This window comes from Luteibacter sp. ME-Dv--P-043b, from assembly GCF_030209605.1.
Classification (GTDB): Bacteria; Pseudomonadota; Gammaproteobacteria; order Xanthomonadales; family Rhodanobacteraceae; genus Luteibacter.
The window spans coordinates 173015-229093 of sequence record NZ_JARVRT010000012.1 but is presented as its reverse complement, the minus strand read 5'-3'; the positions used below and the strand labels follow the sequence as shown (position 1 = coordinate 229093).

The 56079-nt window shown below is 66.3% G+C and carries 57 protein-coding genes (2 of these 57 only partly in view); 27 read left to right on the top strand and 30 right to left on the bottom strand.

Features of this window, described 5'->3' with window-relative positions; all coding sequences use genetic code 11:
• Window positions 1-1272, top strand: partial view of an AAA domain-containing protein gene (locus QRN34_RS07750; protein WP_285403434.1) — the final stretch only. The gene continues 1866 nt to the left of window position 1, outside the view; the window shows 1272 of its 3138 coding nt (coding positions 1867-3138); its start codon lies off the left edge, out of view; the stop codon is at window positions 1270-1272.
• Window positions 1269-2450: an MBL fold metallo-hydrolase gene (locus tag QRN34_RS07745; RefSeq protein ID WP_285403433.1), complete on the top strand. Its 1182-nt coding sequence runs from the start codon at window positions 1269-1271 to the stop codon at window positions 2448-2450. Before QRN34_RS07750 ends, QRN34_RS07745 begins: the two co-directional genes overlap by 4 nt.
• Window positions 2451-2468: 18 nt before the next feature.
• Here the strand turns inward: QRN34_RS07745 and QRN34_RS07740 are convergent, their stop codons facing one another.
• A complete protein-coding gene (locus tag QRN34_RS07740; protein WP_285403432.1) occupies window positions 2469-2858 on the bottom strand; it encodes a helix-turn-helix domain-containing protein in 390 nt (129 codons plus the stop codon).
• Window positions 2859-2992: 134 nt separating this feature from the next.
• Here QRN34_RS07740 and QRN34_RS07735 point away from each other — a divergent pair, with 134 nt between their 5' ends.
• Window positions 2993-3787 carry an SDR family NAD(P)-dependent oxidoreductase gene (locus tag QRN34_RS07735; protein WP_285403431.1) on the top strand — a complete coding sequence of 265 codons (795 nt, stop codon included), beginning with the start codon at window positions 2993-2995 and terminating at the stop codon, window positions 3785-3787.
• A 54-nt stretch (window positions 3788-3841) separates the two neighbouring features.
• On the opposite strand, the gene QRN34_RS07730 is transcribed toward QRN34_RS07735, so the two are convergent.
• Complete coding sequence (locus tag QRN34_RS07730) at window positions 3842-5086, bottom strand: PQQ-dependent sugar dehydrogenase (protein WP_285403430.1); 1245 nt, start codon at window positions 5084-5086, stop codon at window positions 3842-3844.
• Window positions 5087-5311: 225 nt separating this feature from the next.
• Between QRN34_RS07730 and QRN34_RS07725 the strand changes: the two genes are divergently transcribed.
• From QRN34_RS07725 to QRN34_RS07715, 3 genes are all read left to right on the top strand, one after another.
• Window positions 5312-8038 carry a DNA translocase FtsK gene (locus QRN34_RS07725; RefSeq protein WP_285403429.1) on the top strand — a complete coding sequence of 909 codons (2727 nt, stop codon included), beginning with the start codon at window positions 5312-5314 and terminating at the stop codon, window positions 8036-8038.
• A gap of 251 nt (window positions 8039-8289) precedes the next feature.
• Window positions 8290-9096 (top strand): RHS repeat-associated core domain-containing protein, encoded by an 807-nt coding sequence (locus QRN34_RS07720; RefSeq protein WP_285403428.1) that lies wholly within the window; start codon window positions 8290-8292, stop codon window positions 9094-9096.
• A 40-nt stretch (window positions 9097-9136) separates the two neighbouring features.
• On the top strand, window positions 9137-9505 hold the full coding sequence (locus QRN34_RS07715; protein WP_185754227.1) for a hypothetical protein: 369 nt from the start codon (window positions 9137-9139) through the stop codon (window positions 9503-9505).
• A 163-nt stretch (window positions 9506-9668) separates the two neighbouring features.
• Here QRN34_RS07715 and rbsB read toward each other — a convergent pair whose 3' ends face one another.
• The 14 genes from rbsB to QRN34_RS07645 all read right to left on the bottom strand — a co-directional run bounded on the left by rbsB (window position 9669) and on the right by QRN34_RS07645 (window position 20845).
• Window positions 9669-10604 (bottom strand): ribose ABC transporter substrate-binding protein RbsB, encoded by a 936-nt coding sequence (rbsB, locus tag QRN34_RS07710; protein WP_285403427.1) that lies wholly within the window; start codon window positions 10602-10604, stop codon window positions 9669-9671.
• Between the two features lie 20 nt (window positions 10605-10624).
• The gene (locus QRN34_RS07705; RefSeq protein ID WP_285403426.1) at window positions 10625-11569 is read right to left on the bottom strand and encodes a ribose ABC transporter permease; all 945 of its coding nucleotides are present in this window, start codon (window positions 11567-11569) and stop codon (window positions 10625-10627) included.
• Window position 11570: 1 nt separating this feature from the next.
• Complete coding sequence (locus QRN34_RS07700; RefSeq protein WP_285403425.1) at window positions 11571-13058, bottom strand: sugar ABC transporter ATP-binding protein; 1488 nt, start codon at window positions 13056-13058, stop codon at window positions 11571-11573.
• The gene (rbsD, locus tag QRN34_RS07695; RefSeq protein ID WP_285403424.1) at window positions 13058-13456 is read right to left on the bottom strand and encodes a D-ribose pyranase; all 399 of its coding nucleotides are present in this window, start codon (window positions 13454-13456) and stop codon (window positions 13058-13060) included. Before rbsD ends, QRN34_RS07700 begins: the two co-directional genes overlap by 1 nt.
• Complete coding sequence (gene rbsK, locus QRN34_RS07690; protein WP_285403423.1) at window positions 13453-14349, bottom strand: ribokinase; 897 nt, start codon at window positions 14347-14349, stop codon at window positions 13453-13455. The genes rbsD and rbsK overlap by 4 nt, the downstream gene beginning before the upstream one ends.
• Window positions 14350-14460: 111 nt before the next feature.
• Entirely contained in the window at window positions 14461-14814 is a 354-nt protein-coding gene (locus QRN34_RS07685) for a DUF971 domain-containing protein (protein WP_285403422.1), read from the bottom strand.
• A gap of 152 nt (window positions 14815-14966) precedes the next feature.
• On the bottom strand, window positions 14967-15584 hold the full coding sequence (locus QRN34_RS07680; protein ID WP_285403421.1) for a hypothetical protein: 618 nt from the start codon (window positions 15582-15584) through the stop codon (window positions 14967-14969).
• Between the two features lie 39 nt (window positions 15585-15623).
• Window positions 15624-16964 (bottom strand): ATP-dependent protease ATPase subunit HslU, encoded by a 1341-nt coding sequence (gene hslU, locus QRN34_RS07675; protein WP_285403420.1) that lies wholly within the window; start codon window positions 16962-16964, stop codon window positions 15624-15626.
• Window positions 16965-16968: 4 nt separating this feature from the next.
• The gene (gene hslV, locus QRN34_RS07670) at window positions 16969-17502 is read right to left on the bottom strand and encodes an ATP-dependent protease subunit HslV (RefSeq protein ID WP_285403419.1); all 534 of its coding nucleotides are present in this window, start codon (window positions 17500-17502) and stop codon (window positions 16969-16971) included.
• Between the two features lie 91 nt (window positions 17503-17593).
• A complete protein-coding gene (locus QRN34_RS07665; RefSeq protein ID WP_285403418.1) occupies window positions 17594-18508 on the bottom strand; it encodes a tyrosine recombinase XerC in 915 nt (304 codons plus the stop codon).
• Window positions 18505-19191 carry a DUF484 family protein gene (locus QRN34_RS07660; RefSeq protein WP_285403417.1) on the bottom strand — a complete coding sequence of 229 codons (687 nt, stop codon included), beginning with the start codon at window positions 19189-19191 and terminating at the stop codon, window positions 18505-18507. The genes QRN34_RS07665 and QRN34_RS07660 overlap by 4 nt, the downstream gene beginning before the upstream one ends.
• Before the next feature lie 82 nt (window positions 19192-19273).
• Complete coding sequence (dapF, locus tag QRN34_RS07655) at window positions 19274-20101, bottom strand: diaminopimelate epimerase (protein ID WP_285403416.1); 828 nt, start codon at window positions 20099-20101, stop codon at window positions 19274-19276.
• 7 nt (window positions 20102-20108) lie between these two features.
• The gene (locus QRN34_RS07650; RefSeq protein WP_285403415.1) at window positions 20109-20330 is read right to left on the bottom strand and encodes a lipoprotein; all 222 of its coding nucleotides are present in this window, start codon (window positions 20328-20330) and stop codon (window positions 20109-20111) included.
• A gap of 44 nt (window positions 20331-20374) precedes the next feature.
• Window positions 20375-20845 (bottom strand): GNAT family N-acetyltransferase, encoded by a 471-nt coding sequence (locus QRN34_RS07645; RefSeq protein ID WP_036138737.1) that lies wholly within the window; start codon window positions 20843-20845, stop codon window positions 20375-20377.
• 239 nt (window positions 20846-21084) lie between these two features.
• Here QRN34_RS07645 and QRN34_RS07640 point away from each other — a divergent pair, with 239 nt between their 5' ends.
• Window positions 21085-22569, top strand: a complete 1485-nt coding sequence (locus QRN34_RS07640; protein WP_285403414.1) for a RimK family protein — start codon at window positions 21085-21087, stop codon at window positions 22567-22569.
• A gap of 8 nt (window positions 22570-22577) precedes the next feature.
• Here QRN34_RS07640 and QRN34_RS07635 read toward each other — a convergent pair whose 3' ends face one another.
• Window positions 22578-22796 (bottom strand): hypothetical protein, encoded by a 219-nt coding sequence (locus tag QRN34_RS07635; RefSeq protein ID WP_285403413.1) that lies wholly within the window; start codon window positions 22794-22796, stop codon window positions 22578-22580.
• A gap of 108 nt (window positions 22797-22904) precedes the next feature.
• Between QRN34_RS07635 and QRN34_RS07630 the strand changes: the two genes are divergently transcribed.
• The 12 genes from QRN34_RS07630 to QRN34_RS07575 all read left to right on the top strand — a co-directional run bounded on the left by QRN34_RS07630 (window position 22905) and on the right by QRN34_RS07575 (window position 33961).
• Entirely contained in the window at window positions 22905-23453 is a 549-nt protein-coding gene (locus QRN34_RS07630; protein WP_285403412.1) for a lipocalin family protein, read from the top strand.
• A 77-nt stretch (window positions 23454-23530) separates the two neighbouring features.
• Entirely contained in the window at window positions 23531-24361 is an 831-nt protein-coding gene (aroE, locus tag QRN34_RS07625; RefSeq protein WP_285403411.1) for a shikimate dehydrogenase, read from the top strand.
• Entirely contained in the window at window positions 24358-24621 is a 264-nt protein-coding gene (locus QRN34_RS07620; protein WP_285403490.1) for a YkgJ family cysteine cluster protein, read from the top strand. The genes aroE and QRN34_RS07620 overlap by 4 nt, the downstream gene beginning before the upstream one ends.
• A 193-nt stretch (window positions 24622-24814) precedes the next feature.
• Window positions 24815-27115, top strand: coding sequence for a TonB-dependent receptor (locus QRN34_RS07615; RefSeq protein WP_285403410.1), 2301 nt, complete (start codon window positions 24815-24817; stop codon window positions 27113-27115).
• Between the two features lie 118 nt (window positions 27116-27233).
• A complete protein-coding gene (locus tag QRN34_RS07610; protein ID WP_285403409.1) occupies window positions 27234-27761 on the top strand; it encodes an energy transducer TonB in 528 nt (175 codons plus the stop codon).
• 99 nt (window positions 27762-27860) lie between these two features.
• Entirely contained in the window at window positions 27861-28187 is a 327-nt protein-coding gene (locus tag QRN34_RS07605) for a hypothetical protein (RefSeq protein WP_285403408.1), read from the top strand.
• A 205-nt stretch (window positions 28188-28392) separates the two neighbouring features.
• Window positions 28393-28926, top strand: a complete 534-nt coding sequence (locus QRN34_RS07600) for a gamma carbonic anhydrase family protein (RefSeq protein WP_285403407.1) — start codon at window positions 28393-28395, stop codon at window positions 28924-28926.
• Between the two features lie 92 nt (window positions 28927-29018).
• The gene (locus tag QRN34_RS07595) at window positions 29019-31064 is read left to right on the top strand and encodes a M3 family metallopeptidase (protein WP_285403406.1); all 2046 of its coding nucleotides are present in this window, start codon (window positions 29019-29021) and stop codon (window positions 31062-31064) included.
• A gap of 56 nt (window positions 31065-31120) precedes the next feature.
• A complete protein-coding gene (gene xth, locus QRN34_RS07590; RefSeq protein ID WP_036138758.1) occupies window positions 31121-31888 on the top strand; it encodes an exodeoxyribonuclease III in 768 nt (255 codons plus the stop codon).
• Complete coding sequence (locus tag QRN34_RS07585) at window positions 31885-32556, top strand: YecA family protein (protein WP_036138760.1); 672 nt, start codon at window positions 31885-31887, stop codon at window positions 32554-32556. The genes xth and QRN34_RS07585 overlap by 4 nt, the downstream gene beginning before the upstream one ends.
• A gap of 92 nt (window positions 32557-32648) precedes the next feature.
• A complete protein-coding gene (locus QRN34_RS07580; protein WP_285403405.1) occupies window positions 32649-33479 on the top strand; it encodes a pirin family protein in 831 nt (276 codons plus the stop codon).
• A gap of 113 nt (window positions 33480-33592) precedes the next feature.
• The gene (locus QRN34_RS07575; protein WP_285403404.1) at window positions 33593-33961 is read left to right on the top strand and encodes a hypothetical protein; all 369 of its coding nucleotides are present in this window, start codon (window positions 33593-33595) and stop codon (window positions 33959-33961) included.
• Here QRN34_RS07575 and QRN34_RS07570 read toward each other — a convergent pair.
• The 10 genes from QRN34_RS07570 to QRN34_RS07525 form a co-directional block, all read right to left on the bottom strand.
• Window positions 33958-36768, bottom strand: a complete 2811-nt coding sequence (locus QRN34_RS07570; protein ID WP_285403403.1) for a discoidin domain-containing protein — start codon at window positions 36766-36768, stop codon at window positions 33958-33960. The two genes, QRN34_RS07575 and QRN34_RS07570, sit on opposite strands and share 4 nt — an antisense overlap.
• 4 nt (window positions 36769-36772) lie before the next feature.
• Window positions 36773-37594: a carbohydrate ABC transporter permease gene (locus QRN34_RS07565; protein ID WP_036138768.1), complete on the bottom strand. Its 822-nt coding sequence runs from the start codon at window positions 37592-37594 to the stop codon at window positions 36773-36775.
• On the bottom strand, window positions 37591-38469 hold the full coding sequence (locus QRN34_RS07560) for a sugar ABC transporter permease (RefSeq protein WP_036138770.1): 879 nt from the start codon (window positions 38467-38469) through the stop codon (window positions 37591-37593). Before QRN34_RS07560 ends, QRN34_RS07565 begins: the two co-directional genes overlap by 4 nt.
• Complete coding sequence (locus QRN34_RS07555) at window positions 38466-39746, bottom strand: sugar ABC transporter substrate-binding protein (RefSeq protein WP_285403402.1); 1281 nt, start codon at window positions 39744-39746, stop codon at window positions 38466-38468. The genes QRN34_RS07560 and QRN34_RS07555 overlap by 4 nt, the downstream gene beginning before the upstream one ends.
• Window positions 39747-39751: 5 nt before the next feature.
• The gene (locus tag QRN34_RS07550; protein WP_285403401.1) at window positions 39752-41236 is read right to left on the bottom strand and encodes a glucoamylase family protein; all 1485 of its coding nucleotides are present in this window, start codon (window positions 41234-41236) and stop codon (window positions 39752-39754) included.
• 234 nt (window positions 41237-41470) lie between these two features.
• Window positions 41471-44506, bottom strand: a complete 3036-nt coding sequence (locus QRN34_RS07545; protein ID WP_285403400.1) for a TonB-dependent receptor — start codon at window positions 44504-44506, stop codon at window positions 41471-41473.
• Between the two features lie 242 nt (window positions 44507-44748).
• A complete protein-coding gene (locus QRN34_RS07540; protein WP_285403399.1) occupies window positions 44749-45768 on the bottom strand; it encodes a LacI family DNA-binding transcriptional regulator in 1020 nt (339 codons plus the stop codon).
• A 268-nt stretch (window positions 45769-46036) separates the two neighbouring features.
• Window positions 46037-47596: a PepSY-associated TM helix domain-containing protein gene (locus QRN34_RS07535; RefSeq protein WP_285403398.1), complete on the bottom strand. Its 1560-nt coding sequence runs from the start codon at window positions 47594-47596 to the stop codon at window positions 46037-46039.
• Between the two features lie 4 nt (window positions 47597-47600).
• Window positions 47601-47864: a hypothetical protein gene (locus QRN34_RS07530; RefSeq protein ID WP_036138780.1), complete on the bottom strand. Its 264-nt coding sequence runs from the start codon at window positions 47862-47864 to the stop codon at window positions 47601-47603.
• A complete protein-coding gene (locus tag QRN34_RS07525) occupies window positions 47864-48133 on the bottom strand; it encodes a hypothetical protein (RefSeq protein WP_285403397.1) in 270 nt (89 codons plus the stop codon). Before QRN34_RS07525 ends, QRN34_RS07530 begins: the two co-directional genes overlap by 1 nt.
• Between QRN34_RS07525 and QRN34_RS07520 the strand changes: the two genes are divergently transcribed.
• The 3 genes from QRN34_RS07520 to rsmG all read left to right on the top strand — a co-directional run bounded on the left by QRN34_RS07520 (window position 48132) and on the right by rsmG (window position 49626).
• The gene (locus QRN34_RS07520) at window positions 48132-48350 is read left to right on the top strand and encodes a hypothetical protein (RefSeq protein ID WP_285403396.1); all 219 of its coding nucleotides are present in this window, start codon (window positions 48132-48134) and stop codon (window positions 48348-48350) included. The genes QRN34_RS07525 and QRN34_RS07520 overlap by 2 nt on opposite strands.
• A 152-nt stretch (window positions 48351-48502) precedes the next feature.
• Window positions 48503-48937 carry a hypothetical protein gene (locus tag QRN34_RS07515; RefSeq protein ID WP_285403395.1) on the top strand — a complete coding sequence of 145 codons (435 nt, stop codon included), beginning with the start codon at window positions 48503-48505 and terminating at the stop codon, window positions 48935-48937.
• 59 nt (window positions 48938-48996) lie between these two features.
• Complete coding sequence (rsmG, locus tag QRN34_RS07510) at window positions 48997-49626, top strand: 16S rRNA (guanine(527)-N(7))-methyltransferase RsmG (protein ID WP_285403394.1); 630 nt, start codon at window positions 48997-48999, stop codon at window positions 49624-49626.
• A gap of 20 nt (window positions 49627-49646) precedes the next feature.
• On the opposite strand, the gene QRN34_RS07505 is transcribed toward rsmG, so the two are convergent.
• Window positions 49647-50033, bottom strand: a complete 387-nt coding sequence (locus tag QRN34_RS07505) for a hypothetical protein (RefSeq protein ID WP_285403393.1) — start codon at window positions 50031-50033, stop codon at window positions 49647-49649.
• A gap of 83 nt (window positions 50034-50116) precedes the next feature.
• On the opposite strand from QRN34_RS07505, the gene QRN34_RS07500 reads away from it, so the two are divergent.
• The 5 genes from QRN34_RS07500 to QRN34_RS07480 all read left to right on the top strand — a co-directional run bounded on the left by QRN34_RS07500 (window position 50117) and on the right by QRN34_RS07480 (window position 53937).
• Window positions 50117-50959, top strand: a complete 843-nt coding sequence (locus QRN34_RS07500; RefSeq protein ID WP_036138789.1) for an AAA family ATPase — start codon at window positions 50117-50119, stop codon at window positions 50957-50959.
• Window positions 50960-50968: 9 nt separating this feature from the next.
• Window positions 50969-51844, top strand: a complete 876-nt coding sequence (locus QRN34_RS07495; protein WP_285403392.1) for a ParB/RepB/Spo0J family partition protein — start codon at window positions 50969-50971, stop codon at window positions 51842-51844.
• Window positions 51845-51868: 24 nt separating this feature from the next.
• Window positions 51869-52402, top strand: a complete 534-nt coding sequence (locus QRN34_RS07490; RefSeq protein WP_285403391.1) for a sigma-70 family RNA polymerase sigma factor — start codon at window positions 51869-51871, stop codon at window positions 52400-52402.
• A complete protein-coding gene (locus QRN34_RS07485; protein WP_285403390.1) occupies window positions 52399-53136 on the top strand; it encodes a DUF3379 family protein in 738 nt (245 codons plus the stop codon). Before QRN34_RS07490 ends, QRN34_RS07485 begins: the two co-directional genes overlap by 4 nt.
• 81 nt (window positions 53137-53217) lie before the next feature.
• On the top strand, window positions 53218-53937 hold the full coding sequence (locus QRN34_RS07480) for a glycosyltransferase (protein ID WP_285403389.1): 720 nt from the start codon (window positions 53218-53220) through the stop codon (window positions 53935-53937).
• Window positions 53938-54269: 332 nt separating this feature from the next.
• Here QRN34_RS07480 and QRN34_RS07475 read toward each other — a convergent pair whose 3' ends face one another.
• Both QRN34_RS07475 and QRN34_RS07470 read right to left on the bottom strand, forming a co-directional pair.
• On the bottom strand, window positions 54270-55229 hold the full coding sequence (locus QRN34_RS07475; RefSeq protein WP_285403388.1) for a patatin-like phospholipase family protein: 960 nt from the start codon (window positions 55227-55229) through the stop codon (window positions 54270-54272).
• Between the two features lie 13 nt (window positions 55230-55242).
• On the bottom strand, window positions 55243-56079 hold the 3' portion of the coding sequence (locus tag QRN34_RS07470; protein WP_036138794.1) for a YafY family protein. Its footprint extends 156 nt past the window's final position; the window shows 837 of its 993 coding nt (coding positions 157-993); its start codon lies off the right edge, out of view — the gene reads right to left on this strand; the stop codon is at window positions 55243-55245.

Genomic DNA, 56079 nt, shown 5'->3' with positions numbered 1-56079 from the left:
GATGCTGCGGCCCGTGTGGCGTCCTGCACGGCGGCGCTGGACGAGAGCGAAGTCGAGCGTGAGCGCCAGCGCACCGAATTGCTGGGTCTTGCGCTCGGCTGCCACGCGGCACATCTGGTGACATGGCTGCAGACCGACGGCATCGGCCGTGGCGAGGCCATCGAGCTGGCCGAGCCCTGGCAGATACCGGGCTGGCGCAAGGCCCGTGCGCAGGTGTTCATGGAGGCATTACGGCTGCAACGCACCTTCTTCGAGATCGAAGCCAAACGCATGCAGGCGAACATGGAGTTCGCCATGGCGATACTCGCGGGCGGAACGTTCCGCGGCATGCCGCGGGAGGCGATTCGTTCGGCATGGGCCACACTGTTCATGGCCGTGCCCGTGCTCAGCAGCACCTTCGCCTCGTTTGCTCGCACCTTCCGGACACTGGAGGCGGGTGATATCGGTTGGCTGCTGGTCGACGAAGCCGGGCAGGCCACGCCGCAGGCGGCCGTGGGCGCGCTGTGGCGAGCCCGCCGTGCCGTCATGGTGGGTGATCCGCTGCAATTGAAGCCCGTTCTCACGGTGCCGGGCTCCGTGCTCGAGCACATGCGTAACGCCTACGCGCTGGATGCGTACTGGATTCCCGCGCAATTGTCGGCGCAGGGCCTGGCGGACGAGGCCAATCCCATGGGTCGGCAACTGGGTCCGGCCGGCATGGAGACCTGGGTCGGCTTGCCGCTGGTCGTGCACCGGCGCTGCGATCGGCCGATGTTCGAGCTTTCCAACCGCATCGCCTACCAGGGGGCGATGGTCTACGGCACGTTGCCGCCGAAAACCGAGACGCCAGCGCGCCTGCCGACGGGATGGATCGACGTACGCGGTCCGTCGGGGGACAACTGGGTGCCCGCCGAAGGAGACGCCCTGCGGTTCCTGCTGCAACGGCTGGCTGCAGAAGGCGTGCAACCGGCCGATGTCTCGGTCATCACGCCGTTCAAGGATGTTCGCGAGCAACTCGGGCGTTTCGTCAGGGCGCCCATGGTCGGCGGCACGATCCATACGATGCAGGGTAAGGAGTCCAGCGTGGTGATCATCGTGCTCGGTGGCCGATCCGATGCGCCGGGGGCGCGCGACTGGGCCGTTTCCGAGCCGAACCTGCTCAACGTTGCGGCGACCCGCGCGAAGCGACGTCTGTACATCATCGGCGATCGCGCCGACTGGTGTTCGCGCAGCCTTTTCCACGAGGTGGTCGATCTGCTTCCCTCCCTCGACCCGACGACGGACATCGCGTGAAGCGTCTTCTTTCGTACCTTGCCCTGTTCCTGGGGTTGATCGTCGTCCTCGCTGCCTTCGTTGCCGTCAGTGCGTTGCCAAACATCGGCGCGTGGCCACGTCACAGCCCCGACCTCGCCGGAGCACGTTCGCCCCAGTGGCATGGCGAGGCGTTCGCCAATCCCGATGCGATGTACATGAACCTCAAGGGTGGCATCTGGCAGATCCTGCAGTCGAAGCCCGGTGAGGAACCCGATGTGCCCGTGCCGACGAAGGACTCATCGGTCCTATACGCCAAGCCGCCCGCGAGCGGCTTGCGCGTCACCTGGTTCGGTCATTCCTCCATGCTGGTAGAGATCGACGGAGTGAACGTCATCGTCGATCCGTTCTGGAGCGAACGCGCGTCACCCTTCCCGTGGCTGGGCCCGAAGCGCTGGTACGAGCCCCCGGTATCGATCGATCATCTGCCACACGTCGATGTCGTGATCGTCTCCCACGATCACTACGACCACCTCGATCGCGCCTCCGTGCAGGCATTCAACGCACGCGGTGTCCGTTTCGTCGTGCCCCTGGGCATCGGTGCGCATCTGCGAGACTGGGGCGTGCCCAACGATCGGATCACCGAACTCGACTGGTGGCAGGAAGCGAGCGTCGGCACGTTGCGCATCGTGTCCACGCCCTCGCGGCATGCGTCCGGGCGCCTGGAGGCGCACAGCGACGCGACCTTGTGGACCGGTTACGCCCTGATCGGCCCCACGCATCGTGCGTTCTACTCCGGCGACACGGGCATGAACGACACATTCGCCGACGTGGGTCATCGCCTCGGTCCGTTCGACGTGACGATGATCGAAGATGGCCAGTACGACGCTCAATGGCCCGACTGGCACCTCGGCCCCGAGCAGGCGATGAGAGTGCACGAGGATGTACGCGGCAAGGTGTTGATCCCCGTGCATTGGGGTCTGCTGAAGCTGGCGCACCATGGCTGGACCGAGCCGGCGGAGCGTATCCTCGCGGCGGCACGGTGCAGCAAGGCCGACGTGCTGATTCCCGAGCCGGGGCAGGCGGTGGAACCGACCACGCATCCGTCGATACCACGCTGGTGGCCGAAGGAACCATGGTTCACGGCCGCGCAGCACCCGATCGTCGCGTCGCGCAAGGGCGACCCGCGCGACCTGTTCGACGTGCCGGTCTGCCCCTAGCGCGGGGCAAGGCTTCTTTCAGGATCCCAGCGGCATGACCAGGTGCATCGGCACCTGGTCCAGTCGCTTACCGCTGGCTGCATCGACCACCACCGCCCGCACCGGTTCGCCCGTGTCGTCGGCCACCAGCTGCGACAGCGCCGCACCACCGCCGTTGTGGCGACGCCCCCATTCGCCCAGCGCCGCCATGATCGGCAGGAACTCGCGACCCGCCTCGGTCAGCACGTATTCGTCGCGAGGCGGACGCTCGCTATAGCGCCGCTTTGCCAGCACGCCAGCCTCGGTCAGCGCTTTCAGGCGGCGCGAAAGGATGTTCGGCGCAATGCCCAGGCTGGTGCGGAACTGGTCGAACTGGGTCATGCCGCGGCTGGCGTCGCGCAGGATAAGCACGCTCCACGTATCGCCCACGAGAGCGAGTCCGCGAGCGATGGCGCACGGCCCTGAAGAAAGTCTGTCGATGTCCATTGCATTATGATACCAACGTCACTATCGTACGGCAACGCAGTCACTATCGTATTGCAATCTACCGTACGGAGTTCCCCATGAGTCACGAAAACAAAGGCACGGCGCTGGTCACCGGCGCATCGTCGGGCATCGGCGAGGTGTACGCGGAGCGGCTTGCCGCGCGAGGCTACGATCTCCTGCTGGTCGCCCGTCGGCTCGACCGCCTCGATGCACTGGCGTCGAAAATCACCGCCGCCACCGGCCGCCGGGTCGAGACCCTCAAGGCCGACCTGGGCGATCGCACCGACGTCGCCAGGGTCGAGAAGCGACTGACCGACGATGCCTCGATCACCCTGCTGGTGAACAACGCCGGCATCTCGCTGGACGGCAGCTTCCTCGACAACGACAGCGAGGCCATCGCAAAGCTGATCGCCATCAACATCACCGCGCCCACCCTGCTCGCTGCGGCGGCTGCCAAGGCCTTCGTCGCACGCACGAACGCCGGCATCGTCAACGTCGCTTCGGTGCTCGCCTTCGCGCCAGAAATGTTCGACGGCATCTACAGCGGCTCCAAGGCCCACCTGCTGAACATCAGCCGGAGCCTTGCCGTGCAGTTGAAGGATCGCGGCGTGCGCGTGCAAGCTGTACTTCCGGGCGCCACCCGCTCCGAGATCTGGGAAAACGCCGGCAAGGATATCGACGCGTTGATGCCGGGCATGGTGATGGACACGGCCGACCTGGTCGACGCCGCGCTGCAGGGCTACGACCGTGGCGAGGTGGTGACCATCCCGCCGCTGCACGACGAGGGCCTGTACGAGGCTTTCGAGGCTGCTCGCGCTGCCATGGCCCCGAACCTGTCACGCAAGGACGTGGCGCCGCGCTACCGCGCGTGATCGCATCGGTACAGGCGCGCGCCAGTTGCGCGTGCCTGTACCGGCCATGATGGGTTACGGCTTCGGAATGATCTTCCGCAGCATGCCATCCCCACCGCCGCGGACGTACCAGATGCTGCCGTCGGCCGGGTTCACCTTGAGCGCGCGCACGCTGCCGGTATACACACCCGCCGCGTCGCGTCCGTAGCGCTCCACGCCCGTCACGTTGCTGGTGCTGTCCAGGATCACCCGGTAGAGCGCGATCGACGACGTGGACCCGAGCAACGCCGAGCCCTGCCACTGCGGGAACAGTGCGCCCTTGTAGAAGGCCAGGCCCGAGGGCGACATCGAGTTCGTGGTCGGGAACCAACCCCAGTAGGCGGCTGGCCGCACGAACTGCGGCGCCGTATCGTGCCGGGGGTAAGGCTGACCCGGCATGTACGCGTCGCTGCCGTAGTGGTTGCCGTTGCTCACCAGCGGCCAGCCGTAGTTGCCGCCCTTCACGATCTGGTTGAACTCGTCACCGGACGACGGGCCCATCTCGGTTTCCCACAGCTTGCCGTCCTCGCTGAAAGCCAGGCCGTAGGGATTGCGGAAGCCGCTCGCCCAGATCTGTCCGGCCACGCCGCCCTGAGCGGCATGCGGGTTGTCGGCGGGCGTGCTGCCGTCCAGGTTCAGGCGGATGATCTTGCCCAGGCCGCTGTCCGGCAGCTGCGCGGTGAAGCCCCGATCCTGGTTCTGGTCGGGCACGTCACCGTCGCCGACGGAGAGGAACACATGCTGCCCGTCCGGCGCGAAGGCGATGCGGGCTCCCGGCTGGCCACGCACGGAGTAGCTGGAGGGTTCCTGCCATACCGTCGTGACGTCGGCGAGCTGGGCCGTGGTGCCCGACTCGACGACCCGGGCCTTGGCCAGGGTGAGGTGGTTGCGACCGTCTGCCGCCCTCGCGACATAGCTGAACCACAACACGTGGTCCGAGGCATAGGTCGCCGGCACGGCCACGTCGTGGAAGCCGCTCTGTCCGCCGCCGCCGTTCGCGCCGACGGACGTAGGTACGCCGGTCACGGCCCGCTTGGCACCGCTGGCGTCCACGATATACAGGTGGTCGCTCTTCTCGGTGACGACGACGCGCCCGTCCGGAAGGAAGTCGAGTCCCCAGGGATTGTCGAACGGGGCGATATCCCTGATGACGAACGGCGCGGGGGGTTCGGTCTGCGCACCGGACACGCGGGCGTTGTACGACGTGGAGGTCTGGGCGAAGGCACACGGGGCGATGCATGTCCCTGCAAGCAGGACGGTCAGCAAGGGCGAACGACGCATGACGGGGAACCTCGTGGGGGAGTGGTCGCAAGAAGCTACGCCCGGCGCTACGCCCACGACGGCCCAAAACCGGCCCGGTTGCCGGAAGTCGCGACTGCTTCGCATATTCCCATCGCGTCCGACCCTGCTTGTGAATGCTGCCAGCGGCTTACGCGACGTTTGCGCGTGTTTTCACACGAATGCCGGCTAAACTACGGGGCTCGCTCGGTATCTTTGCGGTTAGGCATGCTTTCTCTCGTGTTCGGCGCCTTCGGGCTGTCCACCCTCTGGCTGCTTCCCCTGCTCTGGCGCGTCGCCGCGGCGCTGATCCGGCGGCGCACGCCGCCCACCACCGGGCCCGGGGCGATTCGCTTCTGGACCGGCTTCATCCTTGTCCTCCTGGCCAGCACCACGCTGGAGGGCATCGTCATCGCCCACTACACCGACGATCCGACTGTCGGTGGCGCCGTGTGTCGCTGGCTGGGTGCCGCGTTCGGCACGTTCCCGGGCGGCGCGCTCGCGGCGGCCATCGCCCTGGCCGTGATGATCGTGGCCTTGCCGTGGTACCTGGGTGTCGGTTGGTCGGCTGCACTCGCCCGCATGAACGGCCTGATCGAGCCCGTCGGCGCGCTGGCGATCGAGGGCTCCCGCCGCCTGTTTACCCGCTCGGCGGCGCGGGCCACCGGTCGACGTCCCGCCGCGGCCGTACGCCGCGCGGATCGGGCACCGGCACGCCGTCGCGCGGCGGCTGCTCCCTCGCGTGCGCCTGTCGCCAAACCCTCGACGTCGACCACGCCCGTGGCATCGGACGTGACCACCGGCACCGTCCGCGGCGAGCCGTTGCGTGCCTCCCGCGTGCGGTCGTCCACCACCACGCCCGTGCCGCCGCGTCACCGGATGCGCCCCGACACCGTCATCAGCGAGCCCTGGCTGGCGCCTCGCGCCCATGCTGCCGCAGAAAGCAGCGTCGAACCGCCATCGTCACCGATGCCCTCGGCGACGCCCGCCTCGACCCTTGCACGTGATTCGACCGCTGTCCCGGCCCAGGTATCCTCGCTCGCTCCCCTCCCGACGCCCACCCCCTCGCCTGCGCCCGACATCGCGCCGGACGCCGTGACCATCACGATGCCGGCCCTGATCGGCCGCCGTCGACCGATGGAAAGCCAGGCCTTCCTGCCGCCGTCGCAGCGCACGGCACCCGGCAGGCAACGCCTGCATGAGGCCACCACCACCGACCCCTTCGACGTCCCGGATGCGCCGCCCGCCGACGAGTACGCGTCGGCCATCGTCGAGCCGGTCGTCGCCACGCCAGCCCCCGCCGAGCCTCCGATCACCGAACGGACACCCGCGAACGCGTCCCCGGTTCCGCCCTCCGTGGCACCGGTGTCCCGCTTCGCCATCGCGGCGAACGACGAAGTGCCGGCCGAGCCTGCCCATGTCACCACGGTCACCCTCTCGCCGGTGAAGCCGCTGCGTGCCGCCGCCCAGGCAAGCGCGGTAGGCATTCCGCCATTGACCCTGCTCGCCGCCGCCGCGCACGACGTGTTGTCGGTATCCGAGCAGGAACTGACCGACACCGGTGACCTGATCGAGCAACGCCTGCGCGAGTTCAAGGTGCCGGTGCAGGTGGTCGGTGCTTCGGCGGGGCCTGTCATCACGCGTTACGAAGTGGAGCCCGCCGTCGGCGTGCGTGGCAACCAGATCGTCGCGTTGATGAAAGACCTCGCGCGTGGCCTGGGTCGCACCACCATCCGCGTGGTCGAGACCATCCCCGGCAAGACCTGCATGGGCCTGGAGCTGCCGAACGAGCAGCGCCAGATGATCGCGCTGTCCGAGATCCTGGATTCCCGCGAATACCGCGACTCGGATTCGCTGCTGACGCTGGCGATGGGCAAGGGCATCACCGGCGAGCCGGTGGTGGCGGACCTGGCCAAGGCGCCGCACATGCTCGTCGCGGGCACCACGGGCTCGGGCAAGTCGGTGGCGGTCAACGCCATGATCCTGTCGATGCTTTACAAGGCCACGCCCGAAGACGTCCGCATGATCATGATCGACCCGAAGATGCTCGAGCTGTCGGTGTACGAAGGTATCCCGCATCTGCTGGCGCCCGTGGTCACCGACATGAAGCTGGCCGCCAACGCGTTGAACTGGTGCGTGGCCGAGATGGAAAACCGCTACAAGGTGATGTCCGACCTCCGCGTGCGCAACCTGGCCGGCTTCAACCAGAAGGTCCGCGAAGCGCGTGCGGCCGGCAAGCCGCTGTTCAATCCGTTCCCGGCGCATCCGGAAGTGCCCGAGCATCTCGACACGATGCCGATGATCGTCGTCGTCATCGACGAGCTGGCCGACCTGATGATGGTGGCCGGCAAGAAGATCGAGGAACTGATTGCGCGCCTGGCGCAGAAGGCGCGCGCCGCCGGTATCCACCTGATCCTCGCCACGCAGCGTCCGTCGGTGGATGTCATCACGGGCCTTATCAAGGCGAACATCCCAACGCGCGTCGCCTTCCAGGTGTCGTCGAAAATCGACTCGCGCACCATCCTCGACCAGATGGGTGCCGAAAGCCTGCTCGGTGCCGGCGACATGCTGTTCCTGCCGCCGGGGTCGGGATATCCGCAGCGCATCCACGGCGCCTTCGTCGCCGACGAGGAAGTGCATCGCATCGTGGCCTGGCTGAAGCAGTTCGGTGAGCCCGACTACAAGGACGAAATCCTCGCCGGTCCGCCCAGCGAAGCGATCGAGGGCGAGCCCGGCGACGACGGCATCGATGCCGAACTGGACCCGCTCTACGACGAAGCCGCCGCCTTCGTGCTGCGCTCACGCCGCGCGTCGATCTCGTTCGTGCAGCGCCAGTTCCGCATCGGCTACAACCGCGCGGCGCGACTGGTTGAAGCGATGGAAGCCGCCGGACTGGTTTCATCGATGGGCATCAACGGCCAGCGCGAGGTGATCGCTCCCGTGCCGCAGGAATGATAAAAGGTTGACCCTGGTCTTCGTGCTTTTTATGGTGTTGACACGATCAAGACTTGATGGCTGAATCCGATTAGCTGCGGTTTGCGGCTTAGGGGGATTGCCTTGAAAAAGAGAGAGCCACTGCGGGGCGTACCGTGCGTCTGGCACGGGCGCTGCTACTCATTTTTTCCACCCATCTGGTTAGCTCAATTTGTATCGCTGCGGAACCCGTAATCACATATTATTTTACTGATCCTAACGGTAACGTGCTTATGACTACCGATGAGCACGGCAATATCCTGACGTGGTCAGATTATCGACCCTACGGACAATCGGCTAAAGCGGAAGACGTACTAAAAGGTGTTGGCTTCGCGGGTCACTTTTCTGATTACGATACTGGTTTGTCGTATATGCAGGCTCGATACGACGATGTCGTCGTTGGACGCTTCGTTAGCGTAGATCCTTTCAAGCCAACACCTGGCGATATATTTTCGTTTAATCGTTTTGCATACGCATCTAACAACCCGATCAGCAACGTTGATCCGGATGGCAAGGATGACTGTACGGCACAGGGTCAGAATGGCGACTCGAAATGCTCAGACACATCGCCACCTAGCGGAAGCGATTCGCCATCTGCTCCTAAAAGCGTGACTCAGCTTCCGGTAGTCCCAGTAACAGTTACCCTTCCTAGGGCTACGAGGACAGTTCCGCGAGCACCCGTGATACCCGTACCAATGATTGTTGCTCAAGTTGCCGTAGCTGGGTTGTTCTTCGTCGACTCGAACACGTTTAACGAATGGGCCTTCGATCACCATAGCTGCTACGGATCAATCAGCTGCGGTACAAGTGTTTCTCCGCTTGTATTTAACCTGCCTCCGGGCGTCTGGCCTGCGGACAAGGGTGCCGAGGAATGGGGTCGACGTAGTGGGCTAGGTACGGCTGAAGGGCGTCGTCGTTTTCATGGAATAAAGCAGAGCGACGGTACACACGGTGGAGGTAAAGCCGACTGGGGTGTCAATCCAGATACTGGCGAGGTCTACGATCCTGAAGGAGAGGTCTATGGAAACCTTGGCGACTGAAGTCTTGCTCGAGGTGTCGTTGTACATAAGCGGAAGAACGATGAGCATCGACGACGTATCGCTTGCATTAGGGGCAGCCGCGTCTAAAGCAACCCTGCGTGGCACACCGCGGACACGTGCTCCCGATGCGCCTGTTTACAACACTACAACGTGGCAGTTGGCTCGAAAGTCTCGTCATGCTGACGTGAGTAATGAGCTCCTTGCCTTGCTTCAGCAAATTAAGAGCAATGTACGTCCCGGCGAGCTGAAAAATGTGGACGAGGCATTCGTCGACGTGTTTATGGCCCAGACGGTCGCAAACGGAACGTTGGGTTCATCCATCGAATGCGAGCTGTCGCCCGAGGCACTTGATGCCCTGTCCAGGCTTGGCGCTCCCGTGCGCTTTTCCATGTGCAACGTAGAGCCGTAGTAGTGTAACGGATCATAGTTGCGGAGCAAAAGAGGAACCGATAAAACTGCGATAACATTTCATCCATGACGTTATGTGGATCGCCCACATCGTGGGCTCCTACATGAAAAAGGCCGGGCATCTTGGGATGGCCCGGCCTTTTTATGTCACGTGCTCGTTGCGCTTATTCCTTGGTGAGGAGCTTCAGCGGCACCGCGATGGACTTCTCCACCGACTGCTTGTCGATGAGCTTCTTCGCGGTTTCCACGCCGAGCTTGCCGATCTCTTCCGGCTGCTGCGCCACCGTGGCGGCCATGCTGCCGTTCTGCACGGCGGTCTTGCCGTCCGGCGTGCCGTCGAAGCCGACCACCAGCACCTTCTTGTTCTTGCCGGCCAGCGCCTGCACCGCGCCGAGGGCCATCTCGTCGTTCTGGGCGAAGATCGCCTGGACGTCGCTGTTGCCCTGCAGGAGGTTCTCGCTGACCGAGAGGCCCTGCGCACGGTCGAAGTTGGCCGGCTGCTGCGCGACGATCTTCATGCCCGTGGTGGCCACCTCGTCGTCGAAGCCCTTGCCGCGTTCACGTGCCGCCGAGGTGCCGGCCACGCCCTGCAGTTCGATGATGTTGCCCTTGCCGTTCAGCGCCTTGGCCAGGTAGTCGGCCGCCATCTTGCCGCCAGCGATGTTGTCGGACGCGATGTGCGACGCGACTTCGGCGCCGTCGACGCCACGGTCCAGCGTCACCACCGGGATGTTGGCGCGCTGTGCGGACTGCACGGCACCGGCCAGTGCGGAGGAATCGGTCGGGTTGAGCAGGATGACCGAGACGCGCTTCTGGATCAGGTCTTCCACCGACGAGATCTGCCGGGCCGGATCGTCCTGCGCGTCGACGACCACCAGCTGCACGCCGGCGTCCTTGGCGGCTTTCTCGGCGCCGTTCTTCAGTTCGACGAAGAACGGGTTGTTCTGCGTCGACAACGCGAGGCCGACCACGGGCGTGCCCGAAGGCGCGGCACCGCCGGCCGTGGACGCCGCGGCGGGTGCGGATTCACCGGGACCTTGCTGGGAGCAGGCGGCGAGCAGCGTGGCCGCGGCCGCTGCGAAGAAAGTGAGCTTGCGCATGGTGTGTGTCCTCGTGGGGGTTACTGCCGCCTGTCGAGCAGGACGGCGATCAGGATGACGATGCCCTTCACCACCTGCTGGTAGAAGGAGCTGACGCCGAGCAGGTTGAGACCGTTATTGAGGAAGCCGATCAGCAGGGCACCCACCAGCGTGCCGAACAGCCAGCCGCGGCCGCCGGACAGGCTGGTGCCGCCGAGTACCACGGCGGCGATCGCGTCCAGCTCGTAACCGGAACCGGCGGTGGCCTGCGCCGAATACAGGCGCGAGGTGAGCACCACACCGGCAAACGCGGAGAGGAGACCGGACAAACCGTAGATCGCCAGTTTCATCGGCGAGATGCGCACGCCGGACAAGCGCGCGGCTTCTTCGTTGCCGCCGATGGCCACCACGTGGCGGCCGAACACCGTGCCGCGCAGCAGGAACGCGCAGACGACGAAGGCGACGAACATCCAGATCACCGGCAAGGGCACCAGGTTGGCGACATAGCCACCGCCCAGCAGCGCAAAACCAGGATTGGTGACGGGGATGGGGCTGCCTTGCGTGTACGACAGCGTGACGCCGCGCAGCAGGGTCATGGTGCCCAGCGTGGCGATGAAGGGCGCCACCTTGCCCCACGACACCAGCACGCCGTTGACGATGCCCAACAGCAGGCCCAAGCCCAGGCCGGCACCCACGGACAGCACCATGCCGTGGCCCGCCGCCATCAGGCCAGCCGTGACCGCGCCGGTGAGGGCGAGGATGGCGCCGACCGAAAGATCGATGCCGCCAGCCAGGATCACGAAGGTCATGCCGAAGGCGATCAGCGCATTGATCGACACCTGCCGCAGCACCGTCAGCAGATTGCCCGTGGAGAGGAAATCCGGGCTCATGATCGAGAGGACGATGAAGAGCAGGATCAGGCCGATCACCGAGCCGAGGCGCTGCATGAGCGTGGCGGCGCGGCTCCAGTCGAGGGGGTGGGTCATGTCACTTGCCTCCGGTCGCGGCGGTCATCACGGCTTCCTGGGTGGCGCCGTGGGCATCGAGCAAGGCCGTTGCACGACCTTCGTGCATGACCAGGATGCGATCGCTCATGGCGAGCACTTCCGGAAGTTCCGAGGAGATCATGAGAATGGCCACGCCCTGTTCCGCGAGTTGGTTGATGATGTTGTAGATCTCGGCCTTGCCGCCGACGTCGACGCCGCGCGTGGGTTCATCCAGGATGAGCACGCTCGGCTTCAACGCCAGCCACTTGGCCAGGACCACCTTCTGCTGGTTGCCACCGGAGAGCGCGCGGACATCCAGTTCCATGTCGCGGGTGCGAATCTTCAGGGCGTCGATGAGGCCGCGCGTCTGTTTCTTCTCGCCCGGTCGGTCGACCAGGCCGGCATGCGACGGCACGCGCGGCAGGCTGACGTTCTCGCGCAGGCTCATGTCCAGCACCAGGCCCTGGGCCTTGCGATCCTCGGTGACGAAACCGAAGCCGGCGTGGATCGCTTCGGTGGGCGTCTTCGGGGTCACCGCCACGCCGTCCAGCGATACCCTGCCCGTCTCGGTCCGGTCCAGGCCGAACAACAGGCGGGCCAGTTCGGTGCGGCCCGCGCCGAGCAGGCCGGCCACGCCCAGCACCTCGCCCGCATGCAGGTCGAAGCTCACGTCCTTCACCATGCCGCCGGTGAGGTGCTCGACCTTCAGCCGAACCGCGCCGACGGACGCGCTGCGGGTGGGAAAGCGCGCATCCAGCGTGCGCCCGACCATCATCTTCACCACCTCGTCGAAGGCCAGGCCCTCGACATCGCGCGTGCCGACGAAGTGGCCGTCGCGCAGGATGGAGATGCGATCGCACAGCGCGAAGATCTCTTCCATGCGGTGCGACACGTAGACGATGCCGGTGCCCTGCGCGCGCAATTCGCGGATCAGGTTGAACAGCGTGCCGGTTTCGCTTTCGGTCAGCGCGGCGGTCGGTTCGTCCATGATCAGCACGCGCGCGTTCTGGCCGAGTGCACGGGCGATCTCCACCATCTGCTGCTGGCCGACCGAGAGGCGTTCGACCCGCGTATCCGGATCGAGCCGGGGCATGCCGACGCGGGCCAGCCAGGCCAGCGCGGTGCGCGTCATCGCCTTGCGGTCGAGCAGGCCGAACCGTTGCAGCTCGCGACCCAGGAACAGGTTGTTCGCGATGCTGAGCGACGGGATGAGATTCAGTTCCTGGTGGATGATGGCGATGCCGTGTTTCTCGGCATCGGCGGGCGAGGCGATCGTCACTGGCTGGCCGTCCACCTCGATGGTGCCCTGGTCCGGCGCGTAGATCCCCGTGAGGATCTTCATCAGGGTGGATTTGCCCGCGCCGTTCTCGCCCATCAACGCGTGCACTTCGCCGCGGACGAGTTCGAAGGCCACGCCTTCCAGCACCTTCACCGGGCCGAACGCCTTGTGGATGTCCTGCATCCTTACCCGTGGTGCGGATGCGCTCATCAGAAGGTCACGCCGGCATGCAGGATGATGTTGGCGTACGGCGCGGTTTCGCCCGTGCGCACCACGGCGACCGCGCGACTGCACAGCCGCTTGAAATCCTCGTGGCTGACCTCGGAACGCTCCAGCCCTTCCTGCGACAGCCGATCGGCCAGCGCGACCATGGCCGGGTTGCGCTCATGGATCTCGGCCGCCAGGGTGAAGGCCTCCACCGCCAGCTCCGTGTAGACCGCCTCGAACACGTCCATGAAGCTCGGCACGCCCGGCAGCACCGCCAGGTCGATGCAGCGCACGCCCGGCGGCACGGGCAGGCCGACGTCGGCGATCACCAGCGTATCGGTGTGCCCCATGGCGGCGATGACGCGGTTGAGTTCGGCATGCAGCAGGCCGTGACGTCTCATCGATGGGTCTCCAGGAAGGCCGCGATTTCGTCGGCGCGTGGCATGCCACCCTGGGCGCCCAGCCGCGACACGGCGATGGCAGCGGTGGCGCAAGCCTTGCGCACCGCCTCGGCCAGCCCTTCGGCAAGGAACACCGCGAGCGCGGCGTTGAAGGTGTCGCCGGCACCCGTGCTGTCCACCGCGTCGACCGGAAAGCCGGCCTGGTGACGCGGCGCGTCGTCGGCATCGCGGAACCAGGCGCCCTCGGCGCCCCGGGTCAGCACCACCGGGCACGGCGCCAGGCGCATGAGTTCGCGGAAATCGGTGTCGCCGGGCTGGCCCAGCACCGTGGCCAGCTCGTGCTGGTTGGGCGTGAGGAAGCGCACCTGCGCCAGCCATTCGCGCGGCAGCGGTTGGGCGGGTGCGGGGTTGAGGATGACCGGCACGCCCTCGTCGTGCGCGATGCGCAGCGTGGCCTCCACGGCGTCCAGCGGAATTTCCAGCTGCACCAGCACCGCGTCGGCACCACGGAGAGTCTCTCGGGCAGCTTCCACGTGGGCCGGGGTGACCCGGCCGTTCGCGGCGGGTACCACCACGATCTGGTTCTCGCCATCGGCCACGGTGATGGAGGCGGTGCCACTGCCGATGCCGGCCACGCGGGTGACGTGGGTGACATCGATGCCTTCCGCGACCAGGCCGTCGTAGAGCTGCGTGCCGAAAGCATCGTCGCCCACGCAGCCCACCATGCTCACCGATGCGCCCAGCCGCGCTGCGGCGACCGCCTGGTTGGCACCCTTGCCGCCGGGAATGGTGAGGAAGCGTTCGCCGGTCAGCGTTTCACCCGGCGCGGGAAAGCGCGGTGCGAGCGTGACCAGGTCCATGTTGATACTGCCGACGACAACGATTCGCGTCATGCCTGAAGGTGCTCCGGGAAGTGACCGCGCAACGTCCGTTCTGTCGCCGGGTGGGGTGGCGCGCAAATATACGCCTTTGCGCGTGTGTTGGCTTTCACACGCGCGCCGTCGTCAGCGCGACAGGCCCCTGGCGTCCAGTTCGGCGAGGTAGGCGGGCCACGATGTTTCGTAGGCGCGGCCGAGGTCGTAGAGGGTGTCCCAACCGAAGATGCCACTGGCGTGGCCATCGTCGAAGCGGATCAGCACGCCGTAATGGCCGGTGGGCTCCAGCGCCGTGATCCCTACCTCGCGCTTGCCGTGCACCAGCACCTTCTGGCCCGGGCCGTGACCCTGGACCTCGGCGCTGGGGGAGTTCACGCGCAGGTATTCGCAGGGCAGCTCGAAGCGCTCACCATTGTCGAAGACCACGTCGAGCCGGCGCGACGCCGCGTGCAGGATGATGTCGAGAGGGCGCGGACGGGACATGGGCAGGATATGAAAAGCCGTGTAGGAGCGCACGATGTGCGCGAATCACCGTGTCCGATAGACAGACGGCCGGCACGTCACGCATACGTTGATTACGGACGGTTTATCGCGCACATCTTATCGCGCACATCGTGCGCTCCTACATTACCTAATCAGGGCGCGCGACCGAAGCCGTCGCCGGTGCCTTGCTCCAGCGAGGGCGGGGTGCCGGCCACGGCGAGCAGGGAGGTGGCGTAGGCGTCTTCCATGCTGACGGTGGAGACTTCGTCCCACGAGAAGAACGACGGCTCGCGCAGCCACTCCGCGTCGGGGGTGATCTCCTGCATGTTGAAGCCTTCGTCTTCCACGCTGACCAGACGGCCGATGTAGCAGACCTCCGATTCGTCCTCGCTGTCGACATGCACGCCGATGACCGGCGCATGCGCCGCGGCGGCCTGGATGACCTGCGAGATGTCGTCGAGGGGGAAGTCTGCCGGCGGCGTGGGCTTGATGCCCTTGAGCGCCAGAGCCTTCTCGAGGAAGCCGGCGTGCTTGTCCGGTGCCTCGAATTCGGAGATGTCGCGGTGCCGCATGATGTACATGCCGTCGTAGCTGACACCGTCACCGATGACCCACAACAGGAAGAACTCGCGGCCGACCCCGCCGACATAGCCGCAGAAGCTGCCATGCTCGAGATCGCCGCGCCACAGACGCACCAGCTGCCCACTGTCCTGCGCTTCACGCAGGCTGGCTCGCTGGCCGTTCGTTTTGAGTTGAATAACCTTGCCCATATACGTCAACAGTTTAGCAGATGGGGCGCCGCTCGATGTTTACAGGATGTAACGGCTCAAATCTTCGTCCTTGACTAGCGAAGCCAGGTTTTTATCGACATATTCGGCGTCGATCAGGTAATTTTCGCCGGACTTGTCCGCAGCTTCAAAAGAGATGCGCTCAAGCAGCCGCTCCATCACCGTATGCAGGCGGCGGGCGCCGATGTTCTCGGTCCGCTCGTTCACCTGAAATGCCACATCCGCCAGGCGGTCCACGCCGGTATCGGTGAACTCCAGGGTGACGCCCTCGGTTTGCAGCAGCGCAACATACTGCTTGGTCAGCGCGTTGTTCGGCTCACGCAGGATGCGCTTGAAGTCGTCCACCGACAGCGCGCTCAGTTCCACGCGGATCGGCAGGCGGCCTTGCAGTTCGGGGATCAGGTCGGACGGCTTGGCCAGCGAGAACGCGCCCGAGGCGATAAACAGGATATGGTCGGTCTTGATCGAGCCGTACTTGGTCGACACGGTGGAGCCTTCGACCAGCGGCAGCAGGTCGCGCTGCACGCCTTCGCGGCTCACGCCCGCCCCGCCCCATTCCGAACGCTGCGCGACCTTGTCGATCTCATCGATGAAGACGATGCCGTTCTGCTCGGCGATATCCACGGCGCGGCTGCGAAGTTCCTCGTCGTTGAGCAGCTTGCCGGCTTCTTCCTCCACCAGCAGCGGCCGTGCCGCGCGGATGGTCAGCTTGCGCTTCTGCGACTTGGCGCCGCCCATGTTCTGGAACATCTTGCCCAGCTGCTGGCTCATTTCCTCCATGCCGGGCGGGGTCATGATCTCCACGCCCACGTTCACCGCGAAATCCAGTTCGATCTCGCGGTCGTCCAGTGCGCCCTCGCGCAGCTGCTTGCGCAGCTTCTGGCGGGTGTCGCTGTCGATGGCGGTGACATTGGAACCGGTGTCGTCCCAGCCGGTGGCCGCCTGGCGCCGAGGCAGCAGGGCGTCCAGCAGGCGATCCTCGGCGGCGTCCTCGGCCTGGCTGCGCACGCGCGTCTTGGCCTGGTCGCGCACCAGCTTGTAGGACACGTCGGCCAGGTCGCGGATGATCGATTCCACATCCTTGCCGACGTAGCCCACCTCGGTGAACTTGGTGGCCTCGACCTTCACGAACGGCGCGTTGGCCAGGGTGGCCAGGCGGCGCGCGATCTCGGTCTTGCCGACGCCCGTGGGCCCGATCATCAGGATGTTCTTCGGCGTGACTTCCTCGCGCATGCCCGGCTCCAGCTGCATGCGCCGCCAGCGGTTGCGCAGCGCGATGGCGACGGCTCGCTTGGCATCGTTCTGGCCGATGATGAAGCGGTCCAGCTCGTTGACGATCTCGCGGGGGGTGAGTTCGGACATGGGTTCAGAGCTCTTCGATCGAGGTGTTGTGATTGGTGTAGATGCAGATGTCGCCGGCGATCTTGAGCGCTTTCTCGACGATGGTGCGTGCGTCCAGTGCCGTGTTTTCCATCAGGGCCAGGGCCGCCGACTGGGCGTAGGGGCCGCCGGAGCCGATGGCGATCAGGCCGTGCTCGGGCTCCAGCACGTCGCCGTTGCCGGAGATCAGCAGCGAGGCTTCCTTGTCGGCCACGGCCAACATGGCTTCCAGGCGGCCCAGGCGGCGGTCGGTCCGCCATTCCTTGGCCATCTCCACCGCGGAGCGCGTGAGATTGCCGCCGTGCTTGACCAGCTTCTCCTCGAACAGCTCGAACAGGGTGAAGGCGTCGGCGGTGGCGCCGGCGAACCCGGCCAGCACGTCGCCCTTGCCCAGGCGCCGCACCTTGCGTGCGTTGGCTTTCATCACGGTGTTGCCGAGGGTGACCTGTCCGTCACTGCCGATGACGACCTTGCCGTCGCGGCGGACGCAGACGATGGTCGTTGCGTGCATCGGGTCCATAGCGCGTTCCTTGGGGGAGTCGGCTAGAGGTGGGGATGGCGCGGGAGGGGTGCAAGGTCGGCCCTCGCGGAGGATGCGAGTCGGCGCCTGGCTAGTCGTGCTTGCGCTTGGCGCGCGGGTGCGCCGCGTCGTAGACCCGGGCCAGGTGCTGGAAATCGAGATGCGTGTAGATCTGGGTGGTGGCGATATCGGCGTGGCCGAGCAATTCCTGCACCGAACGCAGGTCGCCGGAGGATTCCAGCATGTGGCTGGCGAAGGTATGCCGGAGCATGTGCGGGTGCACGCGCTTGGCCTGCCCGCTGGACAGCTTGACCATGCGCAGCTGCACCGCGCGCGGCCCGATCGGCCCACCGCCCCGGCCCTTGAACACCGGCTGTTCCGGTCCGGCCTCGCCCAGGGCGGCCAGAGCGCGCAGCGCGGTCACCGCGAAACGTCCCACCGGCAGGATGCGTGTCTTGTTGCCCTTGCCCAGCACGCGTACCTGGCCGTCGTCCAGGTCGAGGTCGCCCCAGCGCAGGCCGCACAGTTCGGACAGGCGCAGCCCGCTGGAATAGAACAGTTCCAGCATGGCCGAGTCGCGCGGCGCGAGCGAACCGCCGAGCGTGGTCTCGATCAGTTCCTTGGCCTCGTCCGCGTCCAGCACCACGGGCAGCTTCCGCCGCACCTTGGGGCCGCGAACGCCGGCCGTGGGGTCGTGGGCGAGCTGGCCCTCGCGCGTGAGGTAACGGAACAGCGTGCGGAACGCGGACAGCAATCGTTGCAGGCTGGTGGGCTCCAGCCCCTTCGGCCGCTTGCCGTCCTTGTCCGGCGGCGGCCGGTGCAGGCGGGCGGTCAGGGAGCGCACCCGGTCGGGGGTTAACTCGTCGAACGAGACGAGGCGCTCGGCTTCCATGTAGGCGACCAGCTTGTCGAGGTCGCGACGGTAGGCCGCCAGGGTGTGCGGCGACGGCGCCCGTTCGGCCGCGAAATGCCGCAGGAAGGCCTCGACGGCCTCGCGCGGGCTCACGCGGCTTTCCGCGCCCGTTCGATGGCCGAGCCGACCGTGGTCGAGATCATGTTGAGGAACAACGTGCCCATGCCGGGGTGGAAACGATCCGCGTCGGCGCTGCCGATCGCCAGGATCGCATCGGAGCCCACGCGCATGAGTGCGGCCGAGCGCACCTCGGGGGCGTCGTCGCCGAACAGCCGCTGCAGTTTTTCCGGCGCAAGGCGCCCGGCCACCGGGTCACCGTGCTCGAGGAATGAGGCAAACTCCGGCAAGCCGGCTGAGCCGCGCGGCTCGCGCAGCAGCCAGGGCTCGTCGGGCAGGCCGGCCAGGTTGCCGAAGAACACGAGGCTGATCCGCTCCGACTGGAAATCTTCCTTCAGCCGGTGAACGACGTTGCGCACCGTTTCCTCGACATCGCGCGCGCTGAGCAGGGCCAGCATCAGCCCGTGCACACGGCGCATCAGGGTCTCGTTGTCGCCGGCGATACCGGTGAGCTCCTTCAGGCGGCGCTCCAGCTCGGCGTTCTTCTCGCGCAGCCCGCGCAGCTGATGGACGGCCAGCGACGCGGCGGGTCCGTTGCTGCTGGGCAGCGTCAGGGCGTTGGCCAGGTCCGGATAATCGGCCAGGAAGTCCGGATGCCGCCGCAGGTAGGACGCGACGGTGGTTGGCTTGATGTCGCCGTCGATCGCGGTATCGGTCATGGGTGTTTCCTCGGTCGCATGCGTGCGGGTCGACAGGAACCGACCCGGGATGGAAGCAGTGTGCCGCGTTATGGCGCGGGCGTCACACCTCGCCTTCGAAGACGAAGGCGGCGGGGCCGGTCATCCACAGCGTATGGCCGGGGCCTTGCCACTCGATGGTGAGCGAGCCGCCGGGCAGCTCCACTTCGACGACGGGCCCGGCCAAGCCGAGCGCGTGCGCCGTGGCCGCGGCGGCACAGGCCCCCGTGCCGCAGGCCCGGGTCCAGCCACTGCCGCGCTCGTGCACGCGCAGCCGGAGGCGTCCCGGGCCCGAACGCTGAGCGAAACCGACGTTGGCACCCTGCGGGAATACGGCATGGGCAGTGAGCTGCGGGCCCAGGCGATCCACGCGGGGATCGTCGACATCGTCGACGAACACCACAGCGTGGGGGTTGCCCATCGACACCGCGGCAAAGCTGATGTCCTCGCCGTCGATGGCCACGGTGTAGGTGGCCTGCGCGGGACGGTCGAGCGGCACGGCGGCGGGCAGGAAGTCCGGCTCGCCCATGTCGACGCGCACCTGCCCCGCCGCCAGCACGCGTACCGTGACCGGACCGGACGGGCTTTCCAGCCGGATATCGGTGTCGCGCTCGATCGCGCCGTCGCGGTAGAGCCACGCGGCGACGCAGCGCACGCCGTTGCCGCACTGGCCGGACGGGCTGCCGTCGGCATTCCATATGCCGTAGTAGAACGCGCAGGACGCGTCGCGCGATGGCTCGATGCTGATCAGCTGGTCGAAGCCGATGCCGGTGTGGCGATCGGCCAGGGCGGCGATGCGCGAGGGCGCGGGCACGCGTCCCGCATCCTCGCGCCAGTCGACGATCACGAAATCGTTGCCGATCCCATGCATCTTGGTGAAGCGCGACGGCATGGCGGGATTACGGCTGGACGGAGGAGTTAAACGGTGTGCGTGCCGTGCTGGCCGGTGCCGGCGACCCGGCGGTGGTGGTCGCATGGGCGGGCTGCGCACCGGCCTGCGGCGTCACCGCCCCGGCGGGCGCCGGCGGTGGCGGGAAGTAGAGGTTGCCCTTCTGGCCACAGCCGGACAGGCCGGCGGCAAGCGTGGCGGCGAAGGCGACGGGCAGGATCAGTCGGCGCATGGGCTTCTTTCCCGGAAACGGCGGCCAGTATAGCCCTGGCCCGGTCAAAGCGCCTTTTCGAAGCGCAGCGCGTCCGTGCCGTCGGCATAGTAGGCCGTGTACGCCCCGATCCGTTCGTAGCCGAGGTGCTCGTACAGGTCGATGGCCACGGTGTTGTCCGTGCGGACTTCCAGCCGCAGCACCCGGCAGCCGCGTGAGCGTGCGGTGTCTTCGGCGGCGTGGATCAGCGCCGACCCCACGCCCTTGCCCCGCGCCTGGGGCGTGGTCGCCAGCGAATACAGACGTGCCACCGTGGTGGCCTTGCGGAAGAACACCACGGCGGTTCCCAGGAAACGCCGATGGTTGGCACTGGCCACCAGCACCAGCGCGGTCTGCGAGTCCAGGTGCTTGCGGTACTGGGCACGGCTGAGCCGGTCCTGCGCGAAACTGGATGCCTCGAGTGCGACGAGATCGTCGAGATCGCTGACTTCGGCGCGTCGAACGCGCACCGCGGCGGTAACCGGGGGTGGACGCATGCGCTTGGGGGCTCCGGCGCTGGAGGGAGGGGAACGGCTGGCGGCCGTGCGGGGATACGGCAAGCGCGGCACTGTAGACCTCGGGCTGCGGCGGATCAATGACTTTTTCATGAATTCGAAAGGGCGAACGCGCGTGCGCCGCTTGTGCGGGGCGGCAGCGCGGCACACACTGCGCCACCGGTGAAACGCGCGGCTCCCGGTGGAGCCTGTACGAAGCCTTCGCCGTCCATCGAGGTCACATGAGCCGGCTCGTCATCGTCGTGGAAAAAGCCTCCGACTGGGGCTCGTACTACCCGTCCGCGAATGTCGTCAGTGCCATGGACTACCTGCGTGAGCCGGTCGGCAGCGACGACGAGCGCGCGCATGTCATCAACCTCTGCCGCAGCTACAAGTACCTGGGCACGGGCTATTACGTGTCGCTGCTTGCCGAGGCGCGCGGCCACAAGGTCATTCCGTCGGTGCGCACGGTGAACGATCTTCGCCGCCGCTCGCTCTACGGCCTGGATATCGACGATCTCAACCAGAAGCTGGCCAATTTCCTGCCCGCCGGCGGGCGCGACACCACCGACTTCGGCGTGCTTGTGTACTTCGGCGAGACCGCCTACCCGGACCTGCAGGATCTTGCGAGGCAGGTGTTCGAGATGTTCCCCTGCCCGCTGATGCGCATCGAGTTCCATCGCGAACGTATATGGCAGGTGGCGGCGATCAGGCCGGTGGGCCTGCATACGCTGGACGACGCGCAGGAAGACGCGTTTGCCCAGGCGCTGGACAAGTTCTCGAAGAAGTTGTGGCGCAAGCCGCGCGCGCGACGTCGCTACCGTTACGACATCGCGATGCTGGTGGACCCCGACGAGGCGATGCCGCCATCCAACAAGAAAGCGCTGAAGCAATTCATCGAGGCCGGCAAGCACCTCGGTATCGAAGTAGACCCGATCGGCAAGAACGACTACCAGCGGCTGGCCGAGTACGACGGCCTGTTCATCCGTGAGACCACCGCCAGCGACAACCACACCTATCGTTTCGCCCACCGTGCCGAGAAGGAAGGCATGGTGGTGATGGACGACCCGACATCCATCCTGCGCTGCACGAACAAGATCTTCCTGAACGACCTGATGGTCGCGCGCAAGCTGGCCACGCCGATCACCGAGATCATTTACCGCGACGACCCGCGGCGCCTGCGCGAGCTGCCCGACCGACTGGGCCTGCCCATCGTGTTGAAAATTCCGGATGGCTCGTTCTCTCGCGGCGTGGTGAAGGTGGAAACGCGCGAGGCATTGCAGAAGGCCGCCGGCGAACTGTTCTCGCACAGCGCGCTGCTGATCGCGCAGGAATACCTCTACACGGAATACGACTGGCGGATCGGCGTGCTCAACCACGAGGCGCTGTACGCCTGCCAGTACTTCATGTCGCGGGGCCACTGGCAGATCTACAACCACGGCGCGAAAGGCACGGCCAAGTCCGGTGGTTTCCGCACCGTGCCCGTGCGCGAGGCACCGTCCGAGGTCGTGAAGCTGGCGCTGAAGGCGACCCAGACCATCGGCGACGGCCTGTACGGCGTGGACCTGAAACAGGTCGGCGACCGCCCGGTGGTGATCGAGGTCAACGACAACCCGTCGATCGATGCCGGGGTGGAGGACGCCTACCTGGGCGAAGACCTGTATCTGCGAATCATGCAGGAGTTCCTCCGCCGCCTGGAGCGCAAGCGGCTGGGCATCCACGCCTGATCCGGGGACTACCGACGAAACAGTGAGGCCAGCAGTTGCAGCGGCAGGCCCGGTTTCATCGCCACCAGCACGCTCGCCGGTGCCAGCAGCAGCCAGAACGCCGGGGTCCAGCCCAGGGCCTCGCTGTGCGCGGACAACGGCGTGACCAGCAGGACCAGGGCGCCCAGGCCCATCCAGGCCATGGCGATCAGTGCACGGATACGGCGGGGCGAGAGCGTGTCGTTCATGGCGGGCTTCCGGAGGACGAGGTGTCGAGGGACAGGCTAGGTGCCGCCCGTCTCACGGACCGCGACGCGTTGACCCGCTTTTGATCCCCTCGGGCGGAAGCTGGCCCCATGAACAGAATCCCGATGGCGTTACTCATGGCGGCCGGCATGGCCACGGCTTCGTGCGCGACGGACGCGCCGCTCAAGGCAGTGGACCACGTCGACCTCCCGCGCTACATGGGCACCTGGTACGTGATCGGCGCCATCCCGAACATGTTCGAGAAGGGCAAGGTCGCCACGGCGGACGAATATCGCCTGAAGCCCGACGGCACCATCGAGAACATCTATCACTACCGGAAGGGCTTCGATAAGCCGGAGAAGACCTGGAACGGCAAGGCCTGGCTACCCGATCCGAAGGATACGGCCCGCTGGAAGGTCCAGTTGCTGTGGCCCTTCCGCTCCGACTACATCATCCTCGCGCTGGATCCGGCGTACCGCGTGACCATGGTCGGCCTGCCCTCCCGGAAGCTCCTCTGGATCATGGCCAAGGACAGGACGCTGGATGACGGTGCCTACCAGCGGCTGATCGACCAGGCCCGCCAACAGGGTTTCCCGGTGGAGCAGATGCGCAAGGTGCCCCAGCGCGCCGAGGATGCCGGCAAGCCGGGATTCCAGTGACGGTTGCCAGACGGTAACGATTGCTAGACTGCGCCCCCACGGACGCGTGAGTCCGGATCGAGAGCCCAGGAGCCTCCATGAGCGCTGAAGCGCATCGTTACGCCGTGTTCGGTCAGCCGATCGCGCATTCGCTTTCCCCCCAGATCCATGCGGCTTTCGCCGAGCAACTGGGTATCCGGCTTGGCTATGAAACCATCGATGTGGCGCCGTCCGGGTTCGCGGACGCCGTACGCCGTTTCTTCGACGACGGCGGCCTGGGCGCCAATGTCACTTTGCCCCATAAGGAAGCCGCGTTCGCGTTGGCCCAGGAGCACACCGAGGACGCCTCGCGTGTCGGCGCGGCCAATACACTTACCTCGCTGGTCGGTGGCCGGATCCAGGCCCACAACACCGACGGCAGCGGGTTCGTGCGCGACATCACCGAACGCCATTCGCTCGACCTGCGTGGCCACGACGCCCTCCTTCTGGGTGCCGGCGGCGCGGCCAAGGCAGTGGCCTGGGCCCTGCTGGATGCCGGCGTGAAGACACTGACCATCGTCAACCGCACGCCGGAGCGAGCCGACGCGCTGGCCGACGCCATCGGCGATCCGGCGCGATGCCACACGCGTTACTGGGATGGCCTGGACGGCGAGTGCTTCGACCTCGTGGTCAACGCCACGTCCATCGGCGTCACCGGCGGCAGCTTCGACCTGCCGATGTCGATCCTGCAGGACCACGGCACCTGCTACGACCTCTGCTACGGCACTGCCTCCGCCAGCTTCAAGGGCTGGGCCACCGCGGCCGGCACGCGCTACTTCTGCGACGGCCTGGGCATGCTGGTGGAGCAAGCCGCCGATGCGTTCGAGCGCTGGCACGGGCAGCGGCCGGATACGGACCCGGTGTACGCCATGCTGCGCCAGCGCTTCTGACCGTGGCGCTGTCGTGCCGCGCCGGATGCGGTGCGTGCTGCATCGCGCCCTCCATCAGTTCTGCCATCCCCGGCATGCCTCACGGCAAGCCGGCGGGTGTGCGTTGCATCCAGCTGACCGAAGACAACCGTTGCGCGATCTTCGGGCGGCCGGAGAGGCCGAAGGTGTGTGGCGGGTTGCGGCCTGAGGTGTCGATGTGCGGTGGTGATCGGCAGCATGCGTTGGGGTGGTTGGGGGAGCTCGAGGCTGCCACCTGCTGATCGCGGACATCGTCCGCTCCTACGATGCCGCTACGCGTTGATCGCTGACATCGTCCGCTCCTACGTGCATTGGGGCGATTCGGGTGCAGGATCTTGCGATCTTGCGTCGTCAACCAGCCGTCATCTGCGGGTAAAGCGGCGTACATGCGCAGCCGCGAGTCTCACGGGTTTACTCCCAAAGGGGATCGACCCGATGTCGTTCGCACGTGCCTCGCTTCGCCGTACCGCTCTCGCCACGGCGCTGGCCCTGTCCCTGCATGCTGGCCTGGCCCAGGCCGCCGATGACGACAAGGCGGCTCCGGCCGCGGATGTCGCCACCACCAGCAAGGATGCGAAGCAACTGGACGCCGTCTCCGTGATCGCTCCCGGCGAAACCCGCCAGGTGCAGAGCATCGGCACGGACGAGATCCTTCGCCAGCAGACGCCGGGTAGCAGCGCGTTGAAGGCGCTGGACAAGCTGCCGGGCGTGCAGTTCCAGTCGGCCGACCCGTGGGGCGCCTACGAGTGGTCGACGCAGATCACGCTGCACGGCTTCGACCAGTCGCGCCTGGGCTTCACCCTCGACGGCATCCCGCTGGGCACGATGAGCTACGGCGTCAGCAACGGCTTGCAGGTGACCCGTGCGATCACCTCGGACAACCTCGCCACCGTGGAGCTGGCGCAGGGCGCCGGCGCGCTCGGTACCGCGTCCAGCACCAACCTGGGCGGCACGGTGCAGTTCTACTCGGCCGATCCGGACATGACCCCGGGCGTGCGCTTCAACCAGGTGATCGGTTCCGACGCCACGAAGCGCACCTTCGTGCGCGCGGACAGCGGCGACCACGGCGGTTTCTCGATGTACGTGTCGTTCGACCATGCCGACACCGACAAGTGGAAGGGCTACGGCGACCAGAAGTCCAACCAGGCCAACCTCAAGGCGCTGTACCAGTGGGGTGACGGCAACCGCGTCAGCCTGTTCGTGGACAGCAGCAAGCGCAAGGAATACGACTACATGGATCTGTCCCTGACCAGCCAGAAGGCGCTGGGCTGGAACTGGGACTATTTGCAGCCGGACTGGAACACGGCCGTGGGCATCGCCAATGCGCTGAACGGCAACGGTGCCTACCCCGCCTCGATGAACGGCCTGCCGGCCGATTACGACAAGGGCGACGCCACGTATTACGCGGGCGGCGGCATCCGTCGCGACACGCTGGCCGGCTTGTCGGGTTCGTTCAACCTCGGCGGCGCCACGCTCGATACCACGGGCTATTACCATGCCGACCGCGGCGAGGGTCAGTGGGCCACGCCCTACCAGGCATCGTCGCCCACCGTGCCGCTGTCCATGCGTACCACGGACTATGGCCTGGACCGCTACGGCGTGACCTCGGCGCTGAAGTTCACGCTGGGCCACCACGATCTGGAAGTGGGCGTGTGGGGAGAGGACGCCAACACCAACCAGGAGCGCAACTTCTTCACGCTGACCGGCCCGTACACGGCGCTGTACACCTTCTACAACGACCAGGCGCCGTTCCTGCGCGGGTTCCTGCAGCATTATGAAACCCGCACCCGCATGGGCTATGCGGAGGATACCGTCCACCTGATGGACGATGCGCTCACCATCAACTTCGGTGCGAAGTCGCTGAGCGTGACCACGGATGCGACCTCACTGGTGCCGACCACGGCCTTCGCGCAGGGCCAGATGAAGGCGAGCAAGGGCTTCCTCCCGCAGGCCGGTATCGACTACAAGCTCGATGCCAACCAGGACGTCTACGGCTCGTATGCGAAGAACATCGCGGCCTACGGGTTCACGCCGTTCGGTACCTCCCAGGCGTCGTTCGATGCGGCCAAGAGCCAGCTGAAGCCCGAGGAGTCGCAGACCTGGCAGGCCGGCTACCGCGCCCATGGCGACACCTTCGAGGCGTCGGTGGGCGTGTTCTACACGCGCTTCGCGAACCGACTTCTCGTGACCACGCCGTGCGTGGCCGTGGTCACCTGCGCCTCCTCGCTCAACAACGTCGGTGACGTGAAGAGCAAGGGCGCGGATCTGGCCTTCCTGTGGAAGCCGGTCGACGGCCTCAGCTGGCTCAACTCGTTCTCGTACAACGACTCGAAGTACCAGGACGACTACCAGAGCTCCGGCACGGTCCCCACCGCCGACAAATACGTGGTCGGCGTGCCGAAGACCATGTTCTCCAGCTCGATCAACTACGCGTTCTCGGGCTGGCGCGCCAACCTCGAGGCCAAGTACACGGGCCGTCGCTACATCACCTACACCAACGATTCAGCGGTACCGTCCTACTGGGTAGCCAACGCCGGCATCGCCTACGACTTCGGCGTCGTGTCGGTGTTCAAGGCACTGAGCATCGGGGCCAACGTGACCAACCTGTTCAACAAGCACTACTTCGCGTCGACGGGCACCAACGGTTACCAGGCGTACGACGCGCAGGGTTACAACCAGACCTTGATGGCGAGCGCGCCGCGGCAGTACTTCGTCAACCTCAACGCGCGCTTCTGAGGTCGACCGCGATCCATCGTCGCGGTATTGCAACAGTGCGGCGGGAACATGTGTGGCCCGCGGGGGCCGTCCACAGGGGGACGGCCTGGTTGCGGGCGCCGTTCCCCCGGATATCCCCATGTCTAAGTCGTCCATCGTCGCGGTGCCCCGCCGCGCGATCATCACCGTCGCCATTGCCGTGGTCGCCATGGCAGCTGCGTCGGCGTTCACCTTGCTCCAGCGCTCGCACGCGTCCGCGACGAGCCTCGCGGACGTGACGCCCTCCGCCCCGGTGGGCGGCGCCCACCGATCGGACGTCGATCTCCTGCTGGAGCTTGCGCGAGAGGCCACACGTGAAGGCCGTCTCATCGCCCCGCAAGGGAACAACGCCTACGAGTTCTATCTGAGTGTGCTGCAGCTCGACGCAGGCAATGCGACGGCGCATGACGCTCTTCGCGAAACGCTCCCGTTCGCCGCGCAGGAGATCGAACGTCAGATCAACCGGCGCGAGCTGGAGGACGCGCGCCGCGAGATCGCCTTGCTGCGAGATTACGACGCCACCAACTACACACTGATCATTCTCGGGGCCAAGCTCGACGCCCAGCAGCAGGTCGTGGTGGCAAATGATGAGGCAAAAGCTGACACGATCCGTCGGCGAAACGGCTAGCCGCATTCATCTTCGCGATAGGCCCGGGGGGTCATTGTTGCCAGGCGTCCCATCCGGGGGCGCCTGATAAAAACCCTTACACAGGCAAGGAGCCACCTTATGAATAAGACCATTTCGCCGTTGTTCGTCGCCCTGCTCGCCATGGCCCCGCTGGCCGCCATGGCTCAGGTGCATGGTGGCAATGCGCCTCGTCCCGAGGGCGCTACCGACGCAAAGGCATCGGTGCGTTGCGGCGTGCTCGACACGAACGCGTTCGACCGCTTCATCGCCACCAAGCCGACGCCGGTGGAATTCCGCGCGCGCCTTTCATGCATCCAGCTCGTCATGCCCGATTCCGTGACCACGATGGAAATGCGCGCCGACAACAGCCGGTATTTTCCACAGCTCGATCAGTACGGTCGTATCGTCGGCGGCTCGTTCCGCTGATCCATGGAGGCGTCGCCTCGGGCGGCGCCTCCTGTCCGCGCCGCCTATCCCGATGTCACCCTCGTGACCCCGGACATGATGTCGACGCGGGAGATGCGCCAGAACAACAGCCGCTACGTCCCCCAAAGGGACGCCGACGGGCGTATCACCGGCGGTTCGTTCATGTAACGGTGCGGCAGATGCGCGCGAGGTTTAGAATCGTCGCATGTTCACTTCGATACGGCCCTTCAAGGGCATCCTTCCCCGCCTCGGCGCCCGCGTGTACGTCGACCCGGCGTCCACCGTCATCGGCGATGTCGAGCTCGCCGACGATGTGTCGGTCTGGCCGGGCGCGGTGGCGCGCGGCGACGTGCACCACATCCGTATCGGTGCCCGCAGCAACCTCCAGGACGGCGCGATCATCCACGTTACCCACGACGGTCCGTACAGCCCGGGTGGCTTCCCGACCATCATCGGCGAGGACGTCACCATCGGCCACGGCGCGGTGATCCACGCCTGCACCCTCGAGGACGCCTGCCTGATCGGCATGCACGCCACGGTGCTCGACGGCGCGGTCGTGAAGAAACACGGCTTCGTCGGCGCGGGCACGGTGATCCCGCCGGGCAAGGTGGTGGGCGAGCGTGAGCTCTGGCTGGGCAATCCCGGCAAGCTGGTGCGCGTGCTGAGCGATCGGCAGGTAGAGCAGTTGTATTACTCGGCGGCCAATTACGTGCGCCTCAAGGACGACTACCTGGCCTGATCGCCCCTGAATGCCGGGGCGGGCCCCACGTGTTGCCGCTTGATTTGCCTCCGCGCGGGCTCCACGCTGGGCGCCAGAGAGGAGACGAACCCATGGATACCCGCACCAACCCGCTGCTCGACCCGCAGGCCCTGCCGATGTTCTCGGCCATTCGCCCCGAGCACGTCGAGCCCGCCATCGACAGCCTCATCGCCGCCGAGCGCGCCGCCATCGATGCCATTGCGGCTGCCGACGCGCCGCGCGACTTCGAGCACGTGATCCTGGCCCAGGAACGCCTGGACCAGGCCATGTCGCGGGCTTGGTCGCCGGTAAGCCACCTGCACTCCGTGGCCGACTCGGAGGCCCTGCGCAAGGCGCACGGCGCCGCGGAAGAAAAACTCACCGAGCACGGCATGGAAGTGGGCCAGAACCGCGACCTCTACGCCGCCGTGCAGGCCGTGGCCGACCGGCCCGATTTCGCCGGCCTGCCGGTCGCCGCGCGTGCGGCGGTCGAGCACGCCCTGCGGGACTTCCGCCTGTCGGGTGTGGCGCTGGAAGAACCGGCGCGCACGCGCTTCCGCGAGATCGGCGTGGAGCTGTCCCGCCTCACCACCGAGTTCTCCAACGCCGTGCTGGATGCGTCCGAGGCCTGGCACAAGCACATCACCGACGAGCGCGACCTGGCGGGCATTCCCGCTTCCGGACGCGCCGTGCTGCGTGAATACGCCCGCGAGGAAAAACTCGACGGTTACCTGGTCACGTTGAAGCAACCCAGCGTGCAGGCGGTGCTCACCTACGCCGAGAACCGCGACCTGCGCGAGGCCGTGTACTACGCCTACCAGACCCGCGCGTCGGACCAGGGGCCGGACAAGGGCAAGTTCGACAACTCCGTGCGCATCGAGAAAATCGTCGCGCTACGGCACGAGGCCGCGCAACTGCTCGGCTTCGCCAATGCGGCCGAAGAGTCGCTGGCGACCAAGATGGCCACCTCGACCGAGGCGGTGCTGACCTTCCTGCGCGACCTCGCGGCCCGTGCCAAGCCGGTGGCGAAGAAGGAACTGGACGAACTGCGCCGCTTCGCCACCGACGAACTGAAGATCGACAACCTCGAGCCCTGGGATGTGGGCTTCGCCGCCGAGCGCCTGCGCCAGCAGCGCTATGCGCTGGACGAGGAACAGATCAAACCGTATTTCCCGGCCTCGGCCGCCATCGACGGCCTGTTCATGGTGGTGGAGCGCCTTTATGGCGTGCGCTTCACGCCGCGCGATGACGTGGATACCTGGAACAAGGACGTGAAGTACTACGACGTGGTGAACGCCGACGGCACGGTGTTCGCCGGGGCCTACCTCGACATGTATGCCCGCTCGGGCAAGCGCGGCGGTGCCTGGATGGACGTGGCCGTGTCGCGCTTCCGCGACGGTGACGAACTGCAGCTGCCGGTGGCGTACCTCACCTGCAACTTCCCGCCGCCCACCGACGGCGCGCCGGCCCTGCTTACCCACGACGACGTGCTCACGCTGTTCCACGAATTCGGCCACGGGCTGCACCACATGCTGACCGAGGTGGATATTCCCTCGATCAGTGGTATCGAGGGCGTGGAGTGGGATGCCGTGGAGCTGCCCAGCCAGTTCATGGAGAATTTCGCCTGGGATCGCAACGCCCTGCGCGAATTCGCCCGGCATTACCAGACCGGCGAGCCGCTGCCGGACGATCTGTACCAGCGGATGCTCGACGCGCGGCACTTCCATGCCGGCCTGTTCCTCGTCCGCCAGCTGGAATTCGGCCTGTTCGATTTCCTGTTGCACCGGGACTACGACCCGGCGGTGGGCGCGCGCCCCCTGGATGTCCTGGAGAAGGTGCGCCATGAAGTGGCCGTGCTGCATCCGCCGGCATGGCAGCGTTTCCCGCACGCCTTCACCCATGTCTTCGCGGGTGGCTATTCGGCCGGCTATTACAGCTACCTGTGGGCCGAAGTGCTGTCCGCGGACGCGTTCGAACCCTTCGAACAGGCCGGTGTGCTGGACCGGGCCACGGGCGAGCGCTTCCGCAAGGAAGTGCTGGCGGTCGGCTCCACGCGGCCGGCCCTGGCCTCCTTCGTGGCCTTCCGCGGTCGCGAGCCGCGGCCGGACGCCCTGCTTCGCAGCTACGGCCTGGCCTGATCGCACGGCCCCGCGCGGCGTCATGGCGCCGCGCGGCTTTCCTTTACAATGGCGCCATGAAGATCGCTTCGTGGAACGTCAATTCGCTCAAGGTTCGCCTGCCCCACCTCCAGCAATGGCTGGCCGAGGTGCAGCCGGATATCGTCGCGCTGCAGGAAACCAAGCTCACCGACGATAAATTCCCCGTCGACGAGATCGCCGCGATGGGCTATCGCTCGGTGTTCTCCGGGCAGAAAACCTATAACGGCGTCGCCCTCCTCGCACGGGGCGAACTGGCCGATGTCGTCACCGATATCCCGGGCCTGGACGATCCCCAGCGCCGCATCCTGGCCGCCACGGTCGGCGATATCCGCGTGGTCGATCTGTACGTGGTGAACGGCAAGGCGCTGGGCGACGAAAAATACACCTACAAGCTCGAATGGCTGGCGCGGGTTCGCGACTTCCTCGAAGGCGAGCGTGCCCGCCACGAGAAACTGGTGGTCCTGGGCGACTTCAACATCTGCCGGGACGACCGCGACGTGTACGACCCGGTGGCCTGGGGTGAGGACATCTTCTGCTCGCCGCCGGAACGCGCCGCCCTGCAGGCCCTGCTCGATATCGGCCTGCATGACAGCTTCCGTCTCTTCAACGAGGACGCCGGCCTTTTCAGCTGGTGGGACTACCGGCAGGCGGCTTTCCGCCGCAACATGGGCCTGCGGATCGACCTCATCTTGATCAGCGATGCGCTGAAATCCCTGGCCACCTCGTCGATCGTCGACAAGGCGCCGCGGAAGTGGGAACAACCGTCCGACCACGCGCCCGTCGTGCTGGAGCTGCAGCTTTGAATACCCCCAAATCCGAATGGCCGCGTTCACTGGACGACGCCGAACTCGAAAAACTCGACATCTACCTGCGCGCCCACGGCAACGACGGCGACCTGATGCTCGACGGCGTGCATGGCCTGCTCTCGGCCATCGCCATCGGGCCGCTCGAAGTGAAGCCGGAAGAATGGCTGCACGAGGTGCTGCACGACGCCTTCGAGGATGAAGACGAAGGCAACGCCGTGCTGGCGTTGCTGGCCCAGCTCAACGATTCCATCAGCGCGGAACTGGACGTCGACGCCTACGAGCCGATCCTCGGCGAGATCGACACCGACGAAGGCCCCATGCTGTCGGCGGGCGGCTGGTGCGAAGGCTTCAGCCGTGGCATCGACATGCGTGCGCAGCTGTGGGAAACGCGGCTGGCCGAAGACCCCACCCTGATGCAGCTGCTCGGCCCCATCATGGCGCTGGCGGTGGACGAGGGCGTGCTGCAGGCCGATGCGGAGTTCGAGAAACTCACCGACGAGGAATACGACGAGTGCCTGGGCCAGCTGCCCGAGGTGCTCAATGCGGTGGGCGAATACTGGCGCACCAACGGCCCCACGGAAGACGAGCTCAAGGCGATGACCCGCCCGCGCAGCGAGGCCGAAGACGGCCCACCCCGCCAGCGTTCCGGCCACTGGGTGCACTGACCACACGGGCGAAACGGATCGTTCGCCCCACGAGGCTTGGTCTGGTGCCCGACAACCGGCATCTTGGTGGGCATCGACACCGGAGTACCGTCATGACCCAACGAACCATCGCGCGCCGCATTCGCGGCATGGACACCGCCGACGGCGCCGGCGTGAAGCTCAAGCGTGTGATCGGCCAGCCGGCGCTGGACATGCTGGACCCGTTCCTGCTGCTGGACGAATTCCGTTCCGACCAGGCCGGGGACTATATCGAAGGCTTTCCCGATCATCCCCACCGCGGCTTCGAAACCGTGACCTACATGCTCGCCGGGCGCATGCAACACGGCGACAACCAGGGCAATCGCGGCGACCTGGGTCCCGGCAGCGTGCAGTGGATGACCGCGGGCAGCGGCCTGGTCCATTCGGAAATGCCGCAGCAGGAGGCCGGGTTGATGTGGGGCTTCCAGCTGTGGGTGAACCTGCCGGCCGCGGACAAGATGACCGCGCCGCGTTACCAGGACATCCCGCCGGGCGACATCCCGGTGGTGCAGCCGGCGCCCGGCGTGACCGTACGCGTGATTGCCGGTGAGCTGGAAGGCGTCAGCGGCCCCGTGGCCGGTATCGCCACGCAGCCGGTGTACCTGGACATCGCGCTGGACGCTGGCGCGCACTACGACCTGGGCCTGCCCGCCGGGCACAGCGCGTTCGCCTATGTGTTCGACGGCACCGACGCCCGGGTGGCCGGCGAGTCGCTGGCACGCAGCGAACTGGCGGTGCTCAGCGAGGGTGACACCTTGAGCCTTGCGGCCGCCGAGGCCACCCGCGTCCTGGTCGTGGCAGGTCGTCCGCTGCGCGAACCGGTGGCGCGCTACGGCCCGTTCGTCATGAATACGCAGGCGCAGATCCACGAGGCGATCGCCGATTTCCGTGCAGGGAAATTCTGATCGCCTCGGCTGAAACTGAACGGCCCGGTTAAGTTCCCCGGGCCGTTTAGCCTTCAGACCGGATGCCATCGCTAGCATCGGCCTCCTACGCATTCGCGAGGAATTCATTGCCCATGCGCTTTTTGCTCACGGTCGTACCCATTATCGCGGCGCTCATCATCGCCGCCTGCTCGCCCTCGTCGCCTGACGCGGGCTCCGCCGCCGCGCCGCCTGCGGCGTCGTCGGCCGCTGCCGATGCCACGCCGGCACCCGGCAAGAATGCGCCGGCCAACCCCGCCCTGGGTTCGCCCGGGTGGTACGCCTGGGTGGACAAGACCCTGGCGGTCAGTGACGACGGCCATGGCCCGCGACCGGATACGCCGGCCTGGAACCAGGCCGTGAACGCGAAGCTTGGCCAGGAGGCGCCGCAGTCGGCGCCCGGGTCACTCGAGTGGCAGCAGGCGGTGGATGCCTTGCTGCGCACCCGGGTCGCCACGCACTAGGAGCGCGGCGGCTTCGTGGCCGTGCCGGTGGCTTCCATCGGCACGGTGTAAGTCGTGACGCCCCGCCGCAGCTTCACCTCGCCCGACGGCAACGAGAGCACCAGGCCGCCGGGAGGGTCTATCGGTTGGGTCAGCGTCAGCGTGGCCTTTCCGCCGGTGGCCTTCAACGTATAGCCGAGACGTCCGTAGGGCGTGCGCAGGTCGCGCAGCGCGATGCCGTCGCCGGCCAGCCACGCCGGCTGCACCCCCGCCGCGAGCACCATCGACTCGTCGGATGCGCGATCGTAGGCGAACAGGTCGAGTGCGGAACGGACATAGTCCGAGGCGATCCACGCGTGCGGCATGTCGCCGACGAAGCGCGGCTCGCGCGGGTCCCGCCCCACCACTTCGGCCCACTGGTTCCAGGCCTGCGGTCGCCGGTCGGCGAAGAAGAAGGCGATCAGGTCGCCCACGCGGTCCCGCCAGCCGAGGCGGACGAAGCTGGCGATCGTGCGCAGCTCGTAGGGCGTGTAGTCCTTCCAGGCCATGCTGCCGTCGCGTCGCGCCACGAAGGCCCGCCAGTATTTCTCGAACGTGGCGTCCACCAGGGCCTTGGGCAACCGTGCCTGCTCGCCACCCGGCGACAGGGCAATGGTGGTGGAGGTGGCGTCGAAGTCGCCCAGTTCGGCCGATCCCGGAATGAAGTCGATGCCTTTCTCGCGGACCGCCGAGGCGATGGACGCATGCAGGTCGTCGCGGAACTGGTCGCGCGAGGCACGGAATGCCGTCTGCCGATCGGTCTGCCCGAGCACGCCGGCCAGTGCCACCGCATCGTCGTAGCCCTTGAGCGCCCAGAAATCGTCCCAGTACGAATGCATCGGCTTGGTCGAATAGCCTTCGTGGCTGATCGACGCCGGCATCAGGCCGTACAGCGATCGGTCGGGACCCTGCAACCGCCCGGCCTGCCGCTCGCCGGTGCGTAGCGTTTCCATGTAGTCGACGGCGCGCACTACGTGCGGCCACAGGCTTTCCAGCGTGGCGCGATCGTGCGTGTAGCGCCATAGCTCGGCCACGCTGAAGATCAGTTCGCCCTGGCTGTCGTTCTCGGGTACAGGATCCGACCCGCGCGCGTCGACGCAGCAGGGCACCTTGCCGTTGGTAAACTGGTGCGGTGCATACCAGCGGATGAACTCGCCGGCGACATCTTCGTGGCCGGTACGCAGCAGGCCCTCCAGCATCATCGCGCCATCGCGCACCCAGGTGCGCGAATACGAGCGGGTGCCCGGCTGCAACGCGGGGCCGTCACGCGAGATGAGGATTTGCGCGACACCGCTGCGCATCGTGTCGACCAGCGGCTGGGCCCGCGTCGGCACGCGTATCGCCACACGATCCAGCTTGTCGCGCCATAGCGCCGCCACGGCATCGGCATGGCTGGCCAGCCAGTGGCCGGCGTCCGCCGGCAGCGGGACGTCGTCGTCCTGCTTCACGGGAATCACCAGGCCCAGGTCGACATGGCCGTGGGCCGGCACGTGCACGTCGTATAGCAGGGCGCCCTGGCCGAAGCCGTCGTCGGCGTGTAGCGAGCGTGTCGCCGGGCGCTCGCCCGCATCGAGTCGCTCGCTGAGCATCTTTGGCGTGTTGCCGCTGGCGACGAAAGCCGTCGTCGCCTGCAACGGCACGACCTTGCGCGTGCCGTTCACCACCAGCGCATGGCCGTCCCAGGCGAGGTCGTGGATCGGGCTGGTGCCGCCCGGCGCATTGAGGAACTGCGTGGGCGGGTTGACCTGGAAGGGCCTCGCGGCCAGGGCAAGCGTGATGTCACGCGCGGTTTCTCCCGCATTGTCCACGCGATAGCCGACCACCAGCTGCGAGGCACCGGCGGCGCCCTGCGCGAAGGCGGTGGTGGTGAGCGCAAGGTCGCCCTTCGTCCACTGCACGGACGGCAGCGGCAGGTAGCGGTCACGCAGCGACTGCGTGGTGGTGACGTCGGCCCATGTGACCAGCGCGCCGCGATCGATCAGGAACGGTTCGAGGGAGAAGCCGCCGCGGGTGACTTCCACCGCGCCGTCCTCGGAGATGAGCGCGGAATCGCGGCTGCCGCCATCCACACCGACGATCGTCCAGTACGACTGCTCGCCCGAGAAGCCACGGGGATAGAGGCCACGACGCACGTGTTTCGCCCGCTCCTCAAAAATCGCGTTGGCGGTAGGCGCAGGCGTGGGCACGGCTTCGGGAGGCCGCGCGGTCAGGGTGAGGTTGTCGAAGCACACCGAGCCGCGATTCGCGGCCGCGGGCACAGCGTCGCGCCCGCCCGGTACCCGGGCCTGGCCCTGTGCCTCCTTGTAGACGACGAACTCCACCTCGCGCGTGTGCCGCAGCGTGCGGTCCTTCACCGGACCCCAGGCGAAGGACACCTGGCGACTGGTCGCCTGCACGGACTGCCAGGCATCGGTCGGGACGAAGCCGGGCTGCTGGAACCACCACACATTGTCGCCGCTGTCGTCGATCAGTTTCAGCTGCAGCGTGTTGGGCGGCATGCTGCCGCGCACGTCGAAGCCCAGCGCGAAACCCGTGGGGAAATCCAGAGGCAGCGTCTTGCGGATCGACGCCGCGCCGGACACGCCGTTGAAGTCATAGTCCAGGCAGATCGCCCGCCCGGTGTTGCCTTCCACGAGCCGCAACGAGGCGGATACATCGTCGGTATGCGTTGCCGCCCAGCCCGCAGTGGTGTCGAAACCATCGAGCAGGCGGGGCGCATCCTTGCCCTGCGCAGGCAGGGTGACGACGGCCGCCGACAGCAGCAGCGAAAGCGAGGCAAGGCGTGACATGGTCCTATCCCTTGACGCTGCCCATCAGAAGGCCTTCGAGGTAATAACGCTGCAAGGCGAGGAACAGCACCAGCACCGGCAGGATGGTGACGACGGAGCCAGCCATCATCAGTTCGCTGTCCTGCACATGCTCGCGCGACAGCGAGGCCAGGGCGATGGGCAGCGTGTAGTGCTCCTGCCCGGTCAGCGCGATCAGCGGCCACATGAAGTCGTTCCACGCGGCCAGGAAGGTGAAGATCGCCAGCGTTACCATGATCGGCTTCAACAGCGGCATGACGATGGTGGCGAAGATGCGGAACTCACCGGCGCCATCAATGCGCGCCGCTTCCATCAGGTCGTTCGGGATGCCGCTGGCGTACTGCCGGACCAGGAAGATGCCGAAGATGGTGGCCAGCGCGGGCACGATCACGGCACCGTAGGTGTTGACCAGGCCCATGTACTTCAGCAGCAGGAACAACGGCAGCATGGCCACCTGCGCGGGAATCACCAGCGCGCCCAGCAGCAACTGGAAGAGGCGCTGGCGTCCCTTGAACTCCAGCTTGGCGAAGGCATAACCGGCCATCAGGTTGAACGCCAGTGAGACCACGGTGATCGCCGTGGAAATCAACAGGCTGTTGAGCAGGTAACGACCCATGCCCGCGTTGAGGAACAGCTGGCGGTAGTTGCCCAGCGTCCAGTGGGTCGGCAGCACGGGCGGCGGCAGGGCGCTGGCCTCGCCGGGTGTCATGAACGACACCGACAGCATGTACAGCAGCGGCGCCAGCGCGATGCCGGCCGCGCCGATCAGCAGCCCGTTGATGAGGGCCTTGGCGATGCGCGGACTCATGCGGGCTCTCCCTGCTTCGACAAGCGGAGCATGGCGGCGGTAACGGCGAACATGATGACGAACAGGATGAAGGCCACCGCGGAGGCGGAACCCAGGTTCCACCACTTGAAGCCCTCTTCGTACATCAGGTACAGCACCGAGGTGGTGCTCTGCAGCGGGCCGCCTTCGGTCATGACATACGGCTCGGCGAACAACTGGAAATACCCGGACACCGTGAGGATGCTCACCATCACCATCGTGGGCTTGAGCATCGGCAGGGTGATGTGGCGGAACTGCGCCATGGCCGAGGCGCCGTCGATGCGCGCGGCCTCGTACAGGTCGCCCGGAATGGCCTGCAGGCCCGCCATGAAGATGATCATGTTGTAGCCGAAGTTCTTCCACACCGCGAACAGGATGATCGTGGGCATGGCCCAGTGCGGATCGCCCAGCCAGTCCACCGTGGGCACGCCCAGGTTATCCAGCACGTAGTTGATCAGGCCGTACTTGGTGTTGAACAGGTAGCGCCAGATCACGGCCACCGCCACCACGGTGGTGACGACGGGCGCGAACAGCGCGGTGCGGAAGAACGGCTTGAACCGCGCCATGGGCGAGTTCAGCAACATGGCCGCACCCAGCGAGGCCATGAGCGACAGCGGTACGCCCACCACCACGAAGTACACGGTGTGGCCCAGCGCCGACCAGAACAACGGTCGCTGCAACAGCGACCAGTAGTTCTGCAGGGCGACGAAGCGCAGGTTGCGGATGTCCGCCAGTGCGTAGAGGTCGTAATCGGTGACCGAGAGCACCAGCGCCGCGATCACCGGCAGCAGGAAGAACAATCCGAGGACGATCATCGCGGGTGCGATGAACAGCCAGGCGGCGCGGGACGTAGTCATGGGCTTGCCTTGTGTCCGTGGTCGAGCATCCAGCGGCGTTTTTCCAGGAGGCGGTCGGCACGGCGATCCATCTCGGCCGCGGCCTCGTCCACCGTGAGGTCGCCATGCGCAGCCTGCGCGGCGACGAGCTGCATCTCGGTGACGATGCGTTCCCACTCCGCCACGGGCGGGGTCGGCTTGGCGCGGTCCAACTGGTCGCGGAAAGCCGTGGCCTTGTCGTCATCCTTCAGCGCCGGGGCCTCCCATGAGGAGCGTCGCGGCGGCATGTCGCCGAGGATCTGGTAGAACCGCTCCTGGATGGCCGGGCGCGACAGGAACTCGATCAGCGCCCAGGCATCGTCCTTGTGTTGCGAGCGGCGGAAGATCACCAGGCTGGAGCCACCCGCGTTGGACGCGCCCGGACCGTTGGGGCCCGGCAGCGCCACCGTACCCCAGTCGCCTTGCTGCGCCGGCGGCAGGCGGTGGCGGAACTCGCCGATGTTCCACGGACCGGACAGGTAGAACGCATAGAAACCCTGGCCAAACGCGGCCCACGGATTGCCCACGCCGACGTTGGTCATCATCGGCGCCTGCTGGTCCTTGAAGATGGACACGTAGAACGCCAGCGCCTTCTTGAACCCCGCGCTGCGGAAATTACCGTAGCGTCCGCCGTCGCGCAGCAGCGGATCGTCCTGCTGCAAGGCCAGTGCCAGCAACTGCTCGAATTCGTTCGTGGGCAGCAGCACGCCGTAGGTGGTGCCGCGCGGCTGCGCCAGCTTGACCATCATCGCCTGCCACTCGGCCCAGTCGCGTGGCGGGTGGTCGTAGCCCACCCTGGCCAGCAGGTCTTTGCGATAGAACAGCAGGCGCGTGTCCACGTACCAGGGCACGCCGTACAGGTGGCCGTCGATGACGTTGGTGGACCAGATCGCGGGGAAATAATCGGTCGGATCGACCACCTTCGACGCAGCGACGCGCGTATCCAGCGGTTCGATCGCCTCCAGCGCCACCATCTCCGGCACCCACGTATTGCCTACTTGGGTGAGGTCCGGCGTGGAGTCGCCGGCATAGGCCGTCAACAGCTTCTGGTGCGCGGCGGTGAGCGGCAGCTGCTGCACTTCCACGTGCAGCCCGGGGTGCTCGCGCTCGAACTCGGGCAGCAGCTTGGCCACGGCCTCGCCTTCGCGCCCGATGGTCCAGAACTGCAGCGTGCGGGTGCCGGCTGGCGGCTTGGCACACGCGACCAGCGCGACGGCCACGGCCACGCATGCCGCCGCATGGCGCAGGTAACGGGTCACGCGCTTCACCACAGGTCGGCGGCCGTTTCGGCGTCCAGCCAGCCGCCCGAGAAGCCGGCGCGCTGCAGTCCCTTGCGAATGTACGGGTTCTTTTTCATCACGCTCCACACGAAGTCGCTGCGGTAGTTCTCGATCATCAGCACGATCGGGCCCTGGTCGATGCCCAGGTGCACGGTATCGGCCCAGCCGAAGCCCGGGATGATCCGGCCCGTACGCACTTCCGTGTGGGTATCGAAGGTGAGGTTGAACGCATCCACGAAGCCGTACTTCGTGTAGATGTTCTTACCGTACTTCTTCTTCATCTCCTCCAGCGCCGGGATGACGATCTCCGGCGCGAACGCGATGGAGCCGCCAGCGGCCGTCGGCACCAGGGTGCCGTCGTCGGAGATATAGTCCAGGCCGGCGCCGCGCGCCGTGTAGCCCTGGTAGGTGCGCTCGCGGTCGCCCTGCTTGACGATCAGGCCGCCAGGGCCGTTGCTGGCGGTGAGGCCCCAGACGTTCTTGCCGTAGCCGTTCCAGCCGCCCGGGTTGGCGATCGCATAGGCTTGCTGCGAATAGGTGGCGCGGCGGCTGTTCTCGAAGTAGTCCATGTCGTGCGCCCGGCCCCACGCATCGCGGATGCCCCGGAAGTCGACCCACGTGTGGCTGTACTGGTGCCCGAACAGCGGCGCGAAGTTGAGGAAGGTCTGCCCGTGGAACTCGCCCCAGGTCTTGTCGTAGGTCTTGGTCCAGGCCTGCCAGGCGTCCTCGCCGACCGGGTGGGTGGGTGAGCCCAGCGCCAGGATGTAGACCAGCATGCCTTCGTTGTAGCCGGCCCAGTCGTGCGGAATCATCTTGCCGCCCGGCGTCCAGCCCATGCTGATCAACGGCGCGTTGTTCTGCGCCCATGGCCAGTCCACCCGGCGGTAGATCTGGTCGGCGATATCGCGGATTTCCTTTTCCTTCGCATCGTCGCGGTCGTAGTAGCTCTGCGCGAACAGCACGCCGCCCAGGAGCAACGAGGTATCCACCGTGGACACCTCGACCCAGCGCGCCTCGCGCTTGCCGGTCTGCATGTCCAGGAAGTGGTAGAAGAACCCGTTGAAGCCGGTGGCGTCGTCCTCGGAATCGTTCTGCGGCGCGTCGCGGAAGAACCGCAGCGTGGCCAGCGTGCGGTCCACCGCCTGCTCACGCGTGATGTAGCCGCGCTCCACGCCCACCCCATAGGCGGTGAGGCCGAAGCCCACCGAGGCGATGGAAGCGAATGACTGCGTCGGGTAGTGGTCGGGCACCAGGCCGTTGACCGGGTTGCCGCTGTCCCAGAACCACTGGAAGGTGCGTTTTTCCAGGTCGGCGATCATGGGGGGAACGGGGTGCAGGTCTTTCAGGGTTGCCACGGATGGCGCGTACTTGGTCATGGCCGGTGCCTTCTGTGCCATCGCCAGCGGGACGGCGCAGGCGAGGAGGGCGCCCATGGTGAGGGAAAGACGCTTGATCGTGTTGACTTGCATGACGTGAATCCTGGCGCTTGCGAGGCACGGAACGCACGGTGGGGGCCGTCGTCGTCGTGGGTGCCTTCCTCGTGAGGGAGCGCAGGCGATCCTGGCTTGCGCGCGTAAACGTTTACGGCTACAGGGAAAATAAAAGTCCCGAAGGACCGGGTCTCCCCATAAAAGAAGCGCCCGCGGGGAGACTCGCGGGCGCCAAAGTATGGCGCATCCGATGAACCGGATGCGCCGGTTGGATCAGAACTTCAGGCCGACGGTGAAGCGGGCGGTACGTGGCACGAAGACGATGTTGCCCTTCTTGTTGTAGGCCACCGGCTGGCTGTTGAGCTCGCCGTTCGAACCCCAGTTCGTGTTGTAGTCGGCGAAGTTCTGCCAGTTGAACAGGTTCAGGATGTCGAAGCGCGCATAGATCTTCGTGTTCTCGCCGAGGATGAAGTCCTTGGTGAGCTGCAGGTCGATGTCGCGGTAGCCCCAGATGTTGCCGCCGACCAGGAACTTCGAACCGCTCGGCGTCGCCGAAACCGGTACGCAGGTCGACCCATCGGCAAACGTGGCGCCGTAGCAGGCAACGTCGTTCTTCGGCAGCGGTGTGGCCAGCGTCAGCTTGATCGAGCCACTGATGCCCCACGGCAGATCCAAAGCGCCCGTGGCCACGAAGCGATGCTTCGACACGGCGTTGGACGTGATGAACGGATAGTCGTTGAGCGTCGGATAATCGAACGAGTAATGCTCGTTGATATCGCGATTCTGCTTGGCGTGCGAGAAGGTGTAGGCGAAGCTGGTGCTCCAGCCGGACTCCTTCGTGTACGGCTTCTGGGCCGACAGCAGGACCTGGGTGGTACGCGTGGCGATACCGTTGTCGCCGAGGATCAGACCACCCACGTTCGGGATGGGCTGGTCACCCGCGCTGGCGCCGCCCGGCGTGGCGAAGTAGCTGCCGTTCGGCAGGCGGTTGCCGAGGGTGAACGCGAAACCGTCGCGGCTGAGCACGCGCGTCACCGTGGCATCGGTCTGCCAGTCGCCGATCGTGTTCGACATGCCCAGGCTGAACTGGTCGCTGTAAGGCGCCTTCAGCTTGTTGTTGAGCATGTCGACTTCCTGGCCGGAGTTGCCACCGACCAGATAGTTCTGCAGTACGCCCTGACCACCCAGGAAGGCCGGGTTGAAGGGGACGCAGGTCGACGAGGTCGTGTCGCACGGATGGCCCGGCACGTTGAAGCGCAGCGTGGTCTGCGGCAAGGCCTGCTTGGTCACTTCCGTCTGCAGGTAGTCGAAGAGGTTACGGTCGTACGCGCGACCGGCGCCGCCGTGGAACACGTGGGCTTCGTCACCGAACAGGTCGTAGGAGAAGCCGAGGCGCGGCTGCCAGGCGCCGCGGAAGTTCTTCCGGTTGTGACCATTGCTGGTGTAGTCGCCGATGTTCACGCCGCCCGCGGCGAGTGCGTCGCCATAGGTCTCACCCGGCGCGGCGCCCGCATACGGGTTCTGCGCATTGATCGCATCGAGCACGCGCTGCGACGTGACGAAGTTGGTGTAGGAGGGGTTGGCCTCGTAGTCCCAGCGCACACCGAGGTTCAGCGTGAGCTTGTCGTTGACGGACCAGTCGTCCTGGGCAAACACGCCGTACTGGCGAGCCGTCGTCTTCGCCACGCCATCCTGGCCCGGAAGAGCGGATGCGTAGAACACCTGCCACGGCTCCGCCGAGGTGCCCTGGCCCGGGCGCACGTCGTAGAAGAACTGCGGGTTCTGCGCGGCCACGTCCGATGCCTTCAGTTCGACCGACTTGAACTTGTAGCCGAGCTTGACGACGTGGTCGCCCTGCCACTCCAGGTTGTTGAACGTGAACGTATCCGAGATGCTCGGACCTTCCTGGCTCTTGTTCTGGGTCGCGCGGGGATCGGCGGCGCCGGTCGTGATGATCGTCGGGTTCTGGTTGTTCGCGATGTCCTGCGGATACGAATACGTGTAGCCGTTGCCGATCTGCAGCGGGTTGGCGGCGACGTATGCGTTCTCGTAAGCGAGGATCAGCTCGTTGTACCAGCTGTCACCGCTGTGGGCCCACTTGAAGGTACCACGCGTATCGTGGTTCTCACCTTGCGTACCGGCGGACGCGGCCGTGCCGGTACCGGTGCCGCCGAGCTGCGTCTCGCGGCGCACCTGCGTGCTCACCTCGATACGATCGCGGTCGGTCAGTTCCCAGTCGATCTTGCCGAAGTACAGCTTCTCGTCGAACGTGAGGTTCGAGGAGCCAAGCTGCGACTGGACGTTTGCCGGTAGGTCGTTCTCGATGTTGGCGACGCCGACCGCATTGGGCGTGACGGAGATCGGCGTGTTGAATTTCTTCTGCTCATAGGCGATGAAGAAATGCATCTTGTCCTTGATGATCGGACCGCCGAGAGCGAAACCGTATTCCTTGGATTCCGAATCGACCTTGCCGTTGGTCTTCTCGATCGGCGTGCGGTTACGGAACGCATCGTTCGTGTAGGTGCCGAATACCTCACCGTGAAACTCGTTCGTACCCGATTTCGTCTCGGCGGTGATCGCCGCGGACGAGACCTGGTCGTACTCGGCCTTGTAGTTGTTGGTGATGACCTTGTATTCGCCGATGGCCAGCTGCGGGAACGGGTTGCCCTGGCTGCCGTTCTGGCCCGAGACACCGCCTTCCTTCACGTAGCTCTTCTGGCTCACGCCGTCGATGTAGACGTTGGTCGAGCTGGTGTTCATCGCGCCGCCGCGCAGCGACGTGTTGCCCTTGGCATCCACGTTGAAGACCATGCCCGGCACGGTGTCGGCGAACTCGAGGAAGTTACGCGAGACCTGCGGAATGGTGGCGATCTGGTGCAGCGAGATCGTCTGGCCCACTTCGGGCGTCTTCACTTCCTGCACCGTCGTCGCGGAAACCGACACGCCTTCCATGCTGGTAGCGTTGGCCGCGGTCGCCGTCGCGCCCTGCGCGGGCGCGGCAAGGTTGACCGTCGCCGTCGAGGCCACGGTCAGGGTGATGTTCTGTTCGGTACCCGGACCGGCATCCACCTTGTACGAGGCGGGCGGCAGGCCGTTGATGACATACGAGCCGTCCTGGCCGGCCGTGGCGTGGCGGGTCAGGCCGGTCTGCGGGTTGAACACCGTGACGTTGGCGCCCGGCGTGGCTTTACCGCGCAGCGTGGCGTTGGCGCTCTGCGCCATGACCATGCCCGGTGCGATCGCCGTGGCAACGGCGGCGGCAATCACGCTGACCAGCAGCTTCTTCTTGAGGTGCATCGACGCTTTCATTTGTTTTCCCCTCTCCCAAATCTTCTTGTGTGTGTTGTCCGGCCCAGCCGGGCGCCCTTCACGGTGGTCGACGTTGATGTCGTGACGCGGTGGGCGTGCCACTTTTCTTCGTTGAGAGCGTTCTGCCCCCGTGTAAGGCGCCGGTGCCGCAAGGCGGACCGGCAATCGTGCTGTGAGTCCTGCTGTGTCGCCGTCCTGATACATCCAGCCACGGCCCGGCAAGCCGTGTAGCGATGGGCCGGTCAGGCCCTTCGTCTTAGCGCGTCGTTACCGCCGCAAGAGGCACGGACGACCAGTTCGGTACCGACGACACGCGGCTCGGGCGTGGCATCGTCGGGTGCTTCGATCATGCCGGCGAGGCGTGCAAGCGCCGCTTCGCCCAGCTCGGCGATACGGATGCGCACGGTGGTCAGCGGCGGCGAGACGTAACGCGCCATGGGGATATCGTCGAAGCCGGCCACGGCGATGTCCTCGGGCGTGCGCACCCGGGCCTCGGCCAGGGCGGACAGGCAGCCGATGGCCATCATGTCGTTGGCGGCGAAGATCGCATCCGGGCGCGGCACCATGGCCAGCGCCTGCTTGCCGGCGCGGTAGCCGGATTCCTCGGTGAAGTCGCCCGGCAGGATGGCGGCCCGGTCGCCCAGGCCTGCTGCCGCCAGCGCGGTGCGGTAGCCACGGCAGCGCTCCTGCACGTCGTGGTTCACCTCCGGGCCGGCGATGAACACGATGCGCTTCCGGCCCAGGCCGAGCAGGTGCTCGACCATCGCCTTCGCGCCGCCGAAGTCGTCCACGTCCAGCGAGGCCTGCCGCTGGGAGCGGACATGGCTGTTGATGAGAACGGTGGGGACCACGACGGGCAGGTTTTCTTCCAGGAACGCCTCGTCCGCATGCGGCGACATCACCAGCAGGCCGTCCACGCGGCCTTGCATGGAGCGCAGGGCGATGGCCGCCTCGGTGGCGTCGCCGTGTGAACTGGACACCAGCAGGTAGAGGCCACGGGCACGCGCGGCCAGGTCGATGCCACGGATCAGTTCGGACCAGAACGCGCCGTGCAGGTCGGGCAACAGGGCACCGATGGTCTGCGTGCGACGGGTGATCAGGCTGCGGGCACCGCTATGCGGGACATAGCGCAGGCGAGCGGCCACGTCACGGATACGCTTTTGCGTTTCCGCCGTGACGCCACTGTGTCCATTGAGCGCGCGCGAAACCGATGCCACCGATACGTTGGCCATCCTCGCGACGTCTTTGATCGTCACACTCACGTCGTTCCTACCCTCTACCCCTGCCCCTTGAGGGGCTGACGGCGCGGAACGTAAACGTTTTCATAGCACCTTGTAAAGCCTGAGAAATCAACTGCTTGCTGCGGTGCGACAGGAAACGATTACGTTAGCAATACCACTATGTGAAGGTGGTCAGAAAATCCCGTCAAGACAAGTGCTTGACTGGTACGCAAGGCATTGCGGCGTTGCAACATGGGGATGCCGGCCGAGCACGGCGATTGTTAATAACTGTCGAGTTTAGTAACGCGCGTTACGTCGATGCCCACACGCTGCAAGGATCACCCTTTACCGCGCGTTGACGGGTCGCCAAAGCGAGCCAGGCGAAGCCCACGCCCATGGCGATAGAGACGATGTCCAGGCCGAGCACGGCATAGCGTCCCTCGGCCAGTGTGCGCAGCAGCCGCTCCCCGTGGAGCACCATGTCCAGTGCGCCCACCGCGATGCTGACGGCTGCGGTAGCCGCCAGCAACTCGACCGCCGCCCTGGCGGGCCGGCGCCAGAACGTCCACAGGAGCGCCAGCGCGAACGTCCCGAAGCACACGGGCTGGACGATATCGGACCCTTCGGCGCCCCATACCGAGCCAAGCAGGTTGCCGAGGAACGTGCAGGAAATCGCGAAGCACGCGCCGATGCACACCCCGACCGTGGCGGTCGCCATGGCGCGCACCTTCAACGGCTGGTCGGCCTGGCGCCGCTTGCGGCGGGTCTCGATGTACAGCAGGTTGCCGGAATAGAAGAGGAAGGCACCGGCCAGTCCGAGCAGGAAATACAGCCAGCGCAGCGACAGCGAACCGAACGTGCCGAAGTGCAGGCCGAAGATGGCGGCATAGGTGGCGTGATTGGCATCGCGTGCGCCACTGACCTGGACCTTGAGCACCCTTCCGTCCGCGGCATCCAGCGACACCATGCCGTACTCGCCCAGCGTTTTCGTGGAGGTGCCACGCACCTCGGCGGCCGCACCCGTGTGCCCGTAATGCACGTAGCGCATGTAGTCGGGCTCGAAATCCGCGGCGCCGGCCGCCAGGGCTGCCTGGCGGGCGCGCGCGCCGAGTTCCGCCGGGGTCAGCATGACGGCGCTGCCACCGCCGTCCCGGGTCTCGGGCAGCGCGCTGGTCATGCGCTCGAATGCGCCCATCAGCTTGCCGTCGAAGGCCACGGTGTTGAAGGCCACCAGCATCACCAGGGTGAGGCACAAAAGCGCCCCGGTGATGGCGAAGATGATGTGGAAGGGCAGGCTGAGGATGCCGATGACGTTGTGCGCGTCCTGCCAGAGCCGCTTCAGGTTGTGCCCGGGGCGCAAGGCGAACAGCTCGCGAACCAGGTTGGGCAGGTGGATCAGCACGCCCGTGAGCAGGGCCAGGCCGTAGATGACGCTGACCACGCCCATCAGGTAGATGCCGATCTTCGGGATACCCAGGTCGTAATGCAGCTCGTAGATGAAGTCTGCCAGGCCGTGCTCGTGGTCTTCGGCGTCGCGCGCGACGCTGTCGTCCAGCGATTGCGTATGCCAGCTGCCGTCCTTCTCCATCCAGTAAGCGGCCACCTCGTGCGACGGATGGTCCGCCGGATAGGTGACGCCGATGCTTGCGCGTGCCGCCGGGTGTTTCGCGACGATGTCGTCCAGCATGCGGTGGGCCCGGTCCATGGTGTCCGCGCGGGCCATCTCGGCACGGGGCATGGCCCAGGTGTCGATCTCGTCGTGGAACATGGTCAGCGCACCCGCGTAGAACGCGATGAACAGTGCGAAGCCCGCCAGCAGGCCAGTCCAGGTGTGCACGAGGGTAAAGGTGCGGAGCGTGTTGGCTTTCATCGTCTCAGAGCCCCGGCAACGTGTGCTTGGCCGCCCACAGCGCGCCGAAGGCGACCAGGTTGGCGATCGCCAGCCAGCCCCAGGCATGTCGGCCGCTGCGGAACAGATAGGTGGCGGCCATGATCCCGATCCACAGCGGGAAGAAAGCCATCATCACGGGCAGCGTCACCGCTTCGCTGGAGCCAGGCCATACCCAGATGACCAGGGCGATGACTGCCATCGACAGTGTCAGGCCCAGCAGGATGCCGGCGAATGTCTTGGCGAGCATCAGCGCGGCTTCCAGGGAGCGGCCGGGCGCAGCATCCAGGTGATGTACGGCCACGCCACCGCGCCAAGCATGAGCGCGGTCAAGGCGGAGAAGACGCCCGGCAACGAGGTCTCCGAGCCGATCCAGGCCATGAGCGCCAGGGCGGCGAATGCCCATCCGGCCACGCGGGCGGCCCGGCCGAGGGGACGGGTCAGCAGGCGCTGGTTGCGCGAGCACAGATAGGCGAAGGCCATGGCGAGCAGCGCCGCCAGGCAACCGAGGAGATTCATGAAGCGGACACCGGGCAAGTTACTGATTGATAATTATTATCATTTGGGAGTGAGCGGTCAACGCGACCAGCGATTACCGCGCCGCTTCGAGCGGAGCGATAAGTCCGCCGGACGCCCGCCCATGGGAAATATCTCAAGAGGTCTCGACCGGCGGCGACTTGGCTGGTCTGGTGGCTATGGCCTGCTGGTCACGTTTCGACCACTGCTCAAGTTTTGACCAAACCGTCCGCTAACTGAACATGGGTGTTTGGTGAAACTAGCGTTAACCCGACCCGTTAAATTAGAATTAACACCCTACCGATCATCGCCCTGGCCCATGTGCTTACGCGATGCGACAGGAAAAGCCGATAAACGATTGATGTAAATATCATGTTGACCACGACCCTCATCGCCACGACCCTGATTGCCTTCGCTTTTGCAGCGGCTTCGGTCAGGCGTATTCCCGAGGGCCAGGTCTACAGTGTGCGTCGCCTGGGCCGCGCGCCCTCGCTACTCACGGCCGGCACCCATGTCGTCCTGCCGATGATCGATCGCGTGTCGCACAAGATCGACCTGGGTGGCCAGGTCCTGCAGTTCGACGGCGGTACGGTGTACTGGCAGGTGCTGGAGCCGGAAGCCGCGGACGAAGTGATCGAAGAAGCCCCGGAACTGATCCGCAGCAACGTCGTGGCCGCCCTGCGCGATTCCGCCACGGCGCACCAGGCCGACCGTCGCGCCTTCGGCACCCAGCTCAAGCACGCCGTCAACGGCTCGCTGCGCTCGCGCGGCATGCTGGTGACCCGCGTGGAGCTTGACGCCGCCTGATCCCCGGTCAGGGCCGGTTGGTCCATACTTGCGGTTCCCCGACGTTCTCCCGGTGCCGCATGACCACCCGCGAAGCCCTGCAATCCCGACTCGAACGCGGCATCGCCGCCCTAGGCATTGCGCTGCCCGACGCCGCGGTCAGCCGCCTGCTGGACTATCGGGAACTGCTCGAACGCTGGAACACGGCCTATAATCTCACCGCCGTGCGCGACGCGGACGAGATGGTGACGCGCCACCTGCTCGACTCGCTGGCCGTGGTCCCCTTCGTCCAGGGTCGCACCCTGGCCGATCTGGGCACCGGTCCGGGCTTGCCCGGCATTCCCCTGGCCATCGCCGAGCCGGCTCGCGAGGTGCTGATGGTGGACTCAAACGGAAAGAAGGTCCGCTTCCTGCGTGAAGCGATCCGCTCGCTCAAGCTCGGCAACGGTCGCGCCCTGCAGAGCCGTGTCGAGGAGGTGGAAGGGAGCTTCGAATGCATCACGGCACGCGCCTTCGCCAGCCTGGCCGACATGCTCGGCTGGGGCGGCCACCTGCTGGCGCCCGGCGGCGTATGGCTGGCGATGAAGGGCAAGCACCCGGGGGACGAACTGGCCGGCGTGCCGGCCGGATTCACGGTGGAAGCCATCCATGCCTTGAGCGTGCCCGATGTCGAGGGCGAGCGGCACCTAGTCGTTATAAGGCGTGGCTGACACTGTCGCGATAGACGATCCTATCTATTGAGATAGCTTCTTTTAAGGGTCTTGCCCGACCTATCGAATACGTAGGTAAAGGCTCTGCCGCGTGTGCCGATGGGAGACGGCACGAGCGTGATGGATATATCGGAGCCTTCCTTGCCGATCACGACGGAATACGCGGCTGCAGCCAGCTTATCGGCGCTATAGAGGCGTCTTGCCGAATCCATCGCTGAAAGTTGCGCTGGGTCGACGACGCAGTTCACCGCGTCACATTCCTCCAGCCTGGGTGCGACATCGACCCCTGAGTCTTCTGGCAACGCAGGAAGCGATAGCTGTTGCTGCTGGGCGTGCGCGCCTGTCGCTGCAAGTGCCTGAGCCATAAAGCCAAAAGCTGCAATCCGAAGCGTTTCGATGACTTTCATCAGGATTCATTCGTAACCTAGGGCGAACCGCCCGTCGATGCTACGCTAACGCCCTTTCCGCGCACGGCAGCAAACGACAGCCCATGGCCCGCATTATCGCAGTCGCCAACCAGAAGGGCGGCGTTGGCAAGACCACCACCTCCGTCAATCTCGCCGCGGCCCTGGCCGCCGCGAAGCGCAAGGTGCTGCTCGTCGACCTGGACCCGCAGGGCAACGCGACCATGGCTTCGGGCGTGGACAAGTACAACACGAAGCCCAACGGCTGCGAGGTGCTGCTCGACGAGGCGCCCATCGCCGACGTGCTGGTCCGTACCGAGGCGGCGTTCGACCTGTTGCCGGGTAATGGCGACCTCACCGCCGCCGAGCTGAAGCTGATGGACGGCATGGCGCGCGAGCACCGCCTGAAGGATCAGCTGGCCAAGGTGGCCGACCGCTATGACAGCATCATCATCGACTGCCCGCCGTCCCTGCACCTGCTCACGCTGAATGCGCTGACCGCGGCCGATGGCGTGCTGATCCCGGTGCAGTGCGAGTATTTCGCGCTGGAAGGGCTGTCGAGCCTGCTCGATACCATCTCGGCCGTGCGCCAGCGCCTCAATCCGCAGCTGGAGGTCGAAGGCCTGCTGCGTACCATGTACGACGTACGCAACAACCTCGGCAACGAGGTCTCGGCCCAGCTCACCCAGCATTTCGGCGACCAGGTGCTGCGCTCGATCATCCCGCGTAACGTGCGCCTGGCCGAGGCGCCCAGCCACGGCCAGCCGATCCACCTGTACGATCGCGGCTCGCGTGGCGCCATCGCGTATATCGGCCTGGCCGGCGAGATCATCCGCCGCGACCGGGCCCGCGCCGCTGCCGCGAGTGGCGACACGGCCGTGGAGCCGGGCGACGAAGCGGCGCCCGATGCCGCCACGACCACTTCTTGAGGACGACCCATGGCAGCAGCTAAGAAACGTGGTCTGGGCCGTGGCCTGGATGCCCTGCTCGGTGGCGGTGGCGGTCCGGACGCCGCGCCCTCCGTGATCGAGCAGGAAGGCGAGCTGCGCCTTCTGCCCATCCAGCAGATCCAGGCCGGCAAGTACCAGCCGCGCAGGCACTGGAACGATGAAGCCCTGGACGAACTGGCCGCCTCGATCAAGGCCCAGGGCCTGATCCAGCCGGTGGTCGTCCGCGCCATCGGCAAGAACAGCTATGAGTTGATCGCGGGTGAGCGGCGCTGGCGCGCGGCCCAGCGCGCCTCCATGAGCGAGATTCCCGCGCTGGTCAAGGACGTGCCCGAGCAGTCTGTGCTGGCCATGGCGCTGATCGAAAACATCCAGCGCCAGGAACTGACCCCGCTGGAGGAAGCCCAGGCGCTGCAGCGGCTGATCGACGAATTCGACCTCACCCACCAGCAGGCCGCCGATGCCGTGGGCCGCTCGCGCGCCGCCGTGTCCAACCTGCTGCGTCTGACCGAGCTTCCCGAATCGATCAAGCAGCTGCTGGACGAGGGCAAGCTGGAAATGGGCCATGCCCGTGCTTTGCTCACCCTGCCGGCCACCGTCGCCGAACCGCTGGCGCTGGAAGCCGCCCGTCGCGGGTGGACCGTGCGCGAGCTGGAGGAAGCCGCACGCCGGGCCCAGCTGGCGCCCAAGGGCAAGGCCAAGGCGGGCGGCGCGGCTGATCCGAACATCGCCAACCTGGAGCGTGAGCTGGCCGAGCGCTTCGCCACGCGGGTGGAACTGGCCCACGGGCGCGGTGGCAAGGGCAAGCTGGTGATCCACTACCACAGCCTGGACGAGCTGGACGGCATCCTGAGCAAGGTCCGCTGAGCGGACTGCTGAAAGGAAGTACGCATGCCGCCGGTCCATAAGGACGTGAACCCGAAGCAGCGCCAGTACGAAGCCATGGTGCGCGCCCTGTCGGCCGACCTTTACCGGTTCGCCTTCTGGCTGTCGCGCTCCGAAACCGTCGCCCAGGATCTGGTCCAGGAGACCTTCCTGCGCGCGTGGAAAAACCTCGACGCCTTGCGCGATGCCGAGTCCGCCAAGCCGTGGCTGATCACCATCCTGCGCCGCGAGCATGCCCGGCTTTACGAGCGCAAACGTTTCGACACGGTGGAGCTCGACGACAGCGTCGCCGAGGATGCCGCCCTCGCCAGCCCCGAACGCAGTGGCGATGCCGCCCAGGTCCGCGACGCCATGCTGAAACTGCCCGAGAAATACCGTGAACCCCTGGCCATGCAGGTGCTGGGCGGCATGAGCTGCGAGGAAATCGCCGAGGCGACCCACCAGCAGCCTGGTGCTGTCATGACCCAGCTGTTCCGCGCGCGCCAGCGGCTCAAGGCGATGCTGGGTGGACGCGCCGCCGCCGACGGAGGCCGCGCATGAACTGCCTCGAGTTCCGCCGCCGGATCACCGCCGAGCCGCGCTCGCGCGATGCCGCCCTGCTGGCGCACAGGGATGCCTGCCAGGAGGGCTGCGCGCCGTTCTGGCAGCGCGCGCAGCGCTTCGAGGACGACATGGAAACCGCGTTGTCCGCGATCTCCGTGCCCGACGGCCTGGCCGACCGCATCCTGCTCGCCCAGGCCACGCAGGAACGGCGCCGTCAGGTGGGCCATCGCCGTGCCTGGATGGCCATGGCCGCCTCCGTGCTGATCGCCTTCGGTGGCGTGGGCCTGCTCTGGCGGTATACGGATGCCCACTCGTTGCCCGCCCTGGCGGTCGCGCACATGCCGGGTGAGATGGATGCGCTGGCGATGACCCGGCCGATCACCGATGCCCAGGTCGAAGCCGGCTTCGTGGGGCGCGCCACGCGGCTCAGGGGGCCGGCACCCGCCGGCGTCACCTACGTGCACGACTGCACGGTGGGCCCGTATCCGGCCGTGCACCTGGTCACCCGGATGAACGATGAGCCCGTCGTCGCCCTCTATATGCCGGCCATGAAGACGGATGCTTCGGAGGAGTTCCATCGCGACGGCTGGGACGGTCGCCAGATCGCCCTGGCCGGCGGCACGCTGGTGGTGATGGCGCGGGGCGCCAGCCGCGGCACCATGGACGCCGTGGCACGCGGCTGGCAGCAGGCTATCGAGGGGCCGGTCGCCCCGGTTGTCGGACAGATCTGAACGAACGGCCGCCCTCGCGGCCCCATGCGGCGCCCGTTGCGCGATAATGCCGGCCCGAATCCACCAGCCCACGGAAACGCGATGACCGACCTCGCCGTGGTCGTGCCCGTCTTCAACGAGCGCGACAACATCCCGCCCCTCCTCGCCGAGATCGCTTCGGCGCTGCGCGGCCGGGTCGACTTCGAGATCATCTACGTCGACGACGACAGCACCGACGACAGCGTCGCCGTGCTCACCGCCGCGCGTGCGCAGTACCCGGAGCTGCGGATCATCCGCCACCTGACCCGCAGCGGTCAGAGCACCGCGGTATGGAATGGTGTCCGCGCCGCGCGCGCACCGTGGATCGCCACGCTGGACGGCGACGGCCAGAACGATCCGGCCGATATCCCCAAGCTGCTGGCCGCGCGCGCCGGCGCCGGTCCGGAACTCAAACTGTTCGCCGGCTGGCGCGTCACCCGCCGCGACAGCTTCAACAAGCGCATCTCGTCGAAGGTGGCCAACGCGGTGCGCTCGCGCATGCTCCAGGACAGCACGCCCGATACCGGCTGTGGCCTGAAGCTGTTCGAACGCGAGACCTTCATGCGCCTGCCCTACTTCGACCACATGCACCGCTACCTGCCGGCGCTGGTCAAGCGTGCCGGCTTCGCCAGCCAGAGCGTGCCCGTGGGCCACCGCCCGCGCACCGCCGGCACCTCGAAGTACGGCATGCTGGACCGCCTCTGGGTCGGCCTGGCCGACCTCCGCGGCGTGGCCTGGCTCATGCGCCGCGCCAAAGTCACCCGCACCGAAGAGGTGGCGTAGGAGCGCACGCACGTGCGCGAACCCTCTGCGTAGGGAGGGGCGAAGGAAGCCATGCGCCACAAAAGCGCAGGCGTTTCCGAGCGTCAAACGAAGCACAGCCGTGTGTTGCAAACGTACGGGCGTTTCCGAGCGTCAATCGAAGCACAGCCGTGCCTCACAACGATGTAGGCGTTTCCTAACGTCAAAAAGAACGCTGCCCGCCTTATAGGTGCGCGGGCGTTCGCGGGTGTAAAAGAGCCGAGGATGTGGGGTACGGAAACGCCTTCGTCTTTGTGGCGTATGGCTTCCCTCGCCGTTCCCTACATAGAGGGATCGCGCACGTACGTGCGCTCCTACAACGGTTTTATCAGCGGTTGGCGGGGTTGCCAGGTGTCCAGCATCTGTTGGGTGCGCACGCGGCCCAGCTCGATCAGCTCGCGGGCGCGGTAGAACTCGTACACCGTGGAGACGTTGCGCGGTATCTCGATGAGCAGGTCGGGCGGGTACGCGGCCAGGCGCAGGCGCGACAGGTTGGCCTGCATCAGGTCCATCGACTGGGTCATCAGGTCGAAGGCACCGGGGTCCTTGAGCTTGGGCTTGCCTTCGCCGACCGGCAGCCCACGGCGACCGAACAGTCGGCCCAGCCTCGCGCTGTAACCGTCGTCGGCCCCGGCCGTCACGTTCTTCTCCGGTGGCTGCTGCATCTCGGCCGCGCCGTCCACGCTTACCGCGATGACGTAATCGACGTCCTCGCGCATCAGCGGCAGCACCGGCAGCGGGTTGAGCAGCGCGCCGTCCACCAGGCGGCGGCCTTCGTGGGTATAGGGACGGAACAGGGTGGGGATGGCGATAGAGGCACGGATCGCGTCGAACAGTGGCCCCCGGGTCAGCCAGACCTCGCGCTCACGGTCGATGTCCGTGGCCACGGCCGTATAGGCGATCGGCAGTTCCTCGATGTTGACCTCGCCGATCAGCTCGCGCAGCGCGGCCATGATCCGGTCGCCCTTGATGAAACCACCACCGGAAAAGCTCCAGTCGACCAGGCGCAGCACGTCGAAACGCGCCAGCGTCGAGACCCAGTCGCGGTAGATATCCAGCTTGCCCATGCCGTAGATGCCGCCGATCAGCGCGCCCATCGACGTGCCGGCGATGGCGACGATCTCGAAACCCCGTTCCTCCAGCACCTCGATGGCGCCGATGTGGGCGAGTCCCTTGGCCGCCCCCGCCCCCAGGGCCAGGGCGACGCGCGGCTTGCGCGGTTCAGCGAGCGTGGCGGGCAGTGCGCCGGTCTCGGCAATATCGAAATCGCTCATGGACCGCGCGCGCTCAGTGGGAGTGGTTCGAACCGTTCTGGTAACCGGACAGCGCCAGTTGCAGCAGGATCTTCATTTCCTCGCGCAGTGGCAGCGGCGCGACGATTTCGGCGTCGGGGCCGTACTTCAGCACGTCCATCAGCAACTCGCGCGAGTTGGAGTAAGGCACCTTGAGCTCGTAGCGGCCATCGCCCAGCCACTCGCCCTTCTGCTGGGAGTGCCAGTGTTCGTCGGCGACCCAGCGCGCGGCGTGCGACGAGAAACGGATGGTGGCCCAGGCCTTGGGCTTGCCGGCGAAGATGCCGTAGCTGGAGGCGAGCAGGTCGTTGAGTTCGGCGTCCTCCACGTCCCTGGCCGGGGCATCCAGCGCCTGCGGCTCGGCGATGCGATCCACGGCGAAGCTGCGCAGGGCCTCGCGATCGTGGTCCCAGACGTCCAGGTACCAGTTGTCGCGGTAATGGGTGAGGCGCTGGGGCGAGACGGTCCGCTTGGTGTCGGAATTGGTGGTGCGCGCGCGGTAGCGGAAGCTGACCTGGCGCCGCTCCAGCGTGGCACCGGCGACGATCCGGAATACCTGCTGGTCCATCGTGCGCGCGCCCCAGGAGATCACCCGGATGCGATCCACCGGCAGTGCCTTGCCGCTGCCGTGGTCGGACAGCAGGCGCTCGATGCGGGCCTTGAACGGGGCCAGCGCACCGGCGAGCACGCCCGGATCGGAACGGCCGATCAACTCGTTCAACGCCATCAGCGCCGCCAGCTCGTCGCTGGTCAGCCACAGGCCGGGTAGTTCGAAGGAATCGCCTTCGTCCGCCTCGTAACGGAAGGAAGCCTGGTCGCCGGCGACGCTTTG

What these genes read in the sequence shown, in the direction of transcription:
- QRN34_RS07580 (WP_285403405.1), top strand. Translation starts at nt 32,649, where the DNA reads ATGACCCAACGAACCATCGCGCGCCGCATTCGCGGCATGGACACCGCC.
- QRN34_RS07735 (WP_285403431.1), top strand. Translation starts at nt 2,993, where the DNA reads ATGAGTCACGAAAACAAAGGCACGGCGCTGGTCACCGGCGCATCGTCG.
- QRN34_RS07645 (WP_036138737.1), bottom strand. Translation starts at nt 20,845, where the DNA reads ATGCGTCCACCCCCGGTTACCGCCGCGGTGCGCGTTCGACGCGCCGAA.
- QRN34_RS07570 (WP_285403403.1), bottom strand. Translation starts at nt 36,768, where the DNA reads ATGTCACGCCTTGCCTCGCTTTCGCTGCTGCTGTCGGCGGCCGTCGTC.
- QRN34_RS07640 (WP_285403414.1), top strand. Translation starts at nt 21,085, where the DNA reads ATGAGCCGGCTCGTCATCGTCGTGGAAAAAGCCTCCGACTGGGGCTCG.
- QRN34_RS07545 (WP_285403400.1), bottom strand. Translation starts at nt 44,506, where the DNA reads ATGAAAGCGTCGATGCACCTCAAGAAGAAGCTGCTGGTCAGCGTGATT.
- QRN34_RS07475 (WP_285403388.1), bottom strand. Translation starts at nt 55,229, where the DNA reads ATGAGCGATTTCGATATTGCCGAGACCGGCGCACTGCCCGCCACGCTC.
- QRN34_RS07520 (WP_285403396.1), top strand. Translation starts at nt 48,132, where the DNA reads ATGAAGCGGACACCGGGCAAGTTACTGATTGATAATTATTATCATTTG.
- QRN34_RS07595 (WP_285403406.1), top strand. Translation starts at nt 29,019, where the DNA reads ATGGATACCCGCACCAACCCGCTGCTCGACCCGCAGGCCCTGCCGATG.
- QRN34_RS07650 (WP_285403415.1), bottom strand. Translation starts at nt 20,330, where the DNA reads ATGCGCCGACTGATCCTGCCCGTCGCCTTCGCCGCCACGCTTGCCGCC.
- QRN34_RS07575 (WP_285403404.1), top strand. Translation starts at nt 33,593, where the DNA reads ATGCGCTTTTTGCTCACGGTCGTACCCATTATCGCGGCGCTCATCATC.
- QRN34_RS07490 (WP_285403391.1), top strand. Translation starts at nt 51,869, where the DNA reads ATGCCGCCGGTCCATAAGGACGTGAACCCGAAGCAGCGCCAGTACGAA.
- rbsB (WP_285403427.1), bottom strand. Translation starts at nt 10,604, where the DNA reads ATGCGCAAGCTCACTTTCTTCGCAGCGGCCGCGGCCACGCTGCTCGCC.
- QRN34_RS07660 (WP_285403417.1), bottom strand. Translation starts at nt 19,191, where the DNA reads ATGACCGATACCGCGATCGACGGCGACATCAAGCCAACCACCGTCGCG.
- QRN34_RS07630 (WP_285403412.1), top strand. Translation starts at nt 22,905, where the DNA reads ATGAACAGAATCCCGATGGCGTTACTCATGGCGGCCGGCATGGCCACG.
- dapF (WP_285403416.1), bottom strand. Translation starts at nt 20,101, where the DNA reads ATGCCGTCGCGCTTCACCAAGATGCATGGGATCGGCAACGATTTCGTG.
- QRN34_RS07700 (WP_285403425.1), bottom strand. Translation starts at nt 13,058, where the DNA reads ATGAGCGCATCCGCACCACGGGTAAGGATGCAGGACATCCACAAGGCG.
- QRN34_RS07535 (WP_285403398.1), bottom strand. Translation starts at nt 47,596, where the DNA reads ATGAAAGCCAACACGCTCCGCACCTTTACCCTCGTGCACACCTGGACT.
- QRN34_RS07615 (WP_285403410.1), top strand. Translation starts at nt 24,815, where the DNA reads ATGTCGTTCGCACGTGCCTCGCTTCGCCGTACCGCTCTCGCCACGGCG.
- aroE (WP_285403411.1), top strand. Translation starts at nt 23,531, where the DNA reads ATGAGCGCTGAAGCGCATCGTTACGCCGTGTTCGGTCAGCCGATCGCG.
- QRN34_RS07680 (WP_285403421.1), bottom strand. Translation starts at nt 15,584, where the DNA reads ATGGGCAAGGTTATTCAACTCAAAACGAACGGCCAGCGAGCCAGCCTG.
- QRN34_RS07730 (WP_285403430.1), bottom strand. Translation starts at nt 5,086, where the DNA reads ATGCGTCGTTCGCCCTTGCTGACCGTCCTGCTTGCAGGGACATGCATC.
- xth (WP_036138758.1), top strand. Translation starts at nt 31,121, where the DNA reads ATGAAGATCGCTTCGTGGAACGTCAATTCGCTCAAGGTTCGCCTGCCC.
- QRN34_RS07715 (WP_185754227.1), top strand. Translation starts at nt 9,137, where the DNA reads ATGAGCATCGACGACGTATCGCTTGCATTAGGGGCAGCCGCGTCTAAA.
- QRN34_RS07525 (WP_285403397.1), bottom strand. Translation starts at nt 48,133, where the DNA reads ATGAATCTCCTCGGTTGCCTGGCGGCGCTGCTCGCCATGGCCTTCGCC.
- QRN34_RS07505 (WP_285403393.1), bottom strand. Translation starts at nt 50,033, where the DNA reads ATGAAAGTCATCGAAACGCTTCGGATTGCAGCTTTTGGCTTTATGGCT.
- QRN34_RS07530 (WP_036138780.1), bottom strand. Translation starts at nt 47,864, where the DNA reads ATGCTCGCCAAGACATTCGCCGGCATCCTGCTGGGCCTGACACTGTCG.
- QRN34_RS07485 (WP_285403390.1), top strand. Translation starts at nt 52,399, where the DNA reads ATGAACTGCCTCGAGTTCCGCCGCCGGATCACCGCCGAGCCGCGCTCG.
- QRN34_RS07495 (WP_285403392.1), top strand. Translation starts at nt 50,969, where the DNA reads ATGGCAGCAGCTAAGAAACGTGGTCTGGGCCGTGGCCTGGATGCCCTG.
- QRN34_RS07480 (WP_285403389.1), top strand. Translation starts at nt 53,218, where the DNA reads ATGACCGACCTCGCCGTGGTCGTGCCCGTCTTCAACGAGCGCGACAAC.
- QRN34_RS07500 (WP_036138789.1), top strand. Translation starts at nt 50,117, where the DNA reads ATGGCCCGCATTATCGCAGTCGCCAACCAGAAGGGCGGCGTTGGCAAG.
- hslU (WP_285403420.1), bottom strand. Translation starts at nt 16,964, where the DNA reads ATGTCCGAACTCACCCCCCGCGAGATCGTCAACGAGCTGGACCGCTTC.
- QRN34_RS07685 (WP_285403422.1), bottom strand. Translation starts at nt 14,814, where the DNA reads ATGTCCCGTCCGCGCCCTCTCGACATCATCCTGCACGCGGCGTCGCGC.
- QRN34_RS07605 (WP_285403408.1), top strand. Translation starts at nt 27,861, where the DNA reads ATGAATAAGACCATTTCGCCGTTGTTCGTCGCCCTGCTCGCCATGGCC.
- QRN34_RS07635 (WP_285403413.1), bottom strand. Translation starts at nt 22,796, where the DNA reads ATGAACGACACGCTCTCGCCCCGCCGTATCCGTGCACTGATCGCCATG.
- hslV (WP_285403419.1), bottom strand. Translation starts at nt 17,502, where the DNA reads ATGGACCCGATGCACGCAACGACCATCGTCTGCGTCCGCCGCGACGGC.
- QRN34_RS07550 (WP_285403401.1), bottom strand. Translation starts at nt 41,236, where the DNA reads ATGCAAGTCAACACGATCAAGCGTCTTTCCCTCACCATGGGCGCCCTC.
- rsmG (WP_285403394.1), top strand. Translation starts at nt 48,997, where the DNA reads ATGACCACCCGCGAAGCCCTGCAATCCCGACTCGAACGCGGCATCGCC.
- rbsK (WP_285403423.1), bottom strand. Translation starts at nt 14,349, where the DNA reads ATGACGCGAATCGTTGTCGTCGGCAGTATCAACATGGACCTGGTCACG.
- QRN34_RS07515 (WP_285403395.1), top strand. Translation starts at nt 48,503, where the DNA reads ATGTTGACCACGACCCTCATCGCCACGACCCTGATTGCCTTCGCTTTT.
- QRN34_RS07705 (WP_285403426.1), bottom strand. Translation starts at nt 11,569, where the DNA reads ATGACCCACCCCCTCGACTGGAGCCGCGCCGCCACGCTCATGCAGCGC.
- QRN34_RS07600 (WP_285403407.1), top strand. Translation starts at nt 28,393, where the DNA reads ATGTTCACTTCGATACGGCCCTTCAAGGGCATCCTTCCCCGCCTCGGC.
- QRN34_RS07565 (WP_036138768.1), bottom strand. Translation starts at nt 37,594, where the DNA reads ATGAGTCCGCGCATCGCCAAGGCCCTCATCAACGGGCTGCTGATCGGC.
- QRN34_RS07720 (WP_285403428.1), top strand. Translation starts at nt 8,290, where the DNA reads ATGACTACCGATGAGCACGGCAATATCCTGACGTGGTCAGATTATCGA.
- rbsD (WP_285403424.1), bottom strand. Translation starts at nt 13,456, where the DNA reads ATGAGACGTCACGGCCTGCTGCATGCCGAACTCAACCGCGTCATCGCC.
- QRN34_RS07725 (WP_285403429.1), top strand. Translation starts at nt 5,312, where the DNA reads ATGCTTTCTCTCGTGTTCGGCGCCTTCGGGCTGTCCACCCTCTGGCTG.
- QRN34_RS07610 (WP_285403409.1), top strand. Translation starts at nt 27,234, where the DNA reads ATGTCTAAGTCGTCCATCGTCGCGGTGCCCCGCCGCGCGATCATCACC.
- QRN34_RS07560 (WP_036138770.1), bottom strand. Translation starts at nt 38,469, where the DNA reads ATGACTACGTCCCGCGCCGCCTGGCTGTTCATCGCACCCGCGATGATC.